At 71.6% G+C, this 56,277-nt stretch carries 53 protein-coding genes and 2 pseudogenes (2 of these 55 running past the window's edge); 14 read left to right on the forward strand and 41 right to left on the reverse strand.

Annotation, left to right across the window (positions count from 1 at the left end):
- The 8 genes from ABZ154_RS02415 to infC form a co-directional block, all read right to left on the reverse strand.
- Positions 1-506: the 5' end (the start) of a transcriptional regulator gene (locus tag ABZ154_RS02415; protein ID WP_356828273.1), read on the reverse strand. 844 nt of this gene lie to the left of the window's left edge; only the first 506 of its 1,350 coding nucleotides appear in the window; it begins with the start codon at positions 504-506; its stop codon lies off the left edge, out of view.
- A 414-nt stretch (positions 507-920) separates the two neighbouring features.
- The gene (gene pheT / locus ABZ154_RS02420; RefSeq protein WP_356828275.1) at positions 921-3,473 is read right to left on the reverse strand and encodes a phenylalanine--tRNA ligase subunit beta; all 2,553 of its coding nucleotides are present in this window, start codon (positions 3,471-3,473) and stop codon (positions 921-923) included.
- Entirely contained in the window at positions 3,473-4,612 is a 1,140-nt protein-coding gene (gene pheS / locus ABZ154_RS02425; RefSeq protein ID WP_356828277.1) for a phenylalanine--tRNA ligase subunit alpha, read from the reverse strand. The genes pheT and pheS overlap by 1 nt, the downstream gene beginning before the upstream one ends.
- 116 nt (positions 4,613-4,728) lie before the next feature.
- On the reverse strand, positions 4,729-5,874 hold the full coding sequence (locus ABZ154_RS02430; protein WP_356828279.1) for an ATP-binding protein: 1,146 nt from the start codon (positions 5,872-5,874) through the stop codon (positions 4,729-4,731).
- Positions 5,875-6,210: 336 nt separating this feature from the next.
- Complete coding sequence (locus tag ABZ154_RS02435; protein WP_356828281.1) at positions 6,211-7,056, reverse strand: RNA methyltransferase; 846 nt, start codon at positions 7,054-7,056, stop codon at positions 6,211-6,213.
- Positions 7,057-7,170: 114 nt separating this feature from the next.
- Positions 7,171-7,554: a 50S ribosomal protein L20 gene (rplT, locus tag ABZ154_RS02440; protein ID WP_007457565.1), complete on the reverse strand. Its 384-nt coding sequence runs from the start codon at positions 7,552-7,554 to the stop codon at positions 7,171-7,173.
- A gap of 108 nt (positions 7,555-7,662) precedes the next feature.
- Complete coding sequence (gene rpmI, locus ABZ154_RS02445) at positions 7,663-7,857, reverse strand: 50S ribosomal protein L35 (RefSeq protein WP_003970213.1); 195 nt, start codon at positions 7,855-7,857, stop codon at positions 7,663-7,665.
- Positions 7,858-7,978: 121 nt separating this feature from the next.
- Positions 7,979-8,701: a translation initiation factor IF-3 gene (gene infC, locus ABZ154_RS02450; RefSeq protein ID WP_356828283.1), complete on the reverse strand. Its 723-nt coding sequence runs from the start codon at positions 8,699-8,701 to the stop codon at positions 7,979-7,981.
- Positions 8,702-9,024: 323 nt separating this feature from the next.
- On the opposite strand from infC, the gene ABZ154_RS02455 reads away from it, so the two are divergent.
- Positions 9,025-9,390, forward strand: a complete 366-nt coding sequence (locus tag ABZ154_RS02455; RefSeq protein WP_356828285.1) for a DUF1844 domain-containing protein — start codon at positions 9,025-9,027, stop codon at positions 9,388-9,390.
- A 69-nt stretch (positions 9,391-9,459) separates the two neighbouring features.
- Here ABZ154_RS02455 and ABZ154_RS02460 read toward each other — a convergent pair whose 3' ends face one another.
- The 3 genes from ABZ154_RS02460 to ABZ154_RS02470 form a co-directional block, all read right to left on the reverse strand.
- A complete protein-coding gene (locus tag ABZ154_RS02460; RefSeq protein ID WP_356828287.1) occupies positions 9,460-10,188 on the reverse strand; it encodes an SseB family protein in 729 nt (242 codons plus the stop codon).
- 126 nt (positions 10,189-10,314) lie between these two features.
- A complete protein-coding gene (gene mycP / locus ABZ154_RS02465) occupies positions 10,315-11,499 on the reverse strand; it encodes a type VII secretion-associated serine protease mycosin (protein ID WP_356828289.1) in 1,185 nt (394 codons plus the stop codon).
- The gene (locus ABZ154_RS02470) at positions 11,496-12,380 is read right to left on the reverse strand and encodes a hypothetical protein (protein ID WP_356828291.1); all 885 of its coding nucleotides are present in this window, start codon (positions 12,378-12,380) and stop codon (positions 11,496-11,498) included. The genes mycP and ABZ154_RS02470 overlap by 4 nt, the downstream gene beginning before the upstream one ends.
- Positions 12,381-12,943: 563 nt before the next feature.
- Between ABZ154_RS02470 and ABZ154_RS02475 the strand changes: the two genes are divergently transcribed.
- Positions 12,944-14,146 carry an amino acid deaminase/aldolase gene (locus ABZ154_RS02475; protein ID WP_356828293.1) on the forward strand — a complete coding sequence of 401 codons (1,203 nt, stop codon included), beginning with the start codon at positions 12,944-12,946 and terminating at the stop codon, positions 14,144-14,146.
- An 18-nt stretch (positions 14,147-14,164) separates the two neighbouring features.
- On the opposite strand, the gene ABZ154_RS02480 is transcribed toward ABZ154_RS02475, so the two are convergent.
- A complete protein-coding gene (locus tag ABZ154_RS02480) occupies positions 14,165-15,115 on the reverse strand; it encodes a DUF2510 domain-containing protein (RefSeq protein WP_356828295.1) in 951 nt (316 codons plus the stop codon).
- Between the two features lie 40 nt (positions 15,116-15,155).
- A complete protein-coding gene (locus tag ABZ154_RS02485) occupies positions 15,156-16,103 on the reverse strand; it encodes a LysR family transcriptional regulator (RefSeq protein WP_356828297.1) in 948 nt (315 codons plus the stop codon).
- Between the two features lie 70 nt (positions 16,104-16,173).
- Between ABZ154_RS02485 and ABZ154_RS02490 the strand changes: the two genes are divergently transcribed.
- Positions 16,174-17,355 carry a TDT family transporter gene (locus ABZ154_RS02490; RefSeq protein ID WP_356828299.1) on the forward strand — a complete coding sequence of 394 codons (1,182 nt, stop codon included), beginning with the start codon at positions 16,174-16,176 and terminating at the stop codon, positions 17,353-17,355.
- Here the strand turns inward: ABZ154_RS02490 and ABZ154_RS02495 are convergent.
- From ABZ154_RS02495 to ABZ154_RS02510, 4 genes are all read right to left on the reverse strand, one after another.
- Positions 17,294-18,004 (reverse strand): helical backbone metal receptor, encoded by a 711-nt coding sequence (locus tag ABZ154_RS02495; protein WP_356828502.1) that lies wholly within the window; start codon positions 18,002-18,004, stop codon positions 17,294-17,296. The two genes, ABZ154_RS02490 and ABZ154_RS02495, sit on opposite strands and share 62 nt — an antisense overlap.
- Before the next feature lie 52 nt (positions 18,005-18,056).
- Complete coding sequence (locus ABZ154_RS02500) at positions 18,057-18,602, reverse strand: cupin domain-containing protein (RefSeq protein WP_356828301.1); 546 nt, start codon at positions 18,600-18,602, stop codon at positions 18,057-18,059.
- A 163-nt stretch (positions 18,603-18,765) separates the two neighbouring features.
- Positions 18,766-21,393, reverse strand: a complete 2,628-nt coding sequence (locus tag ABZ154_RS02505) for an ABC transporter permease/substrate binding protein (RefSeq protein ID WP_356828303.1) — start codon at positions 21,391-21,393, stop codon at positions 18,766-18,768.
- Positions 21,386-22,477 (reverse strand): betaine/proline/choline family ABC transporter ATP-binding protein, encoded by a 1,092-nt coding sequence (locus ABZ154_RS02510; protein WP_356828305.1) that lies wholly within the window; start codon positions 22,475-22,477, stop codon positions 21,386-21,388. The genes ABZ154_RS02505 and ABZ154_RS02510 overlap by 8 nt, the downstream gene beginning before the upstream one ends.
- Positions 22,478-22,797: 320 nt before the next feature.
- Here ABZ154_RS02510 and ABZ154_RS02515 point away from each other — a divergent pair, with 320 nt between their 5' ends.
- Together ABZ154_RS02515 and ABZ154_RS02520 are read left to right on the forward strand one after the other, a co-directional pair.
- The gene (locus ABZ154_RS02515; RefSeq protein ID WP_356828504.1) at positions 22,798-23,706 is read left to right on the forward strand and encodes a 5'-3' exonuclease; all 909 of its coding nucleotides are present in this window, start codon (positions 22,798-22,800) and stop codon (positions 23,704-23,706) included.
- A gap of 125 nt (positions 23,707-23,831) precedes the next feature.
- Positions 23,832-24,683 (forward strand): siderophore-interacting protein, encoded by an 852-nt coding sequence (locus ABZ154_RS02520; RefSeq protein ID WP_356828307.1) that lies wholly within the window; start codon positions 23,832-23,834, stop codon positions 24,681-24,683.
- 102 nt (positions 24,684-24,785) lie between these two features.
- On the opposite strand, the gene ABZ154_RS02525 is transcribed toward ABZ154_RS02520, so the two are convergent.
- Entirely contained in the window at positions 24,786-25,457 is a 672-nt protein-coding gene (locus ABZ154_RS02525) for a MerR family transcriptional regulator (protein ID WP_356828309.1), read from the reverse strand.
- A 171-nt stretch (positions 25,458-25,628) separates the two neighbouring features.
- On the opposite strand from ABZ154_RS02525, the gene ABZ154_RS02530 reads away from it, so the two are divergent.
- The 5 genes from ABZ154_RS02530 to ABZ154_RS02550 all read left to right on the forward strand — a co-directional run bounded on the left by ABZ154_RS02530 (position 25,629) and on the right by ABZ154_RS02550 (position 29,855).
- Positions 25,629-26,558 (forward strand): hypothetical protein, encoded by a 930-nt coding sequence (locus tag ABZ154_RS02530; protein ID WP_356828311.1) that lies wholly within the window; start codon positions 25,629-25,631, stop codon positions 26,556-26,558.
- On the forward strand, positions 26,555-26,998 hold the full coding sequence (locus tag ABZ154_RS02535) for an ABA4-like family protein (protein ID WP_356828313.1): 444 nt from the start codon (positions 26,555-26,557) through the stop codon (positions 26,996-26,998). Before ABZ154_RS02530 ends, ABZ154_RS02535 begins: the two co-directional genes overlap by 4 nt.
- A 105-nt stretch (positions 26,999-27,103) precedes the next feature.
- Positions 27,104-27,712 (forward strand): sigma-70 family RNA polymerase sigma factor, encoded by a 609-nt coding sequence (locus tag ABZ154_RS02540; protein ID WP_356828315.1) that lies wholly within the window; start codon positions 27,104-27,106, stop codon positions 27,710-27,712.
- Positions 27,709-28,461: an anti-sigma factor gene (locus ABZ154_RS02545; protein WP_356828317.1), complete on the forward strand. Its 753-nt coding sequence runs from the start codon at positions 27,709-27,711 to the stop codon at positions 28,459-28,461. The genes ABZ154_RS02540 and ABZ154_RS02545 overlap by 4 nt, the downstream gene beginning before the upstream one ends.
- Positions 28,462-28,499: 38 nt before the next feature.
- The gene (locus ABZ154_RS02550) at positions 28,500-29,855 is read left to right on the forward strand and encodes a deoxyribodipyrimidine photo-lyase (RefSeq protein WP_356828319.1); all 1,356 of its coding nucleotides are present in this window, start codon (positions 28,500-28,502) and stop codon (positions 29,853-29,855) included.
- Positions 29,856-29,895: 40 nt separating this feature from the next.
- Here ABZ154_RS02550 and ABZ154_RS02555 read toward each other — a convergent pair whose 3' ends face one another.
- Genes ABZ154_RS02555 through ABZ154_RS02575 form a run of 5 tightly spaced genes read right to left on the reverse strand, consistent with a single transcriptional unit; the run spans position 29,896 to position 35,432 of the window.
- Positions 29,896-30,699, reverse strand: coding sequence for a DUF1295 domain-containing protein (locus ABZ154_RS02555; RefSeq protein WP_356828321.1), 804 nt, complete (start codon positions 30,697-30,699; stop codon positions 29,896-29,898).
- Positions 30,696-32,045 carry a cyclopropane-fatty-acyl-phospholipid synthase family protein gene (locus ABZ154_RS02560; RefSeq protein WP_356828323.1) on the reverse strand — a complete coding sequence of 450 codons (1,350 nt, stop codon included), beginning with the start codon at positions 32,043-32,045 and terminating at the stop codon, positions 30,696-30,698. Before ABZ154_RS02560 ends, ABZ154_RS02555 begins: the two co-directional genes overlap by 4 nt.
- A complete protein-coding gene (locus tag ABZ154_RS02565; protein WP_356828325.1) occupies positions 32,042-33,430 on the reverse strand; it encodes a cyclopropane-fatty-acyl-phospholipid synthase family protein in 1,389 nt (462 codons plus the stop codon). Before ABZ154_RS02565 ends, ABZ154_RS02560 begins: the two co-directional genes overlap by 4 nt.
- Positions 33,427-34,164 carry a DUF1365 domain-containing protein gene (locus tag ABZ154_RS02570; protein ID WP_356828327.1) on the reverse strand — a complete coding sequence of 246 codons (738 nt, stop codon included), beginning with the start codon at positions 34,162-34,164 and terminating at the stop codon, positions 33,427-33,429. Before ABZ154_RS02570 ends, ABZ154_RS02565 begins: the two co-directional genes overlap by 4 nt.
- Positions 34,158-35,432: an FAD-dependent oxidoreductase gene (locus tag ABZ154_RS02575; RefSeq protein ID WP_356828329.1), complete on the reverse strand. Its 1,275-nt coding sequence runs from the start codon at positions 35,430-35,432 to the stop codon at positions 34,158-34,160. Before ABZ154_RS02575 ends, ABZ154_RS02570 begins: the two co-directional genes overlap by 7 nt.
- A 708-nt stretch (positions 35,433-36,140) precedes the next feature.
- Between ABZ154_RS02575 and ABZ154_RS02580 the strand changes: the two genes are divergently transcribed.
- The 3 genes and pseudogenes from ABZ154_RS02580 to ABZ154_RS02590 all read left to right on the forward strand — a co-directional run bounded on the left by ABZ154_RS02580 (position 36,141) and on the right by ABZ154_RS02590 (position 37,536).
- Positions 36,141-36,788 (forward strand): fasciclin domain-containing protein, encoded by a 648-nt coding sequence (locus ABZ154_RS02580; protein WP_356828331.1) that lies wholly within the window; start codon positions 36,141-36,143, stop codon positions 36,786-36,788.
- Between the two features lie 68 nt (positions 36,789-36,856).
- Positions 36,857-36,950, forward strand: a pseudogene (locus ABZ154_RS02585) (ADP-ribosylglycohydrolase family protein); the annotation flags it as partial.
- A 136-nt stretch (positions 36,951-37,086) separates the two neighbouring features.
- Positions 37,087-37,536, forward strand: a complete 450-nt coding sequence (locus ABZ154_RS02590) for an SPW repeat protein (RefSeq protein WP_356828333.1) — start codon at positions 37,087-37,089, stop codon at positions 37,534-37,536.
- 240 nt (positions 37,537-37,776) lie between these two features.
- Here ABZ154_RS02590 and ABZ154_RS02595 read toward each other — a convergent pair whose 3' ends face one another.
- The 12 genes from ABZ154_RS02595 to ABZ154_RS02650 all read right to left on the reverse strand — a co-directional run bounded on the left by ABZ154_RS02595 (position 37,777) and on the right by ABZ154_RS02650 (position 49,927).
- Entirely contained in the window at positions 37,777-40,617 is a 2,841-nt protein-coding gene (locus ABZ154_RS02595) for a DEAD/DEAH box helicase (protein WP_356828335.1), read from the reverse strand.
- Positions 40,618-40,680: 63 nt separating this feature from the next.
- A complete protein-coding gene (locus ABZ154_RS02600) occupies positions 40,681-41,571 on the reverse strand; it encodes a diacylglycerol kinase (protein ID WP_356828337.1) in 891 nt (296 codons plus the stop codon).
- An 18-nt stretch (positions 41,572-41,589) separates the two neighbouring features.
- Complete coding sequence (gene tatC, locus ABZ154_RS02605; protein ID WP_356828339.1) at positions 41,590-42,555, reverse strand: twin-arginine translocase subunit TatC; 966 nt, start codon at positions 42,553-42,555, stop codon at positions 41,590-41,592.
- 49 nt (positions 42,556-42,604) lie between these two features.
- Positions 42,605-42,901, reverse strand: a complete 297-nt coding sequence (gene tatA, locus ABZ154_RS02610; protein WP_356828341.1) for a Sec-independent protein translocase subunit TatA — start codon at positions 42,899-42,901, stop codon at positions 42,605-42,607.
- 217 nt (positions 42,902-43,118) lie between these two features.
- The gene (locus ABZ154_RS02615) at positions 43,119-43,316 is read right to left on the reverse strand and encodes a hypothetical protein (protein WP_030570241.1); all 198 of its coding nucleotides are present in this window, start codon (positions 43,314-43,316) and stop codon (positions 43,119-43,121) included.
- A gap of 42 nt (positions 43,317-43,358) precedes the next feature.
- Positions 43,359-43,586, reverse strand: a complete 228-nt coding sequence (locus ABZ154_RS02620) for a hypothetical protein (RefSeq protein ID WP_078616028.1) — start codon at positions 43,584-43,586, stop codon at positions 43,359-43,361.
- 175 nt (positions 43,587-43,761) lie between these two features.
- On the reverse strand, positions 43,762-44,715 hold the full coding sequence (locus ABZ154_RS02625) for a WYL domain-containing protein (RefSeq protein WP_356828343.1): 954 nt from the start codon (positions 44,713-44,715) through the stop codon (positions 43,762-43,764).
- A 12-nt stretch (positions 44,716-44,727) separates the two neighbouring features.
- Positions 44,728-45,681 carry a WYL domain-containing protein gene (locus ABZ154_RS02630; RefSeq protein WP_015607505.1) on the reverse strand — a complete coding sequence of 318 codons (954 nt, stop codon included), beginning with the start codon at positions 45,679-45,681 and terminating at the stop codon, positions 44,728-44,730.
- A gap of 133 nt (positions 45,682-45,814) precedes the next feature.
- A complete protein-coding gene (locus ABZ154_RS02635; protein ID WP_356828345.1) occupies positions 45,815-46,186 on the reverse strand; it encodes an FKBP-type peptidyl-prolyl cis-trans isomerase in 372 nt (123 codons plus the stop codon).
- A 43-nt stretch (positions 46,187-46,229) separates the two neighbouring features.
- A complete protein-coding gene (locus ABZ154_RS02640) occupies positions 46,230-47,168 on the reverse strand; it encodes an FKBP-type peptidyl-prolyl cis-trans isomerase (RefSeq protein ID WP_356828347.1) in 939 nt (312 codons plus the stop codon).
- 128 nt (positions 47,169-47,296) lie between these two features.
- Positions 47,297-48,658 (reverse strand): Pup--protein ligase, encoded by a 1,362-nt coding sequence (pafA, locus tag ABZ154_RS02645; protein ID WP_084745042.1) that lies wholly within the window; start codon positions 48,656-48,658, stop codon positions 47,297-47,299.
- Positions 48,659-48,667: 9 nt separating this feature from the next.
- Positions 48,668-49,927 carry an MFS transporter gene (locus ABZ154_RS02650; RefSeq protein ID WP_356828349.1) on the reverse strand — a complete coding sequence of 420 codons (1,260 nt, stop codon included), beginning with the start codon at positions 49,925-49,927 and terminating at the stop codon, positions 48,668-48,670.
- 127 nt (positions 49,928-50,054) lie between these two features.
- On the opposite strand from ABZ154_RS02650, the gene ABZ154_RS02655 reads away from it, so the two are divergent.
- A complete protein-coding gene (locus ABZ154_RS02655; protein ID WP_356828351.1) occupies positions 50,055-51,089 on the forward strand; it encodes a LacI family DNA-binding transcriptional regulator in 1,035 nt (344 codons plus the stop codon).
- A gap of 48 nt (positions 51,090-51,137) precedes the next feature.
- Here the strand turns inward: ABZ154_RS02655 and prcA are convergent, their stop codons facing one another.
- From prcA to arc, 6 genes and pseudogenes are all read right to left on the reverse strand, one after another.
- Positions 51,138-51,950 carry a proteasome subunit alpha gene (gene prcA, locus ABZ154_RS02660; RefSeq protein ID WP_356828353.1) on the reverse strand — a complete coding sequence of 271 codons (813 nt, stop codon included), beginning with the start codon at positions 51,948-51,950 and terminating at the stop codon, positions 51,138-51,140.
- 58 nt (positions 51,951-52,008) lie between these two features.
- On the reverse strand, positions 52,009-52,854 hold the full coding sequence (gene prcB, locus ABZ154_RS02665; RefSeq protein WP_073881917.1) for a proteasome subunit beta: 846 nt from the start codon (positions 52,852-52,854) through the stop codon (positions 52,009-52,011).
- Positions 52,806-52,992, reverse strand: a pseudogene (locus tag ABZ154_RS02670) (endonuclease domain-containing protein); the annotation flags it as partial. The pseudogene ABZ154_RS02670 and the gene prcB, both read right to left, overlap by 49 nt.
- Before the next feature lie 151 nt (positions 52,993-53,143).
- A complete protein-coding gene (locus tag ABZ154_RS02675; RefSeq protein WP_018515354.1) occupies positions 53,144-53,362 on the reverse strand; it encodes a ubiquitin-like protein Pup in 219 nt (72 codons plus the stop codon).
- Between the two features lie 129 nt (positions 53,363-53,491).
- Positions 53,492-55,003 (reverse strand): depupylase/deamidase Dop, encoded by a 1,512-nt coding sequence (dop, locus tag ABZ154_RS02680; RefSeq protein WP_356828356.1) that lies wholly within the window; start codon positions 55,001-55,003, stop codon positions 53,492-53,494.
- Positions 55,004-55,237: 234 nt separating this feature from the next.
- A protein-coding gene (arc, locus tag ABZ154_RS02685; protein ID WP_356828357.1) for a proteasome ATPase crosses the window boundary here: on the reverse strand, positions 55,238-56,277 show its 3' portion. 727 nt of this gene lie beyond the right edge of the window; 1,040 of the gene's 1,767 nt are visible here — the last part of the coding sequence; its start codon lies beyond the right edge, outside the window; the stop codon is at positions 55,238-55,240.

Below are 56,277 nucleotides of genomic sequence, written 5' to 3' on the forward strand. Positions count from 1 at the left end.
TGCTCGTAGTGGTCGCGTGCGGACCGGAGGGTCTCTATGTCGGCCGCGCTCACCCGGCCGGGGCCCGGGCGGGAGACGTCGGTGTCCTCCGGCGGGTTCTCCCACTCCCAGACCGGCATCACCGCCGTGGTGCCGGTGACGGCGGGGACGGTGGCCAGGTGGGGGCGCTGCTGTTCGTCGGAGCGCCAGAGCGCGGTGGCCCGCTCGACGAAGCCGGAGAGGGAGCCGCTGTGGGCCGCGGTCTCGGTGCCGTAGCCGCCGGGGAGGCCCATGCCGATGTCGTCCAGCACGACCGGGCGTCCGAGCCGGCCGCCCAGCACCTCGCAGATCAGGTCCGGCACCTGGCCGCGGGGGCGCTGGCCCTTCAGCCAGCGGGCGACCGCGGTGTGTTCGTACCGCAGGCTCAGGCCGCGGACCCGGCCCGCCCGGTTGACGTGACCGGCGAGCCCCGCCCGGGACATCCCGGCCTCGTCGATCAGGGATTCGAGCAGGACATTCGGCTCCATCGTCCCCCCAGGTGGGTGTCGCGATGAGCCTAGTCCAGCACGTTTCACACGGGGTGTGAACGGAATGCCCGAACCCTCCGGCCGTGCGCTCTGCCCGGCCGGGGCGTGGTTCGGTTGAATGAGCTCCTCGCAAGAGGCGGCCGGGTCGTCGGCTCCCCCTCGTAACGGTTGACGACCCGCACCCGCGCCGTCCGCACCGCCGGCCTGCCCGACACTCCGTGGCCGTGCGGACGGCGCCGGATCGCACGACCCACTGCCCAACGACGAAGGAGGGTGGCTGCGGGTCGGGGACCGGAACCGCGCTTCCTCCCGGTTCCGTCTCCCGGTCCGCGTGCGGTCCTCGCGCCCGGCGGGACAAGAAGAAGGGGCGTATCCGGTGGCCGGATACGCCCCTTCTCGACGCCTTCGCGGCTCCTACGCCCCGCGCAGCACCGCGCCCGTGCGCTCGGCGGCCAGGGCCACCGCGCTGTCGCGGGCGGCCGAGGCCTCGTCGACGGTCAGCGTGCGGTCGGCGGCGCGGAAGCGCAGCGCGTACGCCAGGGACTTGTTGCCCTCGCCGATCTGCTCACCGGTGAAGACGTCGAACAGCCGCAGCGATTCGAGGAGTTCACCCGCGCCCTCGAGCAGCGCCCGCTCCACGTCGGCGGCCGGGACGTCCCCGGCGACGACGAGCGCGACGTCCTGGGTCGCCACCGGGAAGGTGGAGATCCGGGGCGCCCGGAGCGCTCCGCCGACGGCCTGCTCCAGGACGTCCAGCTCGACCTCGGCGGCGCAGGTCCGCTCGGGCAGATGGAGCGCCTTGATGACGCGCGGGTGGAGTTCGCCCGCGTGTCCGAAGAGGGTCTCCTCGCCGTCCACCGTGACGTAGAGCGCGGCGCAGCGGCCCGGGTGCCACGGGGCGTGCTGGTCGGCGCGGACGGTGACCTCGACACCGGCCTCCGCTGCGACGGACCGGGCGGCCTCGACGGCGTCCGCCCAGGTCGCCGGGGTGCCCTTGCCCCACCAGCCGGCCTGCTCGCGGGCGCCCGCCAGGACGACGGCGGCGCGGCGCGGCTGACGCGGCAGGGCCGCGTCCAGACCGGCGATCTCCTCTTCGGTGGGCCGGCGGTCGACGGGCAGCCTGACGGCCGGCGTCTCCTCGCCGGTGAGTGGGGCCTCCACTGCTCGAACGGAGCTGAGGGTTTGGGGAAGGAAGACGAGACCGGTCTCGAAGAGCGCCAGGTCGTGGCTGCCGCGGCCGTCGTTGCGCCGCAGTGCGCCGAGGAGGCCCGGCAGCAGCGTGGTGCGCAGCGCCGGCTCCTCGTCGGAGAGCGGGTTGACGAGCTTGACCGTACGGCGGCGGTCGTCGTCCTTGTCCAGGCCGAGCTGGTCGAGTACGGCGTCACCGATGAACGGGTAGTTCAGCGCCTCGACGTACCCGGCTCCGGCCAGCACCCGGCCGATGCGGCGGTGCAGCCGCTGGCGGTCGGTGAGGCCGCGGCCGGAAGGCGGCGTCGGCAGGGTGGAGGGCAGGTTCTCGTAGCCCTCCAGCCGGATGACCTCTTCGGCCAGGTCGTTCGGCTCGCCCAGGTCGGGACGCCAGGACGGGACGGTGACGATCAGCTCGTCCTGCCCGTAGACGTCGCAGCCGACCTGCTGGAGGCGGCGGACGACGATCTCGCGGCCGTACGCCACACCGGCCACCCTGTCGGGGTGGTCGGCCGGCATCGCGATGGTGCGCGGCGCGTGGGGCGAGGTGATCTCGGTGACCCCGGCCTCGGCGGTGCCGCCCGCGAGGAGGACCAGCAGGTCCACCGTGCGCTGCGCCGCCGCCGCGGCGGCCTGCGGGTCGACGCCGCGCTCGAAGCGCTTGGACGCCTCGGAGGACAGCTTGTGGCGGCGCGCGGTGCGGGCGATCGAGATCGCGTCGAAGTGCGCGGCCTCGATGACGACCTCGGTGGTGAGGGCGGACTCGCCGTCCGCGTCGGCGATCTCGGTGTTCGCGCCGCCCATGACGCCCGCGAGGCCGATCGGCCCGCGGTTGTCGGTGATGACCAGGTCCTCGGCGTCCAGCACGCGCACGGTGCCGTCCAGCGTGGTGAGCTTCTCGCCCTGCGTGGCGCGACGGACGCCGATCGGCCCCTCGACCCGGGTGCGGTCGTAGGCGTGCAGCGGCTGGCCGAGCTCCAGCATCACGTAGTTGGTGACGTCGACGGCCAGCGAGATCGGCCGCATCCCGGCCTTCTGCAGGCGGCGCTGCAACCAGATCGGGGAGCGGGCCTCGGGCTGGAGACCGGTGACGACGCGCGCGGTGAAGCGGTCGCAGCGAACCGGGTCGGAGATCTGCACCGGGTAGCCGTACGCGTTGGGCGCGGGCACGTCCAGGAGCGCCGGGTCGCGCAGCGGCAGCCCGTACGCGATGGCCGTCTCACGGGCGACACCGCGCATCGAGAGGCAGTAGCCCCGGTCGGGGGTGACGGCGATGTCGAGGACCTCGTCGACGAGCTGGAGCAGCTCGATCGCGTCGGTGCCGACCTCGTGCTCCGGGGGAAGCACGATGATGCCGTGCGTGCCGTCGTCGCCCATGCCGAGCTCGTCGGTGGAGCAGATCATGCCGTGCGAGGTCTTGCCGTACGTCTTGCGGGCGGCGATCGCGAAGTCACCGGGCAGGACCGCGCCCGGGAGGACCACGACGACCTTGTCGCCGACCGAGAAGTTACGGGCGCCGCAGACGATCTCCTGCGGTTCGCCGGTGCCGTTGGCCGTGCCGACGTCGACCGTGCAGAAGCGGATGGGCTTCTTGAACCCCTCCAGCTCCTCGATGGTCAGGACCTGTCCGACGACCAGGGGGCCCTTGAGACCCGCACCGATCCGCTCGACGGTCTCGACCTCGAGGCCGACGGAGACGAGCTTGGCCTGTACGTCACGGCCGGTCTCCGTCGCCGGCAGGTCGACGTACTCCCGCAGCCAGGAAAGCGGGACACGCATCAGATCTCCATCCCGAACGGCCGGGTGAACCGGACGTCACCCTCGACCATGTCTCGCATGTCTTCGACGTTGTGGCGGAACATCAGCATCCGTTCGATGCCGAACCCGAAGGCGAATCCGCTGTACTTCTGGGGGTCGACGCCGCAGGCGGTGAGCACCTTGGGGTTGACCATGCCGCAGCCGCCGAGCTCGATCCAGCCCTCGCTGCCGCAGGTGCGGCAGGGGCGGTCCGGGTTGCCGACGGACTCGCCGCGGCAGACGTAGCAGACCATGTCCATCTCGGCGGACGGCTCGGTGAACGGGAAGAAGTTCGGCCGCAGCCGGGTCTTCATGTCCGGCCCGAAGAGTGCCTGGACCATGTGGTCCAGGGTGCCCTTGAGGTCGGCCATGGTGAGGCCCTCGTCGACGGCGAGCAGCTCGATCTGGTGGAAGACCGGGGTGTGCGTGGCGTCCAGCTCGTCGGTGCGGTAGACCCGGCCGGGGCAGACCACGTAGACGGGGGGCTTGCGCTCCAGGAGCGAGCGGGCCTGGACGGGCGAGGTGTGCGTACGCAGCACGACGCCGGACTCGTCGCCCTCGGTCGCCTTTCCGTCGGGCGTGGTGCCCTGGACGAAGAAGGTGTCCTGCATCTGGCGGGCCGGGTGGTCGGGCACGAAGTTCAGGGCGTCGAAGTTAAACCACTCCGCCTCGGCCTCGGGGCCCTCGGCGATCTCGTAGCCCATGGCCACGAAGACGTCCGCGACGCGCTCCATGATGGTCGTCAGGGGGTGGCGGGCGCCGGCCGGGACGCGGTCGTAGGGCAGCGTGACGTCCACGGCCTCCTCGACGAGCACCCGGGCGTCGCGCTCGGCCTCCAGCTCGGCCTGGCGGGCGGCCAGCGCCTTGGAGACGGCGCCGCGGGCCTGGCCCACGCGCTTGCCCGCCTCGGCCTTGGCCTGCGGGGGCAGGGCGCCGATCTCGCGGTTGGCGAGCGACAGGGGCGAGGTACCTCCGGTGTGCGCGGTCTTCGCCTGGGCGAGCGCGTCGAGGTCGCCGGCGGCGGCGAAGGCGGCGAACGCCTCGTCCCGCATGCGCTCGATCTCTTCCGGTTTCAGTGCCTCGACCTCGACTGGGTCGTACGACTTGTTCGGTGCCGACATCTCTTCCCGTGCTTCCGATTGGCTGGTGGCGCGACCCCGCTCGACGACTGGAGGACGCAAAGGTGCCAAAGGTCGAGTCTAAAGGCCGCAGGACGGTCGGGGCGCCCGTGGGCTGCTCACACCAGGTAGGCAGGCATGCTCACGGGCAGAATAAAGCGGAACTCGGCCCCGCCGCCGGGCCCCCGGCCGACGGTGATGGTGCCGCCGTGCGCCTCGACGATGCCCTTGACGATGTAGAGGCCCAGCCCGGTGCCGCCGCGCTTGCTCCCCCGCCAGAAGCGGGTGAAGACGCGGCCCATCGACTCCTCGGGGATGCCGGGGCCTTCGTCGCTCACGGTGACCGCCGTTCCCATCTCGTCGCGCGCACCCGGCGCGGGTGCGGGGGCGATCTCCATGGTGACGGTTCCCTCGCCGTGGCGCACCGCGTTTTCCAGGAGGTTCCCGAGGATCTGGTCGATCTTGTCGGGGTCGGCCCACAGGGCGGGCAGTGGGCCCCGGGCGCGGACCCGGAAGCGCTCGGGGGCCTGGCCGCCCGCGATGAGGGCCTGGATGTGGCGGGCGACGGCGGCGGAGATGTCGACCGGCTGGCGGCGCAGCTCCAGGCGGCCGGAGTCGATCCGGGAGATGTCGAGCAGCTCGGCGATGAGCCGGGTGACCCGGCCCGCGTCGGCGTCGACGGTCTCCAGCATCAGCCGCTTCTGGTCGTCGGTGAACCGCTCCCATTTGGCGAGCAGGGTGGCGGTGAACCCTTTGACGGAGGTCAGCGGGGAACGCAGCTCGTGGGCGACGGTGGCGATCAGCTCGGCGTGGCTGCGTTCGGTACGCCGACGGGCCTCGGTGCCGCGCAGCGAGACGACCACCCGGCGCACGGGGCCGAGCGGATGCTCGCGTACGTAACGGGCGGAGACCAGCACCTCACGGCCGCCGGGCAGCAGCAGGTTGCGCTCGGGCTGGGCATTACGGGTGGCCAGGCCGCCGTACGGGTCGGTCAGCGCCCACCAGCGCTTGCCCTTGAGGTCCTCCAGCGGGAGCGCCACCTCCAGGGGGCGGCCGATCGCTTGGGCGCGGGGGGTGGCGGTGATGCGGGCGGCGGCGGCGTTGAAGCAGACGACGCGGCCGCTCCCGTCGGCGACGACGAGCCCGTCGGGCAGGTCGTCGGGGTCGAGGCCGGTGGCGAGGGCGTCCATGTGTCCGATGCCGGTGCCGTCCGCGCTCCCGACAGCGGTGTGCGCCGGTCGCGGCGAGCTCATGCCGACAGCCATTTTCCCGTATCCCCACCTCTCGAACCGGTGCAGTGGGCCCCCGAGTTCGTCACCCTACTAGTCGTCGGCGAACCCGCGACACCCTGTGGGGGCGCGCGGTGGGAGTGCGCCGGTGGGCGGGAAGCGGAATGGCCGGGACCGTTCGGTGACGGGCCGTCGGACGGGCTGCGGTTAGGGCGTGTCCGGCGGATCAGGGCCGGATAGGCCGCGGCGTCTGGTGCGGTGCATCGCAAGGCGCTGGAACGTCCTCATCGCGGAGCGATTCGGACGTTTCGGCAACGCCGCGAGGTGCCCTGCCAGGCGTCGTGGACCCGGCCAAGATCCGCCGGACACGCCCTACGCGTCGGGGGCGCGGCGCGGGCGCTGGGCGCGGGCGGAGGCGTAGAGGCAGACGGCGGCGGCGGTGGCGAGGTTGAGGCTCTCCGCCTTGCCGTGGATCGGGACGCGGACGACGGCGTCGGCGAGCGCCCGGGTCTCCTCGGGCAGCCCCCAGGCCTCGTTGCCGAAGACCCACGCGGTGGGGCCTCCCATGGTGCCCGCGTCCAACTCGTCGTCCAGGTCGTCGTCCCCGGCGCCGTCGGCGGCGAGGATGCGCACCCCGGCGTCCCGGAGCCCTTGTACGGCCTGCTCGACGGGGACGCCGACGGCGACCGGCAGGTGGAAGAGCGAACCGACCGAGGCCCGTACGGACTTGGGGTTGTACAGGTCCACGGAGGCGTCGGTCAGCACCACCGCGTCGGCGCCGGCCGCGTCCGCGCAGCGCAGTACCGTACCGGCGTTTCCGGGGTCGCGGACGTTGGCCAGAACCGCCACCAGGGTGGGCCGGGCGTCCAGGATCTCCTGGAACGGGGAGTCCAGGAAGCGGCAGACGCCGATGAGGCCCTGCGGGGTGACGGTCTGCGAGACGTCGGCGAGGACGTCGGCGCCGGCCAGGTGGACCCTGGCCCCCGCTGCGTGGGCGGCGTCGACGATGTCGGCGTACCGGTCGGCGGCCTCGGGGGTGGCGAACAGTTCGATGAGCGTCGGCTCGCCGTCGCCGCCCCGGTGGGCGGCGGCCTCACGCACGGCCTGGGGCCCCTCGGCGATGAACCTGCGCTCCTTGCCGCGGAAGTTGCGGCGGGCCAGCCGGCGGGCGGCGGCGACGCGCGGGGAGCGCGGGGAGATCAGTTCGGGGGTGCCCATGGTCGGCGGCGAGCCTCTCTGGTGACGGCGGTGAAGTTCAGCGGCAACGCACCGGACCCGCAGACGGCGTGCGCCTGCGGGTCCGGTTCACGTACCTGGAAGGTGGCGCCTGGATCAGGCGGCCTTCGGGGCGTTGACGTCGCTCGGGAGGGCCTTCTGAGCGACCTCGACGAGAGCGGCGAACGCGTTGGCGTCGTTGACCGCGAGCTCGGCCAGGATCTTGCGGTCCACCTCGATGTTGGCGGCCTTCAGACCCTGGATGAGGCGGTTGTACGTCATGCCGTTCTGGCGGGCAGCGGCGTTGATGCGCTGGATCCACAGCTGACGGAAGTCGCCCTTGCGCTTCTTGCGGTCGTTGTAGTTGTAGACCAGGGAGTGGGTGACCTGCTCCTTGGCCTTGCGGTACAGGCGCGAGCGCTGCCCGCGGTAGCCCTTGGCCGCCTCGAGGATTGCCCGGCGCTTCTTGTGGGCGTTGACTGCCCGCTTGACGCGTGCCACGTGTTAACTCCTTGTAGCGGGGCCGTGGGTGTCTTCACACGGCCCGGAAACGAATTGGTCCCGGTGTGATCGAGGTCGTGCCCCCGGAGAGAATCCGGGGGCCGAACCTCACTTGCCGAGAAGCTTCTTGATCTTCTTGGCGTCGGCCGGAGCCACGACGACCGTGCCGGTCAGCGAGCGGGTCTTCTTGGACGACTTGTGCTCGAGAAGGTGGCGCTTGCCGGCCCTCTCGCGGAGCACCTTGCCGGAGCCGGTGATCTTGAAGCGCTTGCTGGCACCGCTGTGCGTCTTGTTCTTCGGCATCGCGCCGTTCTCTCCTCGTCAGTGGCGCCCCTCACGGTGCGGGGCACCGGACTGCAGGGGCGTCAGATCTCTATGGGATTCCGGGGGGACCCGGGGGCGCCTGGATGGCAGCCCCCGAAGGTCACGTCTCGGAGGGTGTCTCGGCCGGAGCCTCGACCGCTTCGGCCGGAGCCTCGGCGGTGTCGCCCTCGGGCGCGGCGTCGGTCGTGCCCTGACGCTCCGCCTTGCGGGCGGCCTGGGCCTCACGGGCCTCGGCCATGGCTTCGGTCTTCTTCTTGTGCGGGCCCAGAACCATGATCATGTTCCGGCCGTCCTGCTTCGGGTTGGACTCGATGAAGCCCAGGTCCTCCACGTCCGAAGCGAGACGCTGGAGCAGTCGGAAGCCCAGCTCCGGGCGGGACTGCTCACGACCACGGAACATGATCGTGATCTTGACCTTGTCGCCCTGCTTGAGGAACCGGACGACGTGACCCTTCTTGGTGTCATAGTCGTGCGGGTCGATCTTCGGCCGGAGCTTCATCTCCTTGATGACCGTGTGCGCCTGGTTCTTACGCGCCTCACGGGCCTTCATGGCCGACTCGTACTTGAACTTCCCGTAGTCCATGAGCTTGCACACGGGCGGACGGGCTGTCGCCGCCACCTCGACCAGGTCGAGGTCATACTCCTGTGCGAGTTCCAGGGCCTTGGCAAGCGGAACAATCCCGACCTGCTCGCCACTGGGACCGACAAGTCGGACCTCGGGAACGCGAATCCGGTCGTTGATGCGGGGCTCGGCGCTGATGGATCCTCCTCGGTAGCACCACGCGACCGCCTGGCGGACAGCCGCGTTACGTGTGTGTCTCAAGACCAACCGAGCCGGAACGGCAAAAACGCCCCGGACGGGACACAGGCGGGGCTCCATGAACTACCGGAGCACCGCCGCGGTCAACCGCGGGGCGCATCGAGCGGCTCCATCGTCCGTACGGAACGATGGGGACCGCCTGACCGGTGACCCGCCATCCGTGAGGATGGTCAGGTGGGAGATCGGAGCCTCCACTTGTGGGCCGAGCACATAGGTGTCCGGCCGGTCGTTACACAAGGTTAGCAGCCCGGTCGCGGGGGCGCTAATCGTGCGTCCGCCGGGCTCCCGCCGGAAGGGCGGCCCCCGCCGGGCCGTATCGTGTGGGCATGAGCGACGCGACCCCCACCAGCAGTGAGAACCCCGGCTTCGACGCCATGGCCCGCGACATCGCGGAGGTCCCCGCCGTCGAGGTGATCGTGACGGTCGCCGTCAACCTGATGAGCGCGGCGGCCGTGAAGCTCGGCCTCACGGAGGAGGGCGAGGACCACAAGGACCTCGACGAGGCCCGCAAGCTGGTCCACGCCCTGGCCGGACTGCTGGACGCCGGCACCACGGAGATCAGCACCTTCCACGCCTCCCCGCTGCGCGACGGCCTGAAGTCGCTCCAGCTCGCCTTCCGCGAGGCCTCGCTGGTGCCGGACGAGCCCGGCCAGGGCCCCGGTGAGAAGTACACAGGCCCGGTCTACGGCTAGACACCTCTCTCGTACGTACGTGAGCCCGCCGCCCTGGCAACGGGGAGGCGGGCTCACGCATGTCCGGGCTCAGCGGCTGAACAGGGGCTCCCCCGGCGCGGTGGCGTCGGCCGGCAGCAGCGCCAGGTCCAGCCCTCCGACCAGCCGGGCCCTCAGCGCCTCGCTGCCGGAGAGCGCCTCGGCGACCCGGCGGACCGCCTCGGCGGGGACCGCGTCCGGGGCGAGGACCAGGGCGAGGGTGCCGTCGGCCCGGCCCGGGCCGAGGTGGGCGCGGAGCACGGCGGGTTCGGCGGCGACGACCCCCCGTACGGCGTCGATCACCGCGGGGTCCTGGAGCGGATCGGTGCTGGTGCGGTTCTCGGCGAGGGCCAGGAGGGCCTGGCCGCTCAGCTCGAAGGCGACGGGCCCGGCGAGGTCCAGCACCACGGTGTCGGCCTTCTCGTGCGCGGCGGCCTGGAGGGCCTGGTGCAGCGGTACGGCGACGGGGCGCGCCTCGGGGTCCCAGCGGGCCAGTGAGTCGGTCGAGGTGAAGGCGGGCAGCGCGCGCCGGTCGCCCGCCTTGAGGGTGGGGACGGCCATGTCGCTGGTCTTCTCGCGCCGCAGCCCCCTCTCGTCCTCCTCCACCTCGCCGAGGACGGCGACGACGGGGACCAGGAGGCGGGCCTCGCGCAGCGCCGCCAGGACCGGGCCGACGGCGCTGCGGTCCCGCGACCAGGCATCGAGTGCGCTGGTCAGGGCGGGGGAGGCCGAGCCGTCGTCGTCGGAGAAGCCGGAGTCCGGGATGTTCTTGAGCGCCACGGGACGAGCGTAGCGCCTGGAGGGCGGGGCCTCGGCCGCAGGGCGGAGCTCAGGTGCCGGGCTCAGGCGCCGTGCGGCGCGGTGAGCGGCCGTCCGGCGGCGGGCCTGACGGGCTGCGTGGTCCGGTCAGCGGTGGCCGGGGGCGTTCCGGCCGCGCCACAGGACGACGGCCGCTGCCAGCAGGGCCGCGCCGAGACCGCCCGCGAGTGGGGCCGCCCAGTTGACGGGGTCGTCGTCGGCGGGCGGCGGGGTCGGGCCGGGGCCGAAGAACTTCTCGCGGTGGCCCGCCGTGGCGGTCCGGGCGCTCAGGTCCCCGGGGCGTAGACGGGAGCCCGCCTCGATGGCCTCCGCCGGATCGACGATGCCGTAGCCCCGGGCGTCGTCGCGGCCCTCGGCGGGGGCGTCGCGGGCGGTGTCGGCGAGGAGCTTCTTGATCTGGGCGGGGTCGAGGCCGGGGTGGGCCGCGCGGACCAGGGCGACGGCGCCGGAGACGAAGGCGGCGGCCGCCGACGTACCCCACTCGATGTAGTAGTGGCCGTCCGGGTTGGCGACGACGATGTCCACGCCGGGGGCACTGACGGTGGCGTACCAGCGGCGGGTGGAGAAGGAGGCGTGCGTGCCGTACTCGTCGACGGCGGCGACCGCGATCACGCCCGGGTAGGCGGCCGGGTAGGAGATCCGGTCCCCCTTCTCGCCCCCGTTGCCCGCCGACGCGACCACGGAGATGCCCTTGGACAGGGCGTACTGGATGGCGGAGTCCTCGCCCGGGTCCGGGTGGGCGGACTCGCTGTCGTCACCCAGCGAGAGGTTGATGACGTCGGCGCCGTTGTCGGCGGCCCAGCGGATGCCCTGGGCGAGTGCGGTGCCGCGGGTCTTGCGGGCCTTGGCCCGGGCCGGGTCCTTGGACTCCAGGATCACCCGGACCGGGAGGATCTTGACCTCGGGCGCGATGCCGAGGACGCCGTCGGCGCGCCCCGGGCCGTTGCCGCGGCCGGCGATGATGCCGGCCATCGCGGTGCCGTGCAGGGCCCAGGAGGGGTCGCCCTTCGTCGCGCCGAAGCCGACGAGGTCCTTGCCGGGGAGCACCTGGCCCACCAGGTCGGGGTGGGTGCCGTCGACCCCGGTGTCCAGGACCGCGACGGTGACGCCCCGGCCCCGGGTGGTCTGCCAGGCGCGGTCGGTGTGCATGGCCGCCAGGGCCCACTGCTGGTCGCGGATGGTGTCCGCGTGGGCGGGGGCCGCGGGGGTGAGCGCGAGGACGGCGGCGGCGCAGACCGCGGCGAGGACGCGGTGGGGTCGTCGACGGGTCATGCGGGCGGCTCCACGAGATCGGTGACGGTCCTGCGCAGCCCTTGTTCCACCCGGTCCGCGATGCCCTTCGCCTCATGGCCGAGGCCGGCCTGGGCGACGTCCGTGGTCGCGGGCGTCTCCGTCGCCGCGTCGGCGGGCTGCGGCTCGGTGACGGTACGCGCGTCGGCGAAGCCGGAGACGGCGAAGACGACGACCGGGATCTCGGTGAGCGGCCGGACGGTCCAGCTGGCGCGCTGCCGGTCGCCGAAGCCGGCGGCGACGGTGCCCTCGGGGGCGTACGTACGCGGCATGAGGTCCTTGCGCGCGGCGAGCTTCTGCTCGGTGAACCGGGCGCTCAGGGCCTTCATCCCGGCGGCGTCGGCTTCGGTGACGACCATGCCGACGGTGGTGACGGCGGAGCGGGTCGAGTCGGTGTAGGTGGCCCGCACCATCCGCTCGCAGCCGACGGACCGGAGGGTGGTGCGCAGCAGCGGGTCAAGCCCCTTGGAGCAGTCGCTGTCGTCAGCGACGGCGAGCCGGGTCCAGGTGCGGTTCGTGGAGCCCGGCCCGGCCCCGGTGCCCTTGAGCGTGCGTGGGAAGAGCGTGTCGACGGGGACGCTGTGCCAGACGGTACGGCCGGCGGTGTACGGGGTCCGGGTGGGCTCGGCGGAGGAGTCGCCGGTCAGCCAGGCCCCGGTGACCGCGCCGCCGATCAGCCCGAGCCCGAGGACCACGCAGGCGGCCGCCACGGGGGCCCGCCACCGCTGCCGGGGCGGGACCGGGCGAAGCCGGGTGGTGGTCTCCACGGGCGTCTCGGGGTAGCCGTAGCGGGCCGGCACGCGGTAGGCGCCCGAGGGCGGCGGGACGGCTCCCGGCGCCGGGGTGAGGTCGACGGCGCCCACGGGCCTGCGCCGGATGGTGAAGGCGGGAGGCGGCCCGGAGCCGGGGTGTGTGGGGCACGGGGCGGGCGCGGGTGCCGGTGTTCCGGGTGCCGAGGAGGAGGCGGCCGGTGCCGGATTCGGCGGCACGGGTGGGGCGGGGGGTGCCTGCGGGGGGCGCGGCATCGGCGGCGCCGGAGAAGCGCCCGAGGGCTGCGGGGGGCGCGAGGGCTGCGGGGCTCCCGTGCCACCAGGCGCCTGCGGCGGGCGCGGGGCCGGAGAAGCGCCCGAGGGCTGCGGGGTGCTCGCGCCGCGAGGTGATGGTGGGGAGGGCGGGACCGCCGGGGTCGGCGGTGTCGTCGGGCGGGGCGGCACGGGAGCGCGCTGCGCTTCGGTACTCATCCGGCCCCCTGGTTCACGTCCCCGTACCGACCACGGATCACCGCCACCGCCAGGCGCGTTGGTGCTCGTGTGCCCGTCACTCTACGGGCTGCGGGCGCACGCCGGGGAACGGGACGCCCGGCCTCGGCGGATCTGCCCCGAACGTCCCCTACCCAGCCGTAGCGGCTCTCTGGCAAGCTGCGGCCATGACTGCCCGCGCCGCTGACCGGACCCGGTACAACCGGGCCACCGCCCATCTCGACGCCCCGATCGCGATCGTCGATCTGGACGCCTTCGATGACAACGCCGACGATCTGGTGGCCCGGGCGGGCGGGAAGCCGGTCCGGGTCGCGAGCAAGTCCGTGCGGTGCCGGGCCCTGCTGGAGCGGGTGCTCGCGCGCCCCGGATTCACCGGGATCATGTCGTACACGCTGGCGGAGTCGCTCTGGCTGGCGCGCGCCGGGTTCGAGGATGTCCTCCTCGCCTACCCGTCGGCCGACCGGGCGGCCTTCGCCGAGCTGGCCGACGATCCGAAGCTGGCCGCCGCGGTGACGGTGATGGTGGACGACCACTCCCAGCTGGAGCTGATCGACGCCTCCCGGGCCGGCGGGGAGGAGGAGATCCGGGTCTGCCTGGAACTCGACACCTCACTCCAGCTGCTGGGCGGCCGCATCCGGATCGGGGCGCTCCGTTCTCCGCTGCGCTCCCCCGCCCAACTCGCCGAGCTGGCCCGCTCGGTGGCGCGCAGGCCTGGCTTCCGGCTGGTGGGGCTGATGGCGTACGAGGGTCATGTCGCCGGTGTCGGCGACTCGCTGGCGGGGCGGCCGCTGCGGTCCCGGGCGATCCGGCTGATGCAGGCGACCGCCCGTAAGGAGCTGGCGACCCGCCGGGCCGAGGTGGTGCGGGCCGTCCGCGCGGTCGCCCCGGACCTGGAGTTCGTCAACGGCGGCGGCACCGGCAGCGTGCAGCACACGGCGGCCGAGGCCGCGGTGACGGAGATCGCGGCCGGTTCGGGGCTGTACGTGCCCCGCCTCTTCGACAACTACACGTCGTTCACCGCCCGCCCGGCGGCCCTGTTCGCCCAGCCCGTGGTGCGCCGGCCGGGCGTGGGCGTGGTGACGGTGCTCGGCGGCGGCTACCCGGCCTCCGGCGCGGCCGGGGCGGACCGCTCCCCGGTTCCGTACCTCCCGGAAGGGCTGCGCTACGATCCGCAGGAGGGCGCGGGCGAGGTCCAGACGCCGCTGCTGGGCTCCCCCGCCGACGATCTGCTGATCGGGGACAAGGTCTGGTTCCGGCATGCCAAGGCCGGTGAGCTGTGCGAGCGGTTCGACGCGTTGCAGCTGATCGAGGGCGACCGGATCACGGCGACCGTTCCGACGTATCGGGGCGAGGGGAAGACCTTCCTCTGACCTCGGCCGCCCACGGGATCAGGGACCGATCGACGCGCCTACGCCGCCGCTCGTCGCGCTGTCCCCGATCGGGCGGATGGACCGGGTGATCGTGTCCATCAGGGAGACCGGCAGCTCCGGCCGGTCCGCGTCGAAGGCGAGCCGGACGATCACCGGAGTCTCGCTGCCCACCGTCGAGGGGAAGGCCACGGACTGCACCACTCCGCCGGGGCCCTTCGCGGTGACGACCTGCCAGCGCACCAGGTACCCGGTGCGTCCGGCGACGGCCACCGGCTCCGCCTTGAGCACCTTGTGGGACGTGATGCCGCCGTGGGTGCGCCGGCCGAGGGTGTCCTCCTCGTAGGCCCGGTCGGCGGCGGTGATGATGTCGGCTTCCGCGATGGCCTTGGGGTCGGTCTGGCCGGACCGGGCGGTGCGGGTGGAAACGGTGCCCCGGTAGCAGAAGGACGCGGAGGTGCCGGGGCAGTCGTAGGAGACGGCGGTACGGATGGTGGGGGCGTCGTCGGACGTGCTCCCCGGCTTCTCCCAGCCGTCGGGCACCGCCAGCGTGATGCCGTTGAGCTGGTCGACGAGGACAGCGGGGCCTGTGTCCGGGCCACTCTCCGTGGTGGGCGTCGCGGAGGTGGCGGGAGACGTGGGGGCCGGGCCCGAGGCGATCGGCCCCGGAGCCGCTCGCGTACCGCTGTCGTCGGGGCCCAGCAGCAGGGCGGCCGTGACGGCCGCGCCCAGGACCAGCAGGCCCGAGAGGGTGATCGCCAGGACTCGCGTACGGCTGCCGGTCCGGGAAGGCGGGGTTGTGACCGGAAGCCCGAACGCCTGAGGAGCGTACGGCTGGTGCGCCGGCCCGTACGGTGCGGGGTGCGCGGCGGACGGGCGGGTGTGCGCGGTCCAGGCCGTGCCGTCCCACCAGCGGTCGGTGCCGGGTGTCCCCGCGTCCGGGTACCAGCCGGGCGGCGTCGCGAAGCTCATGGAGCCACTCTAGGCGGCCTTCACAGCGTGTTCGGCGTGGTTACGGGCCGGAGGCGGTCGCGGGCCGGCCGGTGCGGGAGAGCAGGTCGCGGGCCGGTCCGGTGGGGCGGTGGCCGGCCGGCCAGACGGCCCGCAGCTGGCGGCGCAGCCGTACGCCGGCGACCGGGATACTGACCAGGCGGCGGGACGATAGCTCCTCGCCGAGAGCCAGTTCGCTCAGGACGCAGGGCCCGGCACCGCTCTCCGCCGCGCCCTTCACGGCGGTCGTGGAGGAGAGCTCCAGCAGTGGCTGGGCGAGACCGCCGTGGACGGCGAGGGCCGCGTCCAGGACCTGTCGGGTGCCGGAGCCGCGCTCGCGCAGGATCAGCGGGGTGGCGGCCAGTTCGTCGGGGAGCAGCGGGGTGCGGCGGCGGGCCCACGGGTGGCCGGGGGCGACCACGACGACGAGGCGGTCGTGGGCGATGACGGTGCCGTCCAGGCCCTCCGGTATCGACAGGCCCTCGACGAAGCCCAGGTCGGCCTCGCCTGTGACCAGCCGCCGGGCGACGTCCGCCGAGTTGCCGACGAGGAGCGAGACGGCGGTGTCCGGGCGCTCGGCGCGCAGGGCGATGAGCCAGCCGGGCAGCAGGTACTCGGCGATCGTCATGCTGGCCGCGACCCGCAGCCGGGAGTCCCGCCGGTCGCGCAGCGCCTGCGCCCCCGCGTCGAACGACTCGGCGGCCTCGACGACCCGGCGCGCCCAGTCGGTGACGAGCGCGCCCGCGTCGGTGAGCCGGGAGCCGCGCGGGGAGCGGTCGAGCAGGGCGACGCCGAGCTGCCGTTCCATGGCGCGGATGCGGCTGGAGGCGGCGGGCTGGGTGATGCCGACGTCTTTGGCGGCCCGTCCGAGGCTGCCGTGGCGGGCGACGGCGAGCAGCAGCTCCAGCGCCCCGAGGTCGGGGACCCGGTGGGAGAGGGGTGCGCGAGGGGCTTGGTCGTCGCTGGGCATAAAGCCAGCTTATGACCTCATAGGAACGAGGTCCCTGGTGGGCGGAGGCGGGCGCGCGAAGAATCGTGGCATGGCCATCTTTCCGCAGACCCGGACCCCCGCTCCCCTACCCCTCCCGGCAGCCGGGTGGACGGACACGCGGCCGGTCGCGCGGCGGCTGCCCTCCCTGCGGCACGTCGGTCCGAACTGGTACGCGAGCGTGATGGGCACCGCGATCGTCGCGAGCGCCGGGGTGGCGCTGCCGGTGGACGTGCCCGGTCTGCGGGGTGCGTACACGGCGGTGTGGGCGCTGTCGGCCGTCCTGCTCGCCACCGTCCTCGCCGCCCGGGCCGGCCACTGGCTCCACCACCGCGACCAGGCCCGCGCCCACCTCCTGGACCCGGCCGTCGCCCCCTTCTACGGGTGCCTGGCCATGGCGCTGCTGGCGGTCGGCGGGGCCACCCTGACCGTGGGCGCGGAGGTCGTCGGCGTACGGGCTGCTCTCGCCGTGGACGTGGTGCTGTTCGTCGCGGGGACGGCGATCGGGCTGGTGGCCGCCGTGGTGGTGCCGTATCTGATGGTCGTACGCCACCGTCCCGCCCCCGGCACCGCGTCGCCGGTCTGGCTGCTGCCGCTGGTCGCCCCGATGGTCTCGGCCTCGCAGGGGGCGCTGCTGGTGGCCCATGTACCGGCCGGGCAGGGGCGGGAGGCGCTGCTGCTGGCCTGCTACGCGATGTTCGGGCTCTCCCTGCTGGCCACGCTGGTGGTGCTGCCGCTCGTCTTCGCCCGGCTCGTGCACCACGGGCCGCTGCCGCTCGCGCTGACCCCGACGCTGTTCCTGGTGCTGGGGCCGCTGGGGCAGTCGACGACCGCCGTCAATCAGCTGGCCGACGCGGCTCCGGGTGCGGTCGCGGGGCCGTACGCCTCGGCGTTCAGCGCGTTCGCCGTGCTCTACGGGGTGCCCGTGATGGGCTTCGCGCTGCTGTGGCTGGCGCTGGCGGGGGCGATCGTCCTCAGGGCGACGCGTGACGGTATGGGTTTCGCGATGACCTGGTGGGCGTTCACGTTCCCCGTCGGTACGTGCGTGACGGGGGCGGCGGGACTGGCCCGGCATACCGGCCTGGACGCCCTGACCTGGCTGGCCGTGGCGCTGTACGTGTTCCTGGTGGTGGCGTGGGCGGTGGCAGGGGCGCGGACCCTGCGCGGGGTGGTCAGCGGAGCGCTGACGGCAGCTCCCGTGCCGCCCGCAGCAGCGACGGCCCATACCAGGTGAGCAGGCGGCCGTCCACCAGGACGGCGGGCAGGCCGGGGAAGGCCTCGGGCCCGTCGTCGGCGGCGAAGCGGTAGGGCTCGTCCGGCAGCACCACCAGCTCGGCGCCGGACGCGTTCAGCTCTTCGAGCGGGACGCGCGGGTAGCGCTCGGCGTGGTCCGCGTACACGTTGTGCACCCCGAGGCGGGCCAGCAGGTCACCGGCGAAGGTGTCGCGGCCGAGCACCATCCAGGGGCGGCGCCAGATCGGCACGATCGCGGGGCACCGGCTCGCGGAGGGGGTGGGCAGTGCGGCCCAGGCGGCCTCGGCCTCGTCGAGCCAGCGGGGGCGGGCCAGGCCGCAGCCGGTGGTGACGACACGGTGCAGCTCGGTGAAGGCCTGGTCCAGGGTGCGGATCTCGGTGACGAGGACGTCGAGCCCGGCAGCCCGGAGCGCCGTGAGGTCGGGGGCGCGGTTCTCCTCCTCGTTGGCGATCACCAGATCCGGGGCGAGGGCGGCGATGGCGGCCACGTCCGGGTTCTTCGTGCCGCCGATCCGGGCGGCGGCGAGGCCCGCGGGGTGCGTGCACCAGTCGGTGACGCCGACCAGCAGCCCGGGGGCGGTGGCGGCGACGGCCTCGGTGAGGGAGGGGACCAGGGAGACGACACGCATCGGCACTTCAGGCACTTTCGGCTCTCGGCGACACTTCCTGCTCTCCCGGCCCTCAGCGGCGGGAGTCGTACGTCGCGTCGATGTGCTCCGCGACCGCGACGAGCAGGAGCCGGGTGCCGGGCAGGGTGGCCCGCCACCGGTGCCGTACGCCGCCGGAGAGGAACAGCGTGTCGCCGCGCTCCAGCCGGTACGCCTGGCCCTCGGCCTCGACCTCGGCGGCGCCCTCCACGACGTACAGCAGTTCGTCGTTACGGTGCTGGAACTCGCGCCCGAGGTCCTGCTCGCCGGTGAACTCCAGGGCGCTGAGCTGGTGGCGCCCGCGCACCACCCGGCGTACGCCGTCGCCCTCCTCACCCCGTACGACGTCGACCGCGCGCGCCGAGTCGGCGGCGGCCCGCAACCGCGAGGTGGTGGTCTCCAGCGCTTCGGCAACCCGGTCGAGGGAGCGGGCACTGGGGCGGGCGCGCTCGTTCTCGATCTGGCTGAGGAAGGGCACGGAGAGCCCGCTGCGCTGGGCGACCACGGCCAGCGTGAGGCCCAGGGTGCGGCGCCGACGGCGGACCGCGGCACCCACCCGCGGTGTGTCCTTGTCGTCCATGTCCGGGCTCCCTCCCGCCTCAGCCATCCTCCCGGCTGCCAGCACCTTACGCACATGGTTGCGCGAGACGTCCGGTAATCGGCCCCCGGACAGCCGGAAGGGGTGGACCCCCGTCTGACGGCGGCGCCCACCCCTCACCTGCGCTTTTCCTGCTCCGTGGCCCCTACCGGGGTGCCATGGTGTCCGCGATGCCCGGATTGTCGTCCATCCAGGCCCTCACGGCTTCCTCCTCGTGACCCGCGCCGCGCTTCTGGATCTCGTTCTCCAGAGCGCCGAGCTGCTTCTCGCTCAGCTCGAAGTCCTTGAACCACTTCGTCAGCTGCGGGTACTGCTTCGGGAACTCCTTGGAGGCGATGGTGTGCAGCCGGTCGCCGTCACCGAACGCCTTCCTGGGGTCCTTCAGCTTGGTCATGCCGTACTCGTTGTACGCCCAGTGCGGGGTCCAGAGCAGGACGGCGACGGGCTCCTTCTTGGCGTACGCGCGCTTCAGCTCGGCCAGCATGCCGGGCGTGGAGGAGTCCAGGACCTTGTACTCCTTGTCCAGGCCGTACTGCGGCAGGACGTTGGTCTTCAGGTTCTCCATGGTGGCGGTGCCGGGCTCGATGCCGACGATCCGGCCCTTGAAGTCGGAGCCCTTGCCCTTGAGGTCCCCGAGCGTCTTGACGTCCTTGACGTAGTCGGGGACCGCGACCTCGATGGAGGTCGGCCCGTACCAGGAGCCCAGGTTCGTCAGCTTGTCGCCGTACTTGTCCCAGTAGTTCTTCTGCGTGTACGGCAGCCAGCCGTCGAACTGCACGTCGATCTGGCCGCGTGACATGGCGGCGTACATCGGGCCGACCTCGAACTGCTTGAGGTTGATCTTGTAGCCGCGCTCCTCCAGGACCGCCTTCCACAGATACGTGGCGGCGATGTCCTCCTCCCAGGGGAACCAGGCGACCTCCAGGGCGCGGTCGCGCTCGTCCTTGCCCCCGGGAGCCGCCTTGGCGTCCTTCGGGGCGGGGGACCACTTGTCGGCGACGCCCGGATTGGCCTTGAGCCAGGTGCGGACGGCCTCCTGCTCCTTGCCGGAGCCGCTCTTCTGGATCTGGGCCTCGAGGCTGGTGAGCTGCTCCTCGCTCATCTTGAATTCAGTGAGCCACTTGGCGACCACGGGGTTCTCGGCGGAGAAGCCCTTGCGCGCCAGGGTGTGGACGCCGTCGCCCTCGCCCCAGAGCTTCTTGGGGTCCTTGAGCTTGGTGAGGTCGTACTCGTTGTACGCCCAGTGCGGCGACCAGAGCGGAACGACGATCGGTTCCTTCTTGGCGTAGGCGCGCTTCAGCTCGGCCAGCATGGACGGCGTGGAGCCGTCGATCAGCTTGTACTCCTTGTCCAGGCCGTAGCCCGGCAGGAGCTTGTCCTTGAGCAGGCCCATCTCACCGGCGCTCGGCTCGATGCCGACGATCCGGCCCTTGAACTCGGAGGCCCGCCCCTTCAGGTCGTCCATCGACTGGACGTCCTTCATGTACGCGGGGACGGCGAGTTCCAGCGAGGTGGGGGCGTACCAGGCGCCCATGTCCTCCAGGCGGTCCTGGTACTTCTTCCAGTAGCTGGCGTGGGTGGTCGGGAGCCAGGCGTCGGTCTGGAAGTCGATCTGGCCGTTGGCCATGCCGGTGTAGAGCGAGCCGGCTTCGTACTGCTTGACGTCGACCTCGTAGCCGCGCTGCTCCAGCATCTCCTTCCAGAGGAAGGTGGAGGCGATGCCCTCGTCCCACGGGATGTAGCCGATGGAGATCTTCTTGCCGTCGCCCACCTGCGCGTCCGCGCCGGACGCGGTGTTCCTGGCGGAGCCGCCGAAGATGCCCATGCCGCCCGCGACGAGCGCGAGGGCCACGATGCCGGCGACCGCGGCGACGGGCTGCGGGCGGTAGGCCCAGATCTTCCAGCCCTCGACGGATGCCTGGGCCTTGGCGGCGGCGCGGCGGCCCAGCGGGGAGACCTCGCGGCCGAGCGCGCCGGTCATCCGGTCCAGGTACATGGCGAGGATGACGATGGAGACGCCCGCCTCGAAGCCGAGACCGACGTCGATGTTGCCGATGGCGCGGTAGACGGAACCACCGAGGCCGCCGCCGCCGACCATGCCCGCGATGACGACCATGGACAGGCCCAGCATGATGACCTGGTTGATGCCCGCCATGATCGTGGGCAGCGCGAGCGGCAGCTGGATGCGCAGCAGGGTGTTGCGCGAGGTGGTGCCGAAGGCTTCGGCGGCCTCGACGAGTTCACCGTCGACCTGGCGGATGCCGAGTTCGGTCATCCGGACGCCCGGGGGCAGCGCGAAGATGATGGTGGCGATGATGCCGGGGACCACGCCGACGCCGAAGAAGATGACGCCGGGGATCAGGTAGACCATGGCGGGCATGGTCTGCATGAAGTCGAGGACCGGCCGGATGACCGCACTGACCGTCCTGGACCGGGAGGCCCAGATGCCGAGCGGTACGGCGATGAGCAGTGTGACCAGGGTCGCGACGAGCACCAGGGTGAGGGTGTCCATCGCCTCGGCCCACAGCTCGACGGCGTCGATGAGGGCGAACCCGACGAAGGCCAGCAGTGCGGCCGGCAGACCGCGCAGCCACCAGGCGATGATCGCGACGATGCCCGCGAAGAGGAGCGGGTGGGGGGCGGAGAGTACGGCGGCTATGCCGTCGAACATGCCGCCGACGAGGGAGCTGATCGCGTCGAAGAGCCAGGCCAGGTGGGTCTGGAGCCAGTCGACGGCGGAGTCGACCCATTCACCGAGAGGGAGCCTAAACACTGGCCACCTTCTTCACGGCATCGTTGTCGGAGAGCGTAGTGTGCGGCGCCGCGGAGTCCTTGAGTGCCTCGGTGGGCGTCATCGGGTCGCCGAGCACGGCGAGCAGCCGGGAGCTGGGGACGACACCGACGAGCTTGCCCTTGGCATCGGTGACGGCCACCGGGTCCGCGCTCTGCGAGCAGGGGGTGAACAGCTCGATGATCGGCGTGGACTCCGTGACCGTGGCGGGGGCCGCCGTGAGGACGTCCTGCGGGGTGCGCAGTTCCTTGCCGTCGGTCGTGGTGGAGCCCATGACGGTGTGCGGTTCGGCCATGATGGCGCCCGCGGTGAGCACCCGGGAGCGGTCGACGTCCTGGGTGAAGGAGGCGACGTAGTCGTTGGCCGGGGTGACGAGGATGTCCTCGGCTGTGCCGAGCTGGACGATCTTCCCGTCGCGCATCACGGCGATCCGGTCGCCCAGGCGCATGGCCTCGTTGAGGTCGTGGGTGATGAAGACGATGGTCTTCTTCAGCCGCTTCTGGAGCTCCAGGAGCTGGTCCTGCATGTCCCGCCGGATCAGCGGGTCGAGCGCGCTGAAGGACTCGTCCATGAGGAGCAGGTCGGCGTCGGTGGCCAGCGCGCGGGCGAGGCCGACACGCTGCTGCATCCCGCCGGACAGCTCGTCGGGCCAGGAGTTCTCCCAGCCGGCGAGACCGGTCAGTTCCAGCGCCTCGGCGGCACGCCTGATCCGCTCGGAACGGGGTACACCCTGGACCTCGAGGCCGTACGCGGCGTTGTCCAGGACACTGCGGTGGGGGAAGAGCGCGAAATGCTGGAAGACCATGCTGATCTGGGAGGAGCGCACATGGCGCAGCTCGCGGGGGCTCAGGGCGGTGAGGTCCTGGTCGTCGAAGAGCACGCGCCCCGCGGTGGGTTCGAGGAGCCCGTTGAGCATCCGGAGCAGCGTGGACTTGCCCGAGCCGGACAGGCCCATCACGACGAAGATCTGGCCCGGCTCCACCGTGAAGGAGGCGTCGATCACCGCTGCGGTCGTTCCGTCGGCGCGCAGCTCGTCGCGGTCGGTGCCGCTCTCGAGCTTCCGCACGGCTTCATCGGGTCGTCGGCCGAACACTTTGTACAAGTTCTCGGCTTGCAGCCTGGACACATACACCTCACGGGTTGAACTGAAAAACGGTCTGCCACCCCCGTCGGCAGACCGTGGAGCGGTGCGGATTCGGTCCGCATGGCACGCGCACTAGGTGAAAATGCGACGTGGTCCACTCCGGTGGCGCGCCTGCCCGCACTTACACATGCCAAACGCAACAGTGATCCAGGTCACGACGGGGGCGTTTTCCGGTCACCGGGAGCCAGCGACAGCGACTGTCAGTGGCGTGGGGCATCATCGGTTCCGTGACGCGACGCCTGATGCTCCTCGACACCGCCTCCCTCTATTTTCGCGCCTATTTCGGCGTCCCCGACTCGGTGCGCGCACCGGACGGCACCCCGGTCAACGCCGCGCGCGGACTTCTCGACTTCATCGCCCGCCTGGTACAGGACCACCGGCCGGACGATCTGGTCGCCTGCTGGGACAACGACTGGCGCCCTCAGTGGCGGGTGGACCTGATCCCGACGTACAAGGCCCACCGGGTGGCCGTGGAGACGCCCGCCGGGCAGACCGACGAGGAGGAGATCCCCGACACGCTCTCCCCGCAGGTCCCGATCATCGAGGACGTGCTGGCCGCGCTGGGGATCGCCCGGGTCGGCGTCACGCCGTACGAGGCGGACGACGTGATCGGCACGCTCACCGCCCGGGCGACCGGGCCCGTGGACATCGTGACCGGCGACCGCGACCTCTATCAGCTGGTCGACGACGCCCGGCAGGTGCGGGTGCTCTATCCCCTCAAAGGTGTCGGCACGCTCCAGACGACCGACGAGGCCTGGCTCCGCGAGAAGTACGGGGTGGACGGCGCGGGCTATGTGGACCTGGCCCTGCTCCGCGGCGACCCGAGCGACGGGCTCCCGGGCGTGCCCGGCATCGGCGAGAAGACGGCGGCGAAGCTGCTGGACGCCTACGGGGACCTGGCCGGGATCATGGCGGCGGTGGACGACCCGGCGGCCAAGCTCACCCCCTCGCAGCGCAAACGGCTGGACGAGGCCCGGGACTACGTGGCGGTCGCGCCGAAGGTCGTGCGAGTGGCCAGGGGCGTCCCGCTGCCGGACTTCGACCCGACGCTGCCGCGTGAGCCGCGCGACCCGGCCGCGCTGGAAGCGCTTGCCGACCAGTGGGGGCTGGGCGGAGCGCTTCGGCGACTCCTCACCACACTCCAGGCCTGAGGTGTTAACTTAGGTATACCTAAGTCATCGGGGCCGGAGGTGTCCGGCCCCGTGCGCCGATGCGTACGCCGCCCGCACCCGTCCACCGACGAGCGGGCCCGTACGTCGAACCCAGGGAGTACCTCGTGGCAGAGCGGCCGGCCCGGCAAGGACCCAAGGCCCAGGGGGCGCAGGTCGTGCGCACCGAGCAGATCACCCCGCACATGGTGCGCGTGGTCCTCGGCGGCGAGGGGCTCGCCGACTTCTCCCTGGACGGCTTCACCGACCACTACATCAAGCTGTGCTTCGCGCCCGAGGGCGCCGACTACGCGCACCCGTTCGACGTCGCCACCATCCGTGAGAGCCACCCGCGCGAGCTGTGGCCCACGACGCGTACGTACACGATCCGCTCGTGGGACCCGGCCACCCGGGAAATGGCTGTCGACTTCGTCGTCCACGGCGACGAGGGCCTCGCGGGCCCCTGGGCGCAGCGGGTCCAGGTGGGCGAGCAGGTCACCTTCCTCGGCCCCGGCGGCGGTTACGCGCCACAGGCCTCGGCCGGCTGGCACCTCCTCGTCGGCGACGAGAGCGCCCTGCCGGCGATCGCCGCGTCGCTGGAGCAGATGCCCGCGGGCGCCTTGGTGCACGCCTTCGTCGAGGTGCCGGATGCCTCAGAGGAGCAGAAGATCGTGACACCCGACGGGGTGGCCGTGACCTGGCTGCACCGCGGCGACCGGCCGGTCGGCGAGCTGCTGACCGCCGCCGTGAAGGGGCTCGACTTCCCCGAGGGCGAGATCCAGGCGTTCGTGCACGGGGAGGCGGGCTTCGTGAAGGAGATCCGCCGCCACCTGCGTGTGGAGCGGCAGATCCCGCTCCAGCAGCTGTCGATCTCCGGCTACTGGCGCCTCGGCCAGAACGACGACGCCTGGCGCGCGGTCAAGCGCGAGTGGAACGAGCAGGTGGAGCGCGAGCAGGAGGGGCCGGCAGCGGCCGCGTAGAACCTCCCACGCGTCCTCACCCGGCCCCGTCCGCCGTTCCCGGCGGGCGGGGTCCGCGCGTGCGCGCGGGGCTGCCGCACGGGTCGGCGGCGGGGCATGAGGTCAGGCGCCCGCAGCGCCCCCCTCGGCCGGCGGCCCACCCGCCGGCCGCGACTCGTAGCGCTGGATGGAGACGTCCTCGTGGGCCAGCCTGCGCAGCGCGCCGAACATCGCTTCACCCAGGACCGTACCGACGACGACACCCTCGACCAGCTCCTCACGCCCCACCCGGCTCATGACGTAGTCCAGGTCGGCGCGGGCGACCGACTCGGCCGCGTCCGCGTAGACGTCGATCAGGTCGACGAGCCCGCCGTGCCCGACCCGGCGCAGTGCGGCGATCACCCCGGCCAGCGACTCGGCAGCCGAGGCCCCCGCGTCGGACTGCCAGCCGCGGAGCCGCAGCAGCTCGGCCACATCCTCCCGGGCCTGCTCCAGCTCCGGCCCGGCCTCACCCTCGGCGAGCGGGGGGACGCCCTCCGCCGCTCGGTCCAGCACCTTTATCACCGGCTGTTCGGGGTCGTCCGCGGCTTCCAGGACCTCGCCGATTGCCGCGAGCGAGAGGCCGCCCACCTCCAGCAGCACCCGGATCAGGCGCAGTCTGCGCTCATGCCCGGGTCCGTAGTCGGCCTGGTTGGGGCTCGTCAGCTCCCCCGGCGGCAGGAGCCCTTCCCGTACGTAGAACTTGACCGTCGGTACCGGGACTCCGGACCTGCGACTCAACTCGCCGATGCGCACCGCGTGTTCGCCCTTCCGCCCTTGCCAGATCAGACCGCCATCATAGATAGTGCCCCTGACGGATAGCGGTAAGCATCACTATCCATAGGTCGGTCGGAGTGCATACACAGGGGGTCCCTCATGCCGTCCTGGCGTTCGTGGCATCGCCCGTTAGTCGTCTTCTCCGCCGCGATGGCCCTCTGGGCACTCGTCTCCGCCGTGGGCCTCATGGCCGACGACCGGTTGCTGGTCGGCGCCCCGATCTGGGCGAAGCCCTTCAAGTTCGCCGTTTCCTTCGCCGCCTACGGCCTGACCCTGGCCTGGATGCTGGCGCATCTCACCCGAGGACGCCGGGCGGGCTGGTGGGCGGGGAACGTGGTCGTCCTCACGAGCCTCGTCGAGATGGCGATCATCACCCTGCAGGTGGTCCGCGGGAAGCGCAGCCACTTCAACTCCGCGACCCCGCTCGACACCGCCCTGTTCAGCGCGATGGGGGCCACGATCATCGTGCTGTGGGCGGCCACCCTGATGATCGCGGTTCTGCTGCTGCGCGCCCGGATCGCGGACCGGGCGGCGGCCTGGGCGATCCGGGGCGGCGTGCTGATCGCCCTGGTGGGCGCGGGTCTCGGCTTTCGTATGACGCAGCCGAGCGCGGAACAGCGGGCCGCCGGGAACCTGGACACCGCCGATGTGATCGGCGCCCACTCCGTCGGAGTGCCGGACGGCGGACCCACCATGCCGCTGACCGGCTGGTCCACGACCGGCGGTGACCTGAGGATGCCTCACTTCGTGGGCATGCACGCGCTCCAGCTGATCCCGCTGTTCCTGGTCGCCCTGGTGCTGCTCGCGCCCCGGATCACCCGCTTGCGCGACGCCGAGCTGCGCCTGCGCCTGGTGCGGGTGGTGACGGCCGGGTACGCCGGCCTCGTCGCGCTGACCACCTGGCAGGCGCTGCGGGGTCAGCCCCTGATCGCCCCGGACGCGGCCACGCTCACAGCCACGGGTGTGCTCCTGGCGGCGGTGGCTGCCGGCCTGTGGGCGGCGCTGCGTACCGCGCCCGACCCCGTTTCCGTACACGTACAGGCCGAACCGGCTTCCGAAAGCAAGGAGTTCACGGCATGACCGGCACCCTCTTCCAGATCACGTTCTATCTGGCCGCTCCGTTCTGGCTGCTGATGATCTTCGCTCCGACCTGGTCCGTCACCTCCCGGATCGTTTCCTCACCGCTGACGGTCCTGCCGCTCCTCGCCGTCTACACCGTCCTGGCCGTGCAGGTCTTCCCGGAACTCTGGACGGCGGTGAGCAGCCCGGACATCGACACCTTCAGGGAGCTGGTGGCGCTGGCCGAGGGCGCCGGAGCCCTGTGGGCGCAGGTGATCGCCTGGGATCTGCTGGTCGGCCAGTGGATGTTCCTGCAGAGCCGGAAGCTGGGGCTCTCCCCGTGGCTGACGGGCCCCTTGCTCGTGCTGACGATCCTGCTCTCGCCGTTCGGGCTGCTGGTCTTCCTGGCCCTGCGCGCCACCTGGCGGGGCGCAGACCGGCCGCAGGAGCAGCGCGGCTGAAACGCGCCGCTGCGTCGTACGGCCGGGCGAGGACCGGTTCTGGGAAGATCGCGGGCATCGGACCAATCCGGACGGCAGTCGGCTCCGAATCAGTTCTTGGAACCGATGACGTCCCGGGAGGAAACCCGCGTGAACCAAGCCGTACAGATCAGCGGGGTGCCCTCGCCAGAGCCTGACCTGCAGGAACTCATGGTGCTGGTCGCGCGGGGGGACCAGGACGCGTTCGCCAGGGTGTACGACGCGGTCTCCGGGCCCGTGCTCGGCCTCGTACGCGGTGTCCTGCGCGACCCGGCCCAGTCGGAGGAAGTCGCCCAGGAGGTCCTGGTCGAGGTATGGCGCACTGCCCCCCGCTTCCAGGCCTCCCGGGGCAGCGCCATGAACTGGGTGCTGACCCTCGCCCACCACCGGGCCGTCGACCGGGTCCGCTCGGTTGAGGCGTCGGCGGCGCGGGAGCACAGGGCGGCGCTCCTGGACCGCACACCCGCCTTCGACGAGGTCTCCGAACAGGTGGAGACGCGGCTCGAGAGAGAGCAGGTACGCCGATGTCTGCGGACCCTGTCCGAACTCCAGCGGCAGTCCGTCACCCTGGCCTATTACCAGGGCCTGACCTACCGTGAGGTGGCGGAACTCCTCACCGTGCCGCTGGGCACCATCAAGACACGACTCCGCGACGGCCTCATCCGGCTGCGCGACTGCCTGGGGGTGAGCGCATGAGCACGGCCGAACTGCACACGCTGACCGGGGCCTATGCCCTGCATGCGCTGCCGGAGGACGAGCGCCGCGAGTTCGAGCGGCATCTGGACGACTGCGAGGCCTGCACCCAGGAGGTGCGGGAGCTCTCTGCCACGGCCGCCCGGCTCGGTCTCGCCGTCGCCGAGAGTCCCCCGCGCGAGCTGCGCGCGAGGGTCCTGCGGGAGATCACGACCGTACGCCAGGAGGTGCCGTCGCACGGCAGACCGGGGCGTACGGGCGGCGGTGGCCGCGCCGGCCGCTTGTCCACCTACGCGCTGGCCGCCTGCATCGCGGCGGCGGCCGCCTTCGGCGGAGTGGCGGTGTGGCAGAACCAGGTGGCGCAGGACGCCCGCCAGGAGGCGAACCAGGCCCAGCGGCACAACGAGCGGCTGGCCCAGGTGCTCTCCGCGCCGGACGCGAAGACCAGCTCGGGTGAGCTGACCGGCGGCGCTCGCGGCACGGTCGTCGTCTCGGAGCAGGAGAACCGGGCGGTGTTCCTGGCGTCGGGGATGGAGCGGCCGCCGAGCGGCAAGGTGTACCAGCTCTGGTTCAACGACGAGGGCACCATGCGTTCGGCCGGGCTGATGAACCCCTCGGCGAGCGATGACGCGGTGCTGCTGGACGGGCCCGTGGACCGGGCGTCGGGGATGGGCATCACGGTCGAACCGGCGGGCGGATCGGCCGAACCGACCTCCGACCCGGTGGCCCTGATGGACTTTCCGACCGCCTGACCTCCCCTCTGCCCTCATCCGCAAGGAGCTTGCGTTCCATGAACGTCGCGGTGGTGCTGTTCACCTCCGATCTGCGTCTGCACGACAACCCGGTGCTGCGTTCCGCCCTGCGGGACGCGGACCGGGTCGTCCCGCTCTTCGTCCGGGACGACGCCGTCCACCGGGCCGGGTTCGACGCCCCCAACCGGCTCGCGTTCCTCGCCGACTGCCTGGCGGACCTGGACGCCGGACTACGGAAACGAGGGGGCCGGCTCATCGTCCGTACGGGCACTGTGGCGAAGGCGGTGCGGCGGCTGGTGGAGGAGACCGGGCCGGGGGCGGTGCACGTGGCCGCCGGGGTGAGCGGGTACGCGGCACGGCGTGAGGAGCAGTTGCGTACCGCCCTTGCGGACAGCGGGTGCGAGCTGCGCATCCATGACGCGGTGGTCACCGCGCTCGCTCCGGGCCGGGTGGTCCCGGCGGGCAAGGACCACTTCGCGGTGTTCACCCCGTACTTCCGCCGTTGGGAGGCGACGGGGGTGAGGGGCACACTGACCCCACCCCGCACGGTCCGGCTCCCGGACGGTCAGCTCTCCTCCGATCCGCTCCCCGCGCGGAACGACGTCGAGGAGGTCTCGCCCGGCCTGGCCGACGGGGGCGAGGGCGCGGGCCGCAAGCTGGTGACGTCCTGGCTCGACGGCGACATGGGCGACTACGCCGACGGCCACGACGACCTCGCCGGGGACGCCACCTCCCGGCTCTCCCCGCACCTCCACTTCGGTACGGTCTCCGCCGCCGAACTGGCCACCCGGGCCAAGGAGAAGGGCGGACCGGGCGGCGAGGCGTTCGTCCGGCAGCTGGCCTGGCGCGACTTCCACCACCAGGTGCTGGCGGCCCGCCACGACGCCTCCTGGACCGACTACCGGCCGCGCCGGGACCGCTGGCGATCCGACGAGGACGAGATCACCGCCTGGAAGACCGGCCGGACCGGCTACCCCGTGGTGGACGCGGCGATGCGGCAGCTGGCGCACGAGGGCTGGATGCACAACCGGGGGCGGCTGCTCGCCGCGAGTTTCCTCACCAAGACGCTGTACGTGGACTGGCGGGTGGGCGCCCGGCACTTCCTGGAGTTGCTGGTCGACGGCGACATCGCGAACAACCAGCTCAACTGGCAGTGGGTCGCGGGAACGGGGACGGACACCCGGCCCAACCGGGTGCTCAACCCGGTGACCCAGGCCAAGCGCTACGACCCGCGCGGCGATTACGTACGACGGTGGGTTCCGGAGCTGGCGGAGGTGAAGGGGTCCGCGGTCCACGAGCCGTGGAAGGTGAAGGAGCGGCTGGACTATCCGGAGCCGGTGGTGGACCTGGGCGAGGCGCGGGCACGGTTCGAGAAGGCGCGCGGGCTGGACTGAGGGCCTGTACGCGTGAGCGCGTACAGGCCCTCCACACCTGTCACCCGCGCCGAGGGGGCCGGGGGAAGAACCCGCTCGTCCGGGCCTGGTAGTCGGCGTACCCGGCACGTTCGGCCATATGGCGCTCCAGCAGGGCCGCCCCGCTCCCCTTGGTCAGCAGGAACGTCATCATCAGCGGGGCCACGACCGTCGCGGCGGCGGCAGCGGGCACCTGGCAGACGAAGAGGAACAGCCCCCACCAGACGAGGAAGTCACCGAAGTAGTTCGGGTGCCGGGTCCACGACCACAGTCCCCGGTCCATGATCTTCCCCTTGTTGGCGGGGTCGGCCTTGAACCGGGCGAGCTGGTGGTCCCCGATCGCCTCGAAGGCGAGCCCGACCGCCCACAGCACCGCACCCGCCCAGGCCCACCACACCAGAGGCCCGGTCAGGTACTGCGCGGCCTGCACCGGCAGGGAGACCAGCCAGACCAGCGCGCCCTGGAGGAGGTAGACCTTGCGCAGGGCGTGGAGCCTAGGGTTGCCGGAGGCCTTGGCCAGCATCTTCTCGTAGCGCGGGTCCTCCCCGTGGCCGCGCCCGCGCCGCCCGATGTGGACGGCGAGCCGCAGCCCCCAGGCCACGGTCAGTACGGTCACCAGGAGCCGCCGCGCGTCGTCGCCCTCCCCGGCCGAGAGGACGTACGAGACGAGGGCGACAGCGGCGAAACCGAGGCCCCAGGCGACGTCGACGACGCGGTGGACGCCCTTCCTCAGGGCGACGGCGAAGGTGACCAGCATGACGGCGAGGGCGGCGCCGGCCGCGCCCGCGAGCCCGCTCGCGAACGCGGCCCAGGCGAAGCCGCTCACCGGTCCGCTCCGTACCAGCCGGCCCGGGTGGACTCCATCCCCGCCGTACCGTTGCGGTCGGGTCGTACGCACAGGATCTGGTCGACGCCCATGCGCCGCTCCTCGAACGCGAGGGCGCCGCCGACGAGATAGAGCCGCCAGACGCGCGCGGTCTCCTCCCCCACCAGCGCCGTGAACTCCCCCCAGCGCTCCTCCAGCGTCCGCCGCCAGGCGTCCACGGTCAGGACGTAGTGCTCGCGCAGGGCCTCCACATCCCGCACTTCGAGACCCGCTCCCTCCAGCAGCCCGACGGTCTCCCCGACCGGCCGCATGTGCATGTCCGGGGCGATGTACGACTCGATGAACGCGCCGCCGCCCGGGGCGTCGGCGCCCCGCGACATCTGCTGGACGAGCACCCGGCCCTGCGGGCGCAGGGAGTCGTGCAGGATCCGGGTGAAGGCGGGGTACTCGGCGTCCCCGACGTGCTCGCCCATCTCGATGGTGGAGACGGCGTCGTACGTCCCCCGGGTCTGCGGCCGCTCGGCGATGTCGCGGTAGTCGATGCCGAGGACCTCGACGAGCTCCTCCAGACCACGTGCCGTCACCTGCCCCCGTACGTAGGCGGCCTGTTCGGCGGCGAGCGTGACGGCGGTGACCCGGACGCCGTGGTGCTGGGCCGCGTGGAGGGTCAGGGAGCCCCAGCCGCAGCCGATGTCCAACAGGCGTGCGCCGGGCCGCAGTCCGAGCTTGCGGCAGATCAGCTCCAGCTTGTCGCGCTGGGCGTCGGCGGGGCCGTAGCCGGGAGCGTCGCTGGTCCAGTAGCCGCAGGAGTACGCCATGGTCTCGTCGAGGAGCAGCGCGTAGAAGGCGTTGGACAGGTCGTAGTGGTGGCTGATCGCCGCCCGGTCCCGGGCCTTGCTGTGCAGCGCCCCGCGCAGCCCGGCCCGGGCTGCCGGGACCGGCGGGCGGGGTCCTACGGCGCCGAGGCGCAGGGCGGTGCCCGCGGCTCTGAGGCGTTCGGTGAGGGAGGGCGCGGGCGGGGTGAGGCCGCGTTCGTCCATCGCACGGCGCATGGCGCGCAGCCCGTCGCCGAGGTCTTCGTCGAGGTCGATCTCCCCGGTGATGTACGCCTCCGCCAGGCCGAGTTCACCCGGCTCCCAGAGCAGGCGGCGCAGGGCGCGGCGGGAGCGCACGTGGACCGTGGGGGCGTCCTCGGGCCCGGCCTCGCTGCCGTCCCACATTCGTACCCGGACCGGCAGTCCGCCGCCGAGCAGCCTCTCGGCCAGGGGTTCCAGCCGCTGGGCGGCGCCGGTGGGGGTGCGGCGGACGGGGGGCTTGGCAGGGGGCCTGGTGGCGGTGCTGGTCACGGGGTCTCCTGGTGGGCCGGGCCGCCGGCCGGTACGCCGCCGGTCCGGTCGGCGGGGTCACGTGTCAGCAGCAGCTGCTGCACGTCGAGGTAGCCGGAGCGGAAGCCGGCCTCCGAGTAGGCCAGGTAGAAGGTCCACATACGGCGGAACACGGCGTCGAAGCCGAGGGCGTCGACCTGGGCGGAGCGTTCGGTGAACCGTTCGCGCCAGAGGCGGAGCGTCTCGGCGTAGTGCGCGCCGTAGCCGGTGCGCCGGGCGGTCCGCAGGCGGGTGTGCTCGGTGGTGACCCGTTCGATCGCCTCGATGGAGGGCAGCAGTCCGCCCGGGAAGATGTACTTGTGGATCCAGGTGTACGTGGACCGGCTGGCGCGCAGCCGGTCGTCCGGCATGGTGATGGCCTGGACGGCGACCCGGCCGCCGGGGGCGAGCAGCCGGTCCAGGGTCTGGAAGTAGACGGGCCAGAACTCCTCGCCGACCGCCTCGATCATCTCGACGCTGACGATGGCGTCGTACTCGCCGGTGACCTGCCGGTAGTCGCAGAGCCGGACCTCGACCCGGTCTGCGGAGCCGGCCTCGCGGATGCGCGTACGGGCCAGTGCGCGCTGCTGGGCGGAGAGGGTGACGGTGGTGACGCGGGCGCCACGGGCGGCGGCCCGGATGGCGAGTTCGCCCCAGCCGGTGCCGATCTCCAGGAGCCGGGTCCCCTCGCGGACCCCGGCGGCGTCCAGCAGCCGGTCGATCTTGCGGTGCTGGGCGGCGGGCAGCAGGGACTGCTCGGCGGGGAAGCCGCGGAAGACGGCGGAGGAGTAGGAGAGCGTCTCGTCCAGGAAGAGCGCGAAGAGGTCGTTGGAGAGGTCGTAGTGGTGGCTGATGTTCTCCCGCGAACCCTCGGGGGTGTTGAGCTGCGCCGCCGGCTTGCGCAACGCCCAGAGGGAGCGCAGCCGTTGGAGGGGGGCGGGGACGAGCTCGGCGGCGTTGTCGGCGAGGACGGTGAGGACGGCGACCAGGTCGGGGGCGTCCCACTCACCGGCCATGTAGGACTCGCCGAAGCCGATGAGCCCGCTCGCGCCGATCCGCCCGAAGAAGGCGTCGGGGTCACGGATGTCCATGAGCGGCCCGCCGAGACCGATGTCCTCCACACCCGCGAGCCGGGCGCGCAGAGGGAGCTCCGCGAGCGCGCGGCGGACGATGCGTTCCGCGACGGCGGTCCTGGCACGGGAGGCGCGGGGCCGGGTGACGATGTCGGGCCAGCGCTCGGGGCCGGTGGCGGAGGGCCGCCGGTCCGCCCGGGCGGCCGGCCCGTGGTCGTGGCCCCTCTGCGCGGGGACGGGTGCTGCCGCGTCGGGGGTCCGGTCTGCCGGCAGCTGGTGGGTGGGCGCGGTCACTGCATGCCTTCCTGTGGGCGGTGCTGAGGACGGGGCTGCACGGGGAGGCCGCGCAGGTGGAGCCGGATGCCGTGCAGCCGGATGGCGAGGGAGACGGCGACGGTGGAGAAGGGGTGGCGCAGGGCGAGACGGGCCAGCGCCCGGGAGGTGGCCCGGCGGCGGGTGCCCCGTACGGTCGCGGTGAACGGGCGGGCCCCCTCACGCTCCAGATGGACGCTCAGGTCCAGCCGCTCGCCCGGCTCGGGCAGCCGCATCCGGTACCCGCCGTCGACGGGGAAGAACGGCGAGACGTAGAACTCCTTGCCGGTCGTGGCCCGGTGCCGGGCGTCCGGGTGCAGCAGGTAGCCGTGCCGCTCGCCGTACGTGTTGTGCACCTCGGCCACGACGCAGAGCGGGGAGCCGTCGGCGCGGCGGCACCAGTAGACGGTGAGCGGGTTGAAGACATGGCCGAGGACCCGGGCCTGGGTGAGCATGGTGACGGTGCCGTCGGCGAGGTCCACTCCACGGGCTTCCAGGAACCGGCTCAGCCCGGCCCTGATGGTGGGCGCGGTCCCGCCGAAGTGGTCCCGCGCCTCGAACCGGGCCAGCGGCCGCAGGGCGCGCGGCAGCCGGGGCGGGGCGTCCGGGTCGATGAGCCACAGGTAGGTCCGGTGCCGCAGCGCGTACCTGCCGGGCCGGGTCCGTACGTGCGTGATGGTGCACGGGTACAGGGCGCCTCCGGAGCCGCTCACCATGCCACCCCCAGCGACGCGGCGGCCTCGGCCCCCGAACGGCAGCCGTCCTCGTGGAAGCCCCAGCCGTGGTACGCCCCCGCGTAGGCGGTGACGGGCCCGGAGAGAGCGGGCAGCCGGGCCTGGGCCGCGACGGATTCCGGGGTGTAGACGGGGTGTTCGTAGACCATGCGGGCCCGTACCGAATCAGGGTCGACGCGGTCGGAGCCGTTCAGCGTGACGACGAAGGTCTCGGGCGCGTCGAGCCGCTGGAGCCGGTTCATGTCGTAGCTGACGGTGACCCGGTCGGCGGCGGCGGCGCAGGAGGGCATCAGGTAGTTCCAGGAGGCCCTGGCGCCCCGGCTGCGGGGCAGCAGCGTGGTGTCGGTGTGCAGGAGCGTCGGATTGCGGGAGTAGCTGAAGGCGCCGAGCGTGGCGCGTTCGGCGTCGGTCGGGTCGGCCAGCAGCCGGAGCGCCTGGTCGGGGTGGGTGGCGATGACGACGGCGTCGTACGGGGTGGTCGTGCCGTCCTCGGTGGTGAGGTCGACGCCGTCCGCGTGGCGGGTGAGGGTCCGGACCGGGGTCGCGGTGTGGACGGCGGTGAGCTGCTTGACCACACGCTGCACGTAGGCGCGTGAACCGCCGGTGACGGTCCGCCAGACCGGGGAGCCGCCGATGGTGAGCATCCCGTGATGGGCCAGGAACGCGAAGAGGTGGCGGGCCGGGTAGCGCAGGGCGGTGACCGGGTCGCAGGACCAGACGGCGGAGACCATGGGGGTGAGGAAGTGGGCGTGGAAGTACGGGGAGAAGCGGCCGCGCCGGGCGAACTCCCCGAGCGTCACGTCGGTGGCCGGGCTCCCCGGCAGCTCAAGCAGCGCGCGGGCGGCACGGTGGAAGCGGGTCACCTCGGCGAGCATCCGCAGGTAGGGGCCGCGGAAGACCGAGCGGGGCTGGGCGAAGAGTCCGGCGGGCCCGCGGGCGCCCGCGTACTCCAGTCCGCACCCTTCGCACCGTACGGACATCGACATCTCCGACTCCTGGGTGGCGACGCCCAGTTCGCCGAAGAGTCGCAGCAGGTGGGGGTAGGTCCGCCGGTTGTGCACGATGAAGCCCGAGTCGACGCGGTGCACCCGGCCGTCGGACGCCGCCAGCTCATGCGTGTGGGCGTGGCCGCCGACGCGGTCGTCCGCCTCGTACAGCGTGACGTCGTGCGCCTCGCGCAGGACATGGGCGGCGGTCAGTCCCGCCACTCCGCTCCCCACCACGGCTGTCCGCCGCCGCTCCCCTGCCATCCCCGGCTCCCTCCGGTCCTCCTGCGCTGTTCGGAGCAGTACGGAGACGCTCCTCAGGACTGCATTCGTCGCAGGTGGCCGGAAGGATTGGTCGATGATCGGAACTAATTCGATCGAGTGAATGCCCCCGCCGGACCAATCCGCTGGCCGACCCGCGCCGAATCCCTTACGTGAGAGCAGATCGGAACACTCCGCGGACGGACGGGGCCCTCGGGTCCCGGCGGTCCCGCCCGGCGCGCGCCGCGTTCGCCGCGCCCGGCGGCCGGACCACCGGGCCCGGTGCCCGGTGCGCCGCCCCCTCGCCCTCCGCGCCCCACGTGCACCGGCCGGCGCCGGTCACCGCGACGGGCGGGGCGGGCCGGCGACCCACCCCGTCGGCGGATCCGGTCTGCGGTGCGGTCGGCGGCGGCCACACTGCCCGGGCGGCCGGGGAGCCGTTCGTGCGGTGCGCCGCCGCCGGTCGGGGGCGCCGGGCCGGCCGCAGGAGCGAGGCGGCTCCTGGTCGGACGACCGGCTCCGGCACCGGGTCCGTCTCCCGCGGCTGGGAGACGGACCACGGAACGGCCCACGGAACGGACCGTGGACCGGACCGCGGAAGGCCGGAAGCCACCCAGCACCCCCGTTGCCGTCTCCTCTTCCCCTCCTCCGGCCCTTGAGCACTGTTCCTCTCCCTCCCCCGCTCAGCACCTTCGATCCAGGAGAACCACCATGAACACCCTCCACTTCCGTCGCATCGCCGTCGCCGTGGCCACCGCGGCCGTGCTACCGCTGGCTCTGACCGCCTGCTCCTCGGGCGACTCCTCCAAGGACTCGGCAGCGGGCTCGACCCCCAGCGCGGCAGCGTCGACGAGCGCCTCGGCCGGTGACTCCATTGCCGCGGACAAGCCGTTCGGTCCCGGGTGTGCGTCGGTGCCGCAGGACGGCGCGGGCTCGTTCGACGGCATGGCGAAGGACCCGGTCGCGACGGCCGCTTCGAACAATCCGGAACTGTCGACGCTGGTGGCCGCCGTGAAGCAGGCCGGCCTGGTCGACACGCTCAACAGCGCTGAGAACATCACGGTGTTCGCCCCGACCAACGACGCGTTCGCCAAGATTCCGAAGGCCGACCTGGACGCGCTGCTGGCGGACAAGGCCGAGCTCACCAAGGTCCTCACCTACCACGTGGTGGGAGAGAAGCTGACGCCGAAGCAGCTGGAGAAGGGCTCCTTCGACACGCTGGAGAAGAGCGAGCTGACGACGGCCGGCTCGGGCACGGAGTACACCGTGAACGACGTCTCGAAGGTCGTCTGCGGCAACGTCCCGACCGCCAACGCGACCGTGTACATCGTCGACTCGGTCCTGATGCCCCCGAAGTGACCGTGAGGGCGTGACGAAAGGGCGGTGGGCCGCAGGGGATCGCGGCCCACCGCCCTTCGCCGTCCCCTTGCGGAGGCGGGGCTGGGACCCGGCGAGGCGACGGACGACACGCGGATGGCGGCGCTGGTCGGCGCATCGCTGCTGGAGCGGGGCGGCCCGGACCCCCTCGCGGAACGTCTGAACAGCGAGGCCTCAGGGGTACACATAAGGGACATATAAGAGCAAACTAGGTAAACGGGTGCCCGGCGCACACTCCGCACGACGTCGGGGCCCGCAGGACCGAAGGAGACGAATTCTCATGAGCAACGTCTCGAACGCCAGGAGTGGCGTCAGGGGTGACATGGCGGGACACCCCGACGCCTCCGAAATGAGCGCACGGTACGAGAGGATGATGGGTGGCCGCGATGTGGCCCTTGTGGACGCGCCGGTGTTCCTCGTCGGCCTCTACTGCGCCGTCTCCCCCTGGGTGCTCCACTTCACGGCCAGCCAGCCCGGCCTGGTGACGCACAACCTGGTGATGGGTATAGCGATCGCCGTCCTGGCCCTCGGCTTCACCGTGATGCCGGAGCGGATGTACGGCCTGAGCTGGGCGATGTGCGCGATCGGCGCGTGGGTCATCGTGTCGGCCTGGGTCGTCGGGAGCAGCCCGGACGCCGGAGTCGTGGTCAACAACATCATCATCGGCGGACTGACGGTGCTGCTGGGCCTGGTCTGCGCCGGAGCCGCAACGAGAAACCGCCGCACCTGAAAGCACCTGCCGTCAGGACAACAGCCCCGCCCCACCCCGGCCTCTCCGGCACTGGAGAAGCGGGGTCAGGGGCGGAGGCACGCCCACACCAGCACCTTTGGCGCCTGAGGAGCGGGGCTCGGGGCGAAGCCCCGGTTCCGGTGAGGGGCGGGTAGGGGACGAGCACACCCCCCGGTAAGGGGCGGGTAGGGGACAAGCACACCCCAGGAGCCCACACCCCCAGCCGCCCCACCCACCGCGTCAGCCGACAGAGCTGTAAGCCACAACCCCCCGCAGCACCCCGTCAACCGCCTTCCGCGCGTTCCGGGACACGGAACTCGCCCCCGCACTCCCCTCCCGAGGAGCCGCCGCAGCCACCTGCCCCAGGACGTCGATCACCTGTTTGCACCACCGTACGAAGTCCCCCGCCGGCATCTCCGCCTCGCGCAGCACCTCGTCCAGCGTGCGTCCGGAGGCCCACATGTAGACCGCCCAGGCGAAGCCGAGATCGGGCTCACGCTGCCCGACCCCCTCCGTCTGGTTGATCTTGAAGTCCTCCTCCAGCGCGTCCAGCCGCCCCCAGATCCGCACCATCTCGCCCATGGCGACCCTGGCCGGCCCGGACGGCAGCTTCGGCGCCACCGCGTCATCGGCCTGCCGCGCCTCGTAGACCAACGCCGAGACACATGCGGCCAGCTCAGCGGGGTTGAGCCCTTCCCAGACCCCCTCCCGCAGACACTCACTGGCGAGCAGGTCCAGCTCCCCGTACAACCGCGCCAGCCGTCGCCCGTTCTCCGTGACCTCGTTGCCCCGGAGGTAGTCCAGCTCGGTCAGGAGCGCGACGATCCGGTCGAAGGTCCGGGCGATCGTGTTCGTCCGCCCCTCGATGCGGTGCTCCAGCTGCCGCGTGTCCCGCTGAAGCCGGTGGTAGCGCTCGGCCCAGCGCGCATGGTCCTCGCGCTCGTCGCACCCGTGGCACGGGTGGGCGCGCAGCTCGGTCCGCAGCCGGAGGATCTCGCGGTCGTCGGCGGCGGGCGCCCGCCCCTTGCGGTGCCGGTCGGGCACGATGTGCCCGGCCTTGGTCCGCAGCGCGGAGGCCAGATCCCGCCGGGACTGCGGCGAGCGCGGGTTGAACGACTTCGGGACGCGCATCCGGTCCAGCGCCTCCACCGGCACCGGGAAGTCCATCGAGGCCAGCCGCTTGACCTGCCGCTCGGCGGTCAGCACCAGCGGACGCGGCCCGTCGTGGTGGTCGAACCCGCGGTGCCCGTTGGCCCGCCCGGCGGGCAGACCGGGATCCAGCACCAGCGCAAGCCCCGCGAACTTCCCCGTCGGCACGTGGATGACATCGCCCGGCTTCAGCTTCTCCAGCGAGGAGGCCGCCGCCGCCCGCCGCTGCGCCGCGCCCTGCTTGGCGAGCTCCGTCTCCCGGTCCTTGAGGTCGCGGCGCAGCCGCGCGTACTCCTCGAAGTCACCGAGGTGGCAGGTCATGCCCTCCTTGTAGCCCTCCAGGCCCTCCTCGTTGCGCTGCACCTGCCGTGAGATCCCGACGACGGACTTGTCCGCCTGGAACTGGGCGAACGAGGTTTCCAGCAGCTCTCGCGAGCGGTGCCGCCCGAACTGCTGCACCAGGTTGACGGCCATGTTGTACGAGGGGCGGAAGCTGGAACGCAGCGGATACGTACGCGTTCCCGCGAGGCCGGCCAGCGCCGTCGGGTCCATGCCGCGCTGCCACAGGACCACCGCGTGGCCCTCGACGTCGATGCCGCGGCGGCCGGCCCGGCCGGTGAGCTGGGTGTACTCGCCGGGGGTGATGTCGGCGTGCTGCTCACCGTTCCACTTGACGAGCTTCTCCAGCACCACGGAGCGCGCGGGCATGTTGATGCCGAGTGCAAGGGTCTCGGTGGCGAAGACCGCCTTCACCAGACCCCGTACGAACAGCTCCTCGACGACCTCCTTGAAGGTCGGCAGCATGCCCGCGTGGTGGGCGGCGATGCCCCGCTCAAGGCCTTCGAGCCACTCGTAGTACCCGAGGACATGAAGGTCCTCGCCGGGGATGGAGGCCGTCCGCTCCTCGACGATCTCGCGCACCAGCCGGCGCTTGTCCTCGTCGTTGAGCCGGAGTCCGGCGTGCAGGCACTGCTGGACGGCGGCCTCGCAGCCGGCCCGGCTGAAGATGAAGGTGATCGCGGGCAGCAGCCCCTCGTTGTCCAGCCGGTCGATGACCTCGGGCCGGCCGGGTGTCCAGATCCGGCTGCGCTGTCGCCGCTCGCGCTCGCGGTCGGCCTCGCGCACCATCTTGCCCCGGCGGCGGTCCCGGGGGTTGTAGACGTTCTGGTTCTCCTGCCGGGCGAGCCGGACCAGGTCCGGGTTGACCTCACGGCGTCCGGCGCCGCGGCCCCCGTGGTCGGTCGCCTCCTCGAAGAGGTCGTACATCCTGCGTCCGGCCATGACGTGCTGCCAGAGCGGCACCGGCCGGTGCTCGGAGACGATCACCTCGGTGGAGCCGCGCACGGTGTCCAGCCAGTCGCCGAACTCCTCGGCGTTGGACACGGTCGCCGACAGCGACACCAGAGTCACCGACTCCGGCAGGTGGATGATCACTTCTTCCCACACCGCGCCACGGAAGCGGTCGGAGAGGTAGTGCACCTCGTCCATGACCACGTAGCCGAGGCCGGACAGCGACTGCGAGCCCGCGTACAGCATGTTCCGCAGGACCTCGGTGGTCATCACGACCACCGGCGCCTCGGAGTTGACGCTGTTGTCGCCGGTCAGCAGGCCGACCTTGTCCGCGCCGTACCGCTTGACCAGGTCGGCGAACTTCTGGTTGGAGAGCGCCTTGATCGGCGTGGTGTAGAAGCACTTGCGGCCCTGCTCCAGGGCCAGGTGCACGGCGAACTCGCCGACGATCGTCTTGCCCGACCCCGTCGGGGCCGCGACCAGCACCCCCTTGCCCGCCTCAAGGGCCTGGCAGGCCTCGATCTGGAACGGGTCCAGTCCGAACTCGTACATCTCCCGGAAGGGCCCGAGGGCCGTCGCCATCTCGGCCGCACGGGCGCGGGATGCCTGGTATCGCTCAGCTGGTGAGAGGTCCTCTGTCATCTTGCGTACGAGCCTACCCGTCACCTCTGACACTCAGCCCGATCTTTGAATCCCCTGGGCCTTTCACCCTGCCAGCACTCCTACGGCACCCGGTACGCAGGTCGCCGTGAGCGGCAGGGCCCCCAGCGGTTCGCCGTCCGCGTACGCCGTGACACCGGCCGCCGCCAGCTCGATCGAGGAGACCCGGTGCACGGTGACGGCGGGGTGGCTGAGATGCGTGCCCCTGTAGACCCTCGGGAACACCTTGAGAAGGGTGGCGCGGGAGCACTCCCCCACCACGGTCACGTCGAGGAGGCCGTCGTCCATCTCGGCCTCGGCGCAGATCCGCATGCCGCCGCCGTACGTGGTGCCGTTGCCCACCGCGATGAGCGTGGCCTCGATCTCGCGGACCTCTCCCCCGTCGAGGCGGATCCGGTACGGGATCGGGGCGAAGGCGGCCAGCTCCGCGAGGATGGCGAGGTCGTACTTGAACCGGCCGCCGACGAAGCGCATCCGGTTGCCCCGGTCGTTGACCCGGGAGTCGAAGCCGGAGGCGAGGACGGAGCCGAACCAGCGCTCCCCCACCCGTCCGAGGTCGATGTCACGGTGGTTCCCCGCCTTGAGCGCCCGCGCGGCCAGCGCTCCGGCGGCGACCGGGTCGCGGATCGGCAGGCCCAGCGCGCGGGCGAAGTCGTTGCCGGTGCCGACGGCGACGACGCCCAGCGGCGTGCCCGTCCCCGCGACGGCCTGGAGGGCGAGTGACATCAGCCCGTCCCCGCCCACGGCTATCAGCGCCCCGGTCCCCGCCGCCACGGCGTCACGGGCCCGGCGCAGAGCGTCGTCGGCGTCCTCGCCGAGGACCGTACGGACGGAGAATCCGGCGTCCCGCAACGCGGAAGCGGCCGGCTGCGCGGCGTGCGCGCCCCGGCCGCGTCCTGCGGTGGGATTGACGAAGAGGGTGATCTCGCTGGTCACCCGCCGGACCCTACAAGGTCAGGTGATGTCGTCGTAACCGTTGAGCCGGTGCGAACGGGAGGCGTCCGCCTCACCGGACGCCTGCTCCGGCAGGGCTGTGCGCGAGGCCGCCACGGGCTCGATCCCTCCGACCGCCTCGGGCGTCAGATCGAGCTCGGACGCCTCGTCGTCGCTGAGCTCGGCGTCGGGGTTCTTGCGCTTGCGCCGCTTGTCGTTCAGCAGGGAGAAGCCGACGGCGATGAAGTAGAGCACCGCGAGCGGACCGGCGAGGAGCAGCATGGAGATGGGCTCGCCGCCGGGAGTCGCGATGGCCGCGAAGGCGGTGAGACCGACGATCATCCCGCGCCACCAGCGCAGCATCCGGACGCCCGTGAGAATCCCGGTCATGTTGAGGGCGATGAGGAGCAGCGGCAGCTCGAAGGCGAGACCGAAGATGATCACCATGCGGGTGATCAGGTCGAGGAAGTCGTCGAGCGGCAGAAGGTTCGTGACGTTGTCCGGCGTGAAGCCGAGCATGATCTCGGCCGTCTGCGGCAGGATCGTGTACGCGAGGTAGGCGCCCGCGGTGAAGAGCGGAACCCCTGCGGCCACAAAACCCAGGGAGTACCGCTTCTCCTTCTGGTGGAGGCCGGGAGCGACGAAGGCCCAGAGCTGGTACAGCCAGACGGGCGTGGCGAGGAGGACGCCCGCCATGAGGGAGACCTTGAGCGCGATGGTGAACGGTGACAGCAGACCGTTGGTGGTCATCTCCGCGCAAGGGCGGCCGTTGACCATCGTCTGTACGCCGTTCCTGCAGCCGACCGAGTCGAGGATCGGCTTCATCAGGAACTCGAAGATCTCCTTGTGGAAGAAGGCGGCCCCGATGACGGCGATCAGGATCGCCAGCACGGCCTTCAGCAGCCGGTTACGCAGCTCACGCAGGTGATCGAGGAGAGGCATTCGCCCCTCTTCGTCCTTCTCCTGCTTGCGGGCAGACTTGAGCAACCCACTTCCCTCGTCTCGTGCGGCGGCTGTCGGCGAAGTGCGTCAGCGCTCAGGCCTGGGTGGTGGGCTTGGGCTCGTTGACCGGGCGGGAGCTGGTGACGTCACCCGGAGCGGCCTGGATGGTGCGCGCGGTGGTGGGCTGCGCAGGAGCCGGGTCCGCGACGGTCTCCGTCGTGGGCGTGGCGGTCGCCGCGTCGTCCTTCTTCATCGCCTTGGCCTCGCTCTTGAGGATGCGGGCCGACTTGCCGAGCGAACGCGCCATGTCGGGAAGCTTCTTGGCACCGAAGAGCAGCAGGATGACGGCGATGATCAGAACGATCTCGAGGGGCTTCAGGTTGCCGATCATGTGCGACTTCCTTCTCACTGAGGCGGCTGGAGGGTGGGCTCGCTACCCGTTCGACCGGGCATACGTCCGATCGTTGCGCTTGGCAGCGATCGTAACCCGCGGGGGTAAACGCGAGACAATGCCCGTGCGTCCTGCGGCTTGCGGCCCGCACCTCCCTGCCTGGGCCGACCTATGCAGCGTACCCCTCGACGCCGTCGGACATCAGGCCGCGGGCCTCCTATCGCAGGCTGTCGCCGGTGGCCGCGAGGCGCGTCGCCGCCCGTTCGAGGTCTTCCGACGCCTGGTTGATCCGCTCGGTGGTGGTGGTCACCTGACGGCCGAGGCGCTGTGCCTCGACGAAGACCTTGATGGCCAGTACGCCGAGGACGGCGACGCCCAGGAATCCCAGGGCGATGGCGAGCATGGGCCAGAACATGCGGCGGTGCCTCTTCCTACAGGTTCCTACAGGGCGCGGGTGTTACGGAGTGGCGTGCAGGCGCAGAGTCCGTACGCCGCCGCCGGTGAGCAGTTCGATGATGCGCTCCCCGGCGGGCTTGCGGACCGGGGCGGCGCACTCCGGGCAGGTGAAGGTGTAGAAGGTGGTGCGGCTGGTGGCACCGATCGCCAGCCGCAGCGCACCCGCCGCGAGCTCGAAGCGCCCTCGGCAGTCGGGGCAGGCCGCCCGGAACCGCACGGCGGCGGGCACGGGAACCGGGGCCGGCCCGGTGCGGACGGCCGTCGCGCCGGTGGCGCTGGGCTGCCCGGTACGGACAGTGGCAGGCCCGGTGCCGAGGGGCTGCCCGGTACGGACGGCCGTCGGCCCGGTCGGGGCGACCGGCAGGAGGTACGTCGGGTTCATCTCGTCTCCGCTCCGGGCCGGCTCAGACCGCGTCGTAGGCGGCGAGCGCCTCGCGGGCCGCCGTCCGGGCGCTGTCGGCGAGCTCCGGCGGGGCGACGATGCGGCCCTCGCCGCCGAGGCGCAGGGCGAGGCGGCGCAGGGAGGCCGGGTCGGGGGTGCGCAGGGTGATCCGCAGTCCGCCGTCGGGCAGCTCCTCGGCGGAGTCGTGCGGATAGTATTCGGCGACCCAGCGGCCACCGGTGCCGACCTCGATGACGACCTCGGGGTCCTCGGCCGCCGGCTGGACCAGCCCTTCGGAGAGGTCCCGCAGCTCCAGCTCCGGCGGGGCGGCGGGGGCGTCGAGGAGGCGGATCTCGGCGACCCGGTCCAGGCGGAAGGTCCGGCGGGCCTCGGAGAGCCGGCACCAGCCCTCCATGTAGGTGTGCCCGACGGCGAAGAGCCGGATCGGGTCGACCTCGCGCTCGGTGAGCTCGTCGCGGGCGGGCGAGTAGTAGCGCAGCCAGAGACGGCGGCGCTCGGAGATGGCCCGGTCGACGTCGGCGAAGACGCCGCCCTCCGCCTCGAAGGTCACCGAGAGCCGGGAGCTCGCCGCCCCGGACTCCCCGGCCGCCGTCTCCAGCTTGGCGGTGGCGCGGACCAGGGCCTGCCGGTCGCTCTCGCGCAGACCGGGCAGTGTCGCGACGGCGCGGGCGGCGACGAGCAGGGCGGTGGCCTCGTCGGCGGCGAGCCGGAGCGGCTCGGCGACGTCGTCCGGGTTGTGCCACCAGATCCGGTCGCCGTCGGTGTCGATGTCGAGGAGGTCGCCGCCGCGGAAGCTGGTCCCGCACATGGGGAGCACGTCGAGGTCCGAGATCAGCTCGTCCTCGGTGATCCCGAAGGCCCGGGCCACGTCCTGGACGTGGGCGCCGGGGCGCTCGCGGAGGTACGTCACCAGGGAGAGCATCCGGCGGGTCTGGTCGATCGCGTTCGTAGCCATCGCTGGATTCCCCTAGTCCTTGGCCACGGCGCGCAGCCGGTCCACCACGTCGGCCCGCAGATCGGCGGGTTCCTCCACGACGACGTCCGGCCCGAACTCGACGAGCCAGGCGTCCAGCCCGTGTCCGTACGGGATCTCCAGCTCGTCCCAGCCGTCGCCGCGCTCATGGACGGATATGGCCCGCGAACGCAGCGGGTAGCCGGATCCGGCGCGGAGCCTGATCCGGGCGGTGCGCGTGGCAGTCTCGCCGGCCCAGCTCTCGACGGTCTCGCGGACCGTGACGACGTCGGGCACCTCGGCGGTGAAGGCCCCCGCGCGGGAGCGGACCTTGCCGGTGATGCGGGAGAGCCGGAAGACACGTTCGGCGCCGCGGCCCCGGTCCCAGCCGGCGAGGTACCAGTGGCCGCGCCAGCACTCCAGGGTCCAGGGTTCGACCTGGCGCTGTACCGGGGCGGCGGAGTTGGCCTTGCGGTAGTCGAAGGTGACCGGGCGGCGGTCGCGGCAGGCGAGCATCAGGGGTTCGAAGGCGGCCTCGTGGACGGGGATGCGGGGTTCGAGGGCGCTGTGCACCTCGTACGCGTCCTCGGCCTCGGGCATGCCGGCCGCGCGCAGCTTCTGCAGGGCGCCGCTGGCGGCACCGGCGAGGCGGGCCTGCTGCCAGACCTTGGCGGCGAGGCCGAGGGCGGCGGCCTCCTCGGCGTCCAGGGTGATGGGGGGCAGTCGGTTGCTGTCGCGGCGGGCCAGGTATCCGGTGTCGCCGTCGAGATTCTCGACGGTCTCGATGACGAGGCCGAGCTCGCGCAGATCGTCCTTGTCGCGCTCGAACATCCGGTTGAAGGAGTCGTCGGATCCCGCTTCGAGGTAGGCCTCGATGGATCCGCGGAGCTCGCGCTTGCTGAGCGGGCGCCGGGTCCCCAGCAGGCACAGCGCGAGGTTCATCAACCGCTCGGCCTTGGCAATCGCCATCGACGCCCTTTCTCTTGTGCTCTACGACCGTCGACCGTACCGCCCCGGGGTGTCGGGGCCAAAGCGGACCCGTGGACCGGACAGCGGTGAGGGCCCCCACCGGGTGGTGGAGGCCCTCACCGACCGGAACGGATCAGACCGAGACCAGGTCGCAGACGAAGATCAGCGTCTCGCCCGGGGCGATCGCGCTGCCCGCGCCGCGGTCGCCGTACGCGAGGTGCGCGGGGATGGTCAGCTGGCGGCGGCCGCCGACCTTCATGCCCTGCACGCCCTGGTCCCAGCCGGCGATGACCTGGCCGGCACCGAGGTTGAAGGCCAGCGGCGTACCGCGGTTCCAGGAGGCGTCGAACTCCTCGCCGGTGGAGAAGGCCACGCCCACGTAGTGGACCTTGACCTGGTCGCCGGCCTTGGCGACGGGGCCGTCGCCCTCCCAGATGTCCTTGATCTCCAGGTCGGTCGGCGGCTCGCCACCCGGGAAGTCGATCTCGGGCTTCTCGATGCTCACTGAACTGCTCCTCCAAATGATGAACTGGGCAACCGGGACAGTCTTACACCTTGGCGAGGATGTCCACCGCGAAGACCAGCGTGGAGTTCTTCGGGATCGCCTGCTGCTGCTGGTCGCCGAAGGCCTGGTCCGGCGGGATGACGAGGAGCACCCGGCTGCCGACCTTCTTGTCGATCAGGCCGGTCTTGAGCCCCTTGAGGGTGACCTGCGACAGCGGGAACGTCTGGGTCTTGCCGGTGGAGTAGGTGTTGTCGAACTCCTTGGCACCCTTCCAGATCATGCCGACGTAGTTCACCACGACGCTGTCGGACTCCTTGACGGCCTCGCCGTCGGACTCCAGGACGTAGTTGGAGACCAGCTTCTTCGGCGGGTCGCCCTTGGGGATGGTGACCGTAGGGGCCTTGCCGTCGGTCTTCACGCCGACCTTGGGCAGGTCGATGTTGTCCTGGGCGACCTCGGTGCCCTTGGCGGTGGCCGGGATCTGGGTGGCCTTCAGGACGTCGACGACGAAGACGAGGGTGGCGTTCGGCTTGATGTCGCCCTGGCCCTGCTCGCCGTAGCCGAGCTCCGGCGGGATCACCAGCTCGACGCGGCTGCCGACCTTCTGGCCGACGAGGCCCTTGTCCCAGCCCTGGATGACCATGCCCGCGCCCAGCGTCAGGTCGAAGGGCTGCTTGCGGTCGAAGCTGTTGTCGAACGGCTTGTCGGAGTCCCAGGACTGACCGAGGTAGTTGACCTGGATCGCGTCGCCGTTCTTGAGCTTCGCACCGTCACCCTCGCTGATGACTTCGGTCTTCAGCTCCTTGGGCGGGTCTCCCTCGCCCTTGGAGAGAGTGGGCTTCTCGCCGACCTTGGCGCCCGCGGTGATCGCGGGCATGCCGTTCTTGGACGAGGCAGAGTCGGAGGCCTTGTCGTCGCTGCCGCAGGCCACTGCCGACAGCAGCAGGAGGGGGGCGACGAGAAGGCCGGCAATTCGGCGCACTGGTTCCTCAGATCTCAGGGGGCACGGTGGTTGAGTCCGACCACTCTAGGCCGTGGGAAGGGCCCCGTACGAGGAACGTACGGGGCCCGGTCACGCCACGGCCGGCCGAGGGGTGCCCCCGGCGCCGCTCACATGCCCGCGATCAGCTTCTCCACGCGCTCGTCCACGGAACGGAACGGATCCTTGCAGAGCACCGTGCGCTGCGCCTGGTCGTTGAGCTTGAGGTGGACCCAGTCGACGGTGAAGTCCCGCCGCTGCTCCTGGGCCCGGCGGATGAAGTCGCCGCGCAGCCTGGCCCGGGTGGTCTGCGGGGGCACCGACTTGCCCTCGAAGATCTTCAGGTCGTTGCAGATGCGGGCGGTCTGGCCCTTCCTCTCCAGGAGGTAGAACAGACCGCGGCGACGGTGGATGTCGTGGTAGGCGAGGTCTATCTGGGCGACCCGCGGGTTCGACATGGTCATGTTGTGCTTGGCCCGGTACCGCTCGATGAGCTTGTACTTCATGACCCAGTCGATCTCGGTGTCGATCCGGTCGAGGTCCTCGGCCTCGACGGCGTCGAGCGTGCGGCCCCACAGCTCCAGGACCTGGTCGACGGTGCCGGTGCGGATGCCCCGGCGCTCGACGAAGTCCACGGCCTTCTCGTAGTACTCCCGCTGGACCTCGATGGCCGAGGCCTCGCGGCCGCTGGCCAGGCGCACCTTGCGCCGGCCGGTGAGGTCGTGGCTGACCTCGCGGATGGCCCTGATCGGGTTCTCCAGGGTCAGGTCGCGCATCACCGTGCCCGCCTCGATCATGCGGAGCACCAGGTCGGTGGCGCCGACCTTGAGCAGCATGGTCGTCTCTGACATGTTCGAGTCACCGACGATGACGTGGAGGCGGCGGTACCGCTCCGCGTCGGCGTGCGGTTCGTCGCGGGTGTTGATGATCGGCCGGGAGCGGGTGGTGGCGGAGCTGACGCCCTCCCAGATGTGCTCGGCACGCTGGCTGACGCAGTAGACGGCTCCGCGCGGCGTCTGGAGCACCTTGCCCGCGCCGCAGATGAGCTGCCGGGTGACGAGGAAGGGGATGAGGATGTCCGCGAGCCGGGAGAATTCTCCGTGCCGGGCGACGAGGTAGTTCTCGTGGCACCCGTAGGAGTTTCCCGCCGAGTCGGTGTTGTTCTTGAAGAGATAGACGTCGCCCGCGATTCCCTCCTCGTGCAGGCGGCGTTCGGCGTCGACGAGCAGGCCTTCGAGAATGCGCTCGCCCGCCTTGTCGTGCGTGACCAGTTCGGTCACGTTGTCGCATTCGGGGGTTGCATATTCCGGATGCGATCCCACGTCGAGGTAGAGGCGGGCGCCGTTCCGCAGAAAGACATTGCTGCTGCGGCCCCATGACACAACACGGCGGAAGAGGTAGCGCGCCACTTCGTCAGGTGACAGTCGGCGCTGTCCCCTGAACGTGCACGTGACGCCGTACTCGTTCTCCAGCCCGAAAATGCGGCGGTCCATGACTGAACATTACGCCCTACGGCCGGTGCTGAAACCGGGTTCGACAGCACCGTTTCGATCATTTTCCGATCCGGTCACGACGGCGGGGTCGCGTACGGGAGTTGCGAGGACCTTCCCCGTGGCCAGCAGGACCACCAGGGCGAGCACTCCGCCGGCCCCCGCCACACCGAAGCTCCAGGCGGTCGAGCCGAGCTCGACGGCCGGTCCGGCGACAGCCGTTCCGGCTGCCGCGCCGACGCCGAAGGTGGTGACGAGCCAGGAGAACGCCTCGGTCACCGTGCCGCGCGGGGCGTGCCGGTCCACCACGATGAACGAGCACGCGATGGCCGGGGCGAGGAAGACTCCGGCCAGGGCGGCGAGGGCGGTCATGACGGGGACCGAGGGGGTGAGCATCAACGGCAGGTAGCCGAGGGCCAGGAGGCCGACGATGACGCGGAGCCGCCGCTCGGGCGCACCGGCCCACTGCCGCGCCCCGTAGCCCAGGCCTCCGATCAGGGCGCCGAGGCCGAGCGCGGCCATCAGCCAGCCGTACACCGACTCGCGGCCGTGGTCGTCCGCGTAGGCCACGCCGGCCACCGTGATGGAGCCGAGCGCGAGCCCGACGAAGAAGAACGCGCCGAGCAGGGCGAGGAGTCCGGGCGAGCGCAGGGCGCCGAGCCAGTGCGCCTCGCGGGGCGCGGAGCGCCAGGCGCGGGAGGGCTCGGAGAGGACGACCGACAGTGCGCCGAGGACGCCGATGGCGTTGATGACGAGCAGGGCCGCGGCCGGGGACCAGAGGGAGACGAGGAGCGTCACCAGGAGCGGTCCGAGGGTGAACATGATCTCCTGCGCCACCGCGTCCAGGGCGTACGCCCGGTGCACCTGGTCCTCTCGCTTCAGCACGTTGGGCCACAGGGCCCGCAGACCGCCCTCCAGGGGCGGCGTGGCGACCCCGGCGACGACGACGGCCGCGTAGGCCAGCGGGAGCGAGCCGAGGCCCGAGACCGCCAGCAGGGCCATGCCGAGCGCCGAGAGCACGGCGGCGGGGAGCTGGACGCGCGGCTGCCCGTACAGGTCGACCGCGCGGCCCAGCAGCGGCTGCCCCACGGCGGTGGCGAGTCCGTACGCGGCGGCCAGGGCGCCGGCCAGCGTGTAGCTGCCGCCCTCGGCCCGGGTGAACAGCACGAGCGCGATGTGCGCGGTGCCGTTGGGCAGCCGTCCTACCAGCGTGCCCGTCAGCAGCCGGGCGGCATGCCGCGCCCGGAGGATGTCCAGATATCCCGCGGCCATTCCCGCCCCTTTCCACCGGACAGCTGCCGCCGCCCGAGGTTTTACGTATAACGTCGAGGTTCATACGTACCATGTCCGCAGTCCGCGGGTCCACCTCGCGGCGCCTACACCCCGCACGGAGGCCCGAGTGACCGACCCCCACCAGCCCGCCCCGGCCCGGCCCACCAGCCGCGACGTGGCCCGTGCGGCGGGCGTCTCGCAGGCGACGGTCTCGCTGGTGCTCGGCGAGAAGTGGCCGGGCCGGGTGTCCGAGGCCACGGCCCAGCGGGTCCGGGACCACGCGGCGGAGCTCGGCTACCGGCCCAATCTGGCCGCCCGTAATCTGCGCCTCGGCCGCACCAGGACCGCGCTGCTGGTGGTTCCGGCGCTCACCAACGAGTTCTTCGCCCGGGTCTACACCGGGGCCGCCGCCGTCGCCGCCGAGCACGACTTCGGCGTGGTGCTCTACCCCTCACCGGACGGCACGGGACCGGCCCGGGCCCCTTTCGCCTCGGCCCGCGCCGCCCTGGACGGGGTGATCGCCTCCTCGATGGCCTCCGAGGCGCTGAGCGCCCTGCACGGGGCCGAGCTGCCGCTGGTGATGCTGGACAGCGACCCGGCCGGCACGGACGCGGCTGCCCACGTGAACCTGGACATCGCCGACGGCATGCACCAGGTGGCGGAGCATCTGCTGAGCCTGGGGCACCGCCGGTTCGTGCATCTGGCGTCCGCCGTGGACACCTGGACGTTCGCGGTCCGGGCGCAGGCGCTGCGGGACACGGTGGGCACGGTGCCGGGCGCCACGGTGCGTACGGTACGGTCCCCGCTCGACGTACGCGCCGGGCGGGAGGCCGCCGAGCAGGCGCTGGCCGTCGCCGGGGAGCGGCCCACCGCGGTCGTCTGCGATGACGACATCCTGGCGGCCGGGGCCTGCAAGGCCGCCCGCCGGCTGGGGCTGCGGGTACCGGACGACCTCTCGATCACCGGCTTCGACGACCTCGCCCTGGCCACCGCCGTGGAACCGGAGCTCACCACCGTAGGGCTGCCGGCCGAGCAGGTCGGCGAGCGGGGCATGGCGGCGCTGCTCGCCGTGCTGGAGGGCCGCACCGCCGAGCCGGGCAGCCTGCCGGTCCAGCTGGTCGTACGGGGCTCCACGGCCCCGCCACCCGCCACCCGGGCATGACAGATGCCCCCGGGCATGGCCTGGGGGCATCTGTGAGGCGCGCTCCGCCTACTCCTCGGAGCCGGACGCGGTGCCGGTGTCCGTACCGGTGCCGGTCCCGGCGTCCGTGGAGTCGGTCTCCTCGGTGTCGGACGGGGCGTCCGTCGGGGTGGCACTCGCCGCTTCCGCGTCGAGGAGCCGGGTCAGCTGGCGGCCGACGATCCGCTTGAACTTGCGCTGCTGGGGCCGCGTACGGTCCAGCACCGCAACCTCGAGGCGCTCGGCGGGAATCTCGCGCTCCCCGCCGCCCGGTTCCCGGGAGAGTGCCTGCACGGCCAGCTTGAGCGCCTCGGCGAGCGTCATGCCGTCGCGGTGGCGCTGGTCCAGGAAGCTGCTGATCTGCTCGGCGTTGCCGCCGACCGCGACCGAGCCGTGCTCGTCCACGATCGAACCGTCGTGCGGCAGCCGGTAGATCTGGTCACCCTCGGGGGCTGCGCCGACCTCGGCGACGACCAGTTCCACCTCGTACGGCTTCTCGGCCGCGCTGGAGAAAATGGTGCCGAGCGTCTGGGCGTAGACGTTGGCCAGCCCACGGGCCGTCACATCGTCGCGGTCGTAGGTGTATCCGCGCAGGTCGGCGTAGCGGACACCGCCGATGCGGAGGTTCTCGTACTCGTTGTACTTGCCGGCGGCCGCGAAGCCGATCCGGTCATAGATCTCGCTGAACTTGTGCAGCGCGCGGGACGGGTTCTCGCCGACGAACACAATGCCGTCGGCATACTGCAGCACAACGAGGCTGCGACCACGGGCGATGCCCTTACGGGCGTATTCCGCCCGGTCGGCCATGGCCTGCTGGGGTGAGACATAGAACGGCGTCGACACCGGCTATCCGTCCCTTTCTGTCAGTGACGAGTGCATCTCGGAGGGCTCGGAGTCCCGGTCAGAGCAGCGCGGCGCGCGGGCCGTCGGGCTGCTCCAGGCGGCGTTCCAGGATGGAGCGCGCGATGTCGGCGGACTCCTGGTCGCCCAGCCTCCGGAAGCCTTCGTCGGTGATGACGGTGACGATCGGGTAGATCCGGCGGGCCACGTCCGGGCCGCCGGTCGCCGAGTCGTCGTCCGCGGCGTCGTACAGCGCCTGCACGACCAGGGTGAGGGCCTGCTCCTCCGTCAGGTCCTCGCGGTAGAGCTTCTTCATCGCGTTGCGGGCGAAGATCGAGCCGGAGCCGGTGGCGGCGTAGCCGGTCTCCTCGGAGCGGCCGCCGGTGACGTCGTAGGAGAAGATGCGGCCCTTCTCGCGGTCGACGTCGTACCCCGCGAAGAGCGGGACCACGGCGAGGCCCTGCATGGCCATGGCCAGGTTGGAGCGGATCATGGTGGAGAGCCGGTTGGCCTTGCCCTCCAGGGAGAGCTGGGCACCCTCGACCTTCTCGAAGTGCTCCAGCTCCAGCTGGAAGAGCTTGACCATCTCCACGGCCAGTCCGGCGGTGCCGGCGATGCCCACGGCCGAGTACTCGTCGGCCGGGAAGACCTTCTCGATGTCGCGCTGCGCGATCATGTTGCCCATGGTGGCGCGCCGGTCACCGGCCAGGACGACGCCACCGGGGAAGGACGCCGCGACGATGGTCGTCCCGTGCGGTGCCTCGATGGCCCCCTGGAGCGGCGGCAGGCTTCGGTTGCCCGGGAGCATCTCGGGCGACTGGTCGGACAGGAAGTCCATGAACGAGGACGAACCCGGCGTCAGGAAGGCAGCTGGTAGACGCCCGGTGCTACGAGTGTTGGCTTCCACGCGTTTCCCTCCAGGTATGCGATGGCCCTGCGCAAGAGAGTCAGGATCATCCCCCAACTTGCCGATGGCCGAATTGCAGTTGAAGCAACGTACGCCACGGACCCTACCCGCCCCGGGGCAGTGATCCACATGTTCGGCGGAGGGATCTGCGAGGATCCCGCGCTCGCGACCGGCGAAGACTCCGCCGGGTGGCGAGCGGGGTGACGGCGCACCGTGGCGGTCGCCGTCACCCCGTCTCCCCCGAGTACCGCGATCGCCCGGAACGCTACCGGACGTTCACACCCGTGAACTACTGTCCACCCTTTTGGACGAAGGAGCGGACGAAGTCCTCGGCGTTCTCTTCTAGGACGTCGTCGATCTCGTCCAGGACCGAGTCGACATCGTCGCTCAGCTTCTCCTGGCGTTCCGCGAGGTCCTCGGATGCCTGCGCGTCCTGCGCCTGCTCCTCGGTCTCCTCGGTGGAACGCGTCGCCTTCTGCTGTCCGCCGCCGGTGTCCTTGGTCGCCATGTAGCTCACCCCGCTCGGTTCGAAGCAATCGCAGCTCTTGATCAGACCCTACCCACGCGGTCCGACATTTGGCCCGGTAGTTGTTCAACGTCCGGGCCTTGGGTGATTGATTCCCAGCCCGGACCCCTTTCAGCCGCCCGACAGCGTGCGGACCAGCTCCTCCGCCGTACGACAGCGGTCGAGCAGGTCCTTGACGTGCTCCTTGGTCCCCCGCAGCGGCTCCAGGGTGGGCACCCGCTGGAGCGAGTCGTGGTCCGGCAGATCGAAGATGACCGAATCCCAGGAGGCCGCCGCCACGTCGTCGGCGTACTGCTCCAGGCAGCGGCCCCGGAAATAGGCCCTGGTGTCCTCCGGAGGCTTGGTACGGGCCCTGGTGACGTCGTCCTCGTCCAGCAGCCGCTTCATCCGCCCACGCGCCGCCAGACGGTTGTAAAGCCCCTTGTCAGGGCGTACGTCCGCGTACTGGAGGTCGACCAGGTGCAGCCGGGGGGCGTCCCAGTCCAGCGAGTCGCGGCGGCGGTAGCCCTCCATGAGCTCCCGCTTGGCGATCCAGTCCAGCTCCCCGGCCAGGCTCATCGGGTCGGTCTCCAGCCGGTTGAGCGTGTCCTCCCAGCGGGTCAGGATGTCCCTGGTCTGGTCGTCGGCGTCGGCGCCGTACCGCTCGTCGACGTACTTGCGGGCCAGCTCGAAATACTCCATCTGGAGCTGGACGGCGGTGAGTGTCCGGCCGCTGCGGAGCGTGATCAGCTGCCGCAGGTCCGGGTCGTGCGAGACCTGGTGCAGCGTGCGGACGGGCTGGTCGACCGCGAGGTCGACGTTGATGAAGGCGTCCTCGATCATGGACAGCACCAGGGACGTGGTGCCGAGCTTGAGATAGGTCGAGATCTCCGAGAGGTTGGCGTCGCCGATGATCACGTGGAGCCGGCGGTACTTCTCCGCGTCGGAGTGGGGCTCGTCCCGGGTGTTGATGATGGGGCGCTTGAGCGTGGTCTCCAGGCCGACCTCGACCTCGAAGTAGTCGGCGCGCTGGCTGATCTGGAAGCCGTGCTCATGGCCGTCCTGGCCGATGCCGACCCGCCCCGCGCCGGTGACGACCTGGCGGGACACGAAGAACGGCGTCAGATGGCGCACGATGTCCGAGAACGGGGTCTCCCGCTGCATCAGATAGTTCTCGTGTGTGCCGTAGGAGGCGCCCTTGTTGTCGGTGTTGTTCTTGTAGAGGTGGATCGGCTGGGCGCCGGGGATGGCGGCCGCCCGCTCGGCGGCCTCGGCCATGATCCGTTCGCCGGCCTTGTCCCAGAGCACCGCGTCGAGCGGGTTGGTGATCTCCGGAGAGCTGTATTCGGGGTGCGCGTGGTCGACGTAGAGCCGGGCACCGTTGGTGAGGATCACATTGGCCAGGCCGATGTCCTCGTCGGTGAGCTGGCTGGAGTCGGCGGTCTCACGGGCGAGGTCGAAGCCTCGCGCGTCGCGCAGCGGATTCTCCTCCTCGAAGTCCCAGCGGGCGCGTCGCGCCCGGTGCATCGCCGCCGCGTAGGCGTTGACGATCTGGGATGAGGTGAGCATGGCATTGGCGTTGGGGTGGCCGGGGACGGAGATCCCGTACTCCGTCTCGATGCCCATTACTCGCCGTACGGTCATGCGGCCCTCCTTGCCCGGCGTCGCTCCCGTCCGGGAGCGACGCTCAAGTACCGCGGTTTGTCCGGTGCGTATGCGGTGCCCGTCACCGCACTGCGCGACTCGGCGGTACCGCAGAGCCTAGAGCGCCTCTGCGCCGGTGGGGAGATCAATTACGACATTGTTCCGACGTGGCCGGAACGGGGGAAAACGACCGGCTGCGGATGCCCCTCCGGGCATCCGCAGCCGGTCGGCGTATTACAGGTACTGGCCGGTATTGGCCACGGTGTCGATGGAGCGCCCGGTGTCCGCACCCTGCTTTCCGGTGACGAGTGTGCGGATGAAGACGATCCGCTCACCCTTCTTACCGGAAATCCTGGCCCAGTCGTCCGGGTTGGTGGTGTTGGGCAGGTCCTCGTTCTCCTTGAACTCATCCACGCACGCCTGGAGGAGGTGGGAGACGCGCAGACCCTTCTGCTGGTGTTCGAGGAATGCCTTGATGGCCATCTTCTTTGCCCGGTCGACGATGTTCTGAATCATCGCGCCGGAGTTGAAGTCCTTGAAGTACAGGACTTCCTTATCGCCGTTGGCGTACGTGACCTCGAGGAAGCGGTTCTCCTCGGACTCCGTGTACATCCGCTCCACGACGGACTGGATCATGGCGTGGGCGGCGGCCGGCCGGGAGCCGGTGTGCTCGGCCAGATCGTCCGCGTGCAGCGGGAGCGACGGGGTCAGGTACTTCGCGAAGATGTCCTTCGCGGCCTCGGCGTCCGGACGCTCGATCTTGATCTTCACATCGAGTCGGCCGGGTCGCAGGATGGCGGGGTCGATCATGTCCTCGCGGTTGGAGGCGCCGATGACGATGACGTTCTCCAGGCCCTCCACACCGTCGATCTCGGCGAGCAGCTGCGGGACGATGGTGTTCTCCACGTCCGAGCTGACGCCGCTGCCGCGGGTGCGGAAGAGGGATTCCATCTCGTCGAAGAAGACGATGACGGGGGTGCCCTCGCTCGCCTTCTCCCTCGCACGCTGGAAGACCAGGCGGATGTGCCGCTCGGTCTCGCCGACGTACTTGTTGAGGAGCTCGGGTCCCTTGATATTGAGGAAGTAGCTCTTCCCCGCGGGCTGACCGGTCACCTCGGCGACCTTCTTGGCGAGCGAATTGGCGACGGCCTTGGCGATGAGCGTCTTGCCGCAGCCGGGCGGACCGTAGAGCAGGATGCCCTTCGGCGGTCGCAGTTCGTGCTCCTTGAAGAGGTCGGGGTGGAGATAGGGGAGCTCGACCGCGTCGCGGATCA

The organism is Streptomyces sp. NPDC006261 (genome assembly GCF_040613515.1).
Lineage (GTDB): Bacteria > Actinomycetota > Actinomycetes > Streptomycetales > Streptomycetaceae > Streptomyces.

Bases quoted from the DNA above. Each gene is read 5' to 3' on its own strand.
- ABZ154_RS02435 (WP_356828281.1), bottom strand. From the start codon at position 7,056: ATGGGCACCCCCGAACTGATCTCCCCGCGCTCCCCGCGCGTCGCCGCC.
- tatA (WP_356828341.1), bottom strand. From the start codon at position 42,901: ATGATCGGCAACCTGAAGCCCCTCGAGATCGTTCTGATCATCGCCGTC.
- ABZ154_RS02515 (WP_356828504.1), top strand. From the start codon at position 22,798: ATGCTCCTCGACACCGCCTCCCTCTATTTTCGCGCCTATTTCGGCGTC.
- ABZ154_RS02675 (WP_018515354.1), bottom strand. From the start codon at position 53,362: ATGGCGACCAAGGACACCGGCGGCGGACAGCAGAAGGCGACGCGTTCC.
- ABZ154_RS02570 (WP_356828327.1), bottom strand. From the start codon at position 34,164: ATGGTGAGCGGCTCCGGAGGCGCCCTGTACCCGTGCACCATCACGCAC.
- ABZ154_RS02480 (WP_356828295.1), bottom strand. From the start codon at position 15,115: ATGAGCTTCGCGACGCCGCCCGGCTGGTACCCGGACGCGGGGACACCC.
- ABZ154_RS02455 (WP_356828285.1), top strand. From the start codon at position 9,025: ATGAGCGACGCGACCCCCACCAGCAGTGAGAACCCCGGCTTCGACGCC.
- ABZ154_RS02590 (WP_356828333.1), top strand. From the start codon at position 37,087: ATGAGCAACGTCTCGAACGCCAGGAGTGGCGTCAGGGGTGACATGGCG.
- ABZ154_RS02615 (WP_030570241.1), bottom strand. From the start codon at position 43,316: ATGTTCTGGCCCATGCTCGCCATCGCCCTGGGATTCCTGGGCGTCGCC.
- ABZ154_RS02540 (WP_356828315.1), top strand. From the start codon at position 27,104: ATGACGTCCCGGGAGGAAACCCGCGTGAACCAAGCCGTACAGATCAGC.
- ABZ154_RS02650 (WP_356828349.1), bottom strand. From the start codon at position 49,927: ATGGCCGCGGGATATCTGGACATCCTCCGGGCGCGGCATGCCGCCCGG.
- ABZ154_RS02530 (WP_356828311.1), top strand. From the start codon at position 25,629: ATGGCCCTCTGGGCACTCGTCTCCGCCGTGGGCCTCATGGCCGACGAC.
- ABZ154_RS02545 (WP_356828317.1), top strand. From the start codon at position 27,709: ATGAGCACGGCCGAACTGCACACGCTGACCGGGGCCTATGCCCTGCAT.
- pafA (WP_084745042.1), bottom strand. From the start codon at position 48,658: ATGGACCGCCGCATTTTCGGGCTGGAGAACGAGTACGGCGTCACGTGC.
- pheS (WP_356828277.1), bottom strand. From the start codon at position 4,612: ATGTCGGCACCGAACAAGTCGTACGACCCAGTCGAGGTCGAGGCACTG.
- ABZ154_RS02625 (WP_356828343.1), bottom strand. From the start codon at position 44,715: ATGGCTACGAACGCGATCGACCAGACCCGCCGGATGCTCTCCCTGGTG.
- rpmI (WP_003970213.1), bottom strand. From the start codon at position 7,857: ATGCCGAAGAACAAGACGCACAGCGGTGCCAGCAAGCGCTTCAAGATC.
- ABZ154_RS02575 (WP_356828329.1), bottom strand. From the start codon at position 35,432: ATGGCAGGGGAGCGGCGGCGGACAGCCGTGGTGGGGAGCGGAGTGGCG.
- mycP (WP_356828289.1), bottom strand. From the start codon at position 11,499: ATGACCCGTCGACGACCCCACCGCGTCCTCGCCGCGGTCTGCGCCGCC.
- ABZ154_RS02580 (WP_356828331.1), top strand. From the start codon at position 36,141: ATGAACACCCTCCACTTCCGTCGCATCGCCGTCGCCGTGGCCACCGCG.
- ABZ154_RS02595 (WP_356828335.1), bottom strand. From the start codon at position 40,617: ATGACAGAGGACCTCTCACCAGCTGAGCGATACCAGGCATCCCGCGCC.
- pheT (WP_356828275.1), bottom strand. From the start codon at position 3,473: ATGCGTGTCCCGCTTTCCTGGCTGCGGGAGTACGTCGACCTGCCGGCG.
- ABZ154_RS02500 (WP_356828301.1), bottom strand. From the start codon at position 18,602: ATGGACGACAAGGACACACCGCGGGTGGGTGCCGCGGTCCGCCGTCGG.
- ABZ154_RS02550 (WP_356828319.1), top strand. From the start codon at position 28,500: ATGAACGTCGCGGTGGTGCTGTTCACCTCCGATCTGCGTCTGCACGAC.
- ABZ154_RS02535 (WP_356828313.1), top strand. From the start codon at position 26,555: ATGACCGGCACCCTCTTCCAGATCACGTTCTATCTGGCCGCTCCGTTC.
- ABZ154_RS02430 (WP_356828279.1), bottom strand. From the start codon at position 5,874: ATGGCTGTCGGCATGAGCTCGCCGCGACCGGCGCACACCGCTGTCGGG.
- ABZ154_RS02630 (WP_015607505.1), bottom strand. From the start codon at position 45,681: ATGGCGATTGCCAAGGCCGAGCGGTTGATGAACCTCGCGCTGTGCCTG.
- ABZ154_RS02490 (WP_356828299.1), top strand. From the start codon at position 16,174: ATGGCCATCTTTCCGCAGACCCGGACCCCCGCTCCCCTACCCCTCCCG.
- ABZ154_RS02495 (WP_356828502.1), bottom strand. From the start codon at position 18,004: ATGCGTGTCGTCTCCCTGGTCCCCTCCCTCACCGAGGCCGTCGCCGCC.
- ABZ154_RS02485 (WP_356828297.1), bottom strand. From the start codon at position 16,103: ATGCCCAGCGACGACCAAGCCCCTCGCGCACCCCTCTCCCACCGGGTC.
- ABZ154_RS02475 (WP_356828293.1), top strand. From the start codon at position 12,944: ATGACTGCCCGCGCCGCTGACCGGACCCGGTACAACCGGGCCACCGCC.
- dop (WP_356828356.1), bottom strand. From the start codon at position 55,003: ATGACCGTACGGCGAGTAATGGGCATCGAGACGGAGTACGGGATCTCC.